We start from the raw sequence: 57173 nt of genomic DNA, 5'->3' as shown, positions 1-57173 counted from the left end.
CTTTTTGATCAATTTGCGCTCGCGATCGCGGGTGCGCAGTTCGAGGCTGAATTCCTCCTCCTGGCTGGCGCGGTCCGCCGGATCCGGGAAGTTGGCAGCTTCGTCCTTCATGTGCGAAACAGTGCGATCCACTTCTGCCATCAATTCGGCCTTCCAGGCCCGCAGCAGTTTGCGGAAATGCTCCTGCTGCTTCTCATTCATGTACTCCTCGCCCTTCTGTTCCTGATAGGGCTCGAAGCCGTGGAGAGTTTCGGATTTCGCAGCAGTGTTGGGCATAGTCATTGCCTCTCTCATAATACGGGCCCTGATAGATAAGGGCTTTACAACCAAATTCAAGCCTAGCCAAGCTTAAGCGTCTGCAGGCTGTATCCTTCTCTGGTCCGGGGTACCCCCCTGAAACCAAGAGCGAGGAAACTATCAAATCTCTTGCGTCAGCGCCACAAAATGTTGTCGAGTTAATGCGCGGGCAACAATCCTGCCGAAAAGCCCGGTAGGAATGGTGTAATCTGGTACGCACGCACCACTGAAATCGCGGAACTTTGATTTATTTCCTGACTTTGTGTGATGCTCGTGCGCCAGTCGATTGAATGATTTAACGGACCCTACTGTGAAACTGACCCCAACCCTGGCAAAAGGGCAATTATTGCGCCGCTACAAGCGTTTTCTCGCCGATGTAAAACTTGAAACTGGTGAAATTATAACCATTCATTGTCCAAACACCGGCTCAATGAAGAATTGCTGGGGGGAAAACACGCCATGCTGGTATTCAGATTCCGGCAATCCGAAACGCAAGTACCGCCACACCCTGGAAATCACCACTACGCCGGAAGGTGCGCTGGCGGGGGTCAACACCGGCCGCGCTAACGCGTTGGTGGAAGAGGCGATTCGCGATGGCGTGGTGACCGAGCTGCAGGGCTACGACCATTTGAAGCGGGAAGTGAAGTACGGAGAGGAGAACAGCCGCATCGACTTCTGGTTGAGTCGCGATGATGGCGCCGCCTGCTATGTGGAAGTCAAAAATGTCACCCTCGCCGAAGGGCCCCGAGGTTTGTTTCCCGATGCGGTAAGCGCCCGCGGTACCAAGCACCTGCGGGAACTGCAGAAACTGGCGGAAAACGGTGTGCGCGCGGTCCTGTTTTACTGCGTGCAGCATTCCCAGATTGAGACGGTGGAAGCCGCCGCAGAAATCGACCCGGCCTACGCCGCGGCGCTGGAGCAGGCCATTGCTGCAGGTGTCGAGGTGCTGGCTTACCGCGCAGTGATGGGCGCGGAGGAGATCCGGCTGACAGAGCCGGTGCCGTTTGTTGGGTAGGACGTAGCGCTGCTTAGTAAAATTTTTCAGTGGCGGTGACGCTGCCGGGTACGTTCTTGTGAGACACGCCGTGTACCCATCCATGGGGGCTCTTCTGCGAGGTCCCTCTCGCAGAAGGTCTCACAAGAACGTACCCGGCATCGCCACCTTCGCCCAAGACTGACAGCTTCCGTCTTGGCTCAATCCGCGAGCAGCACGTATAGGCCTTCCTGCGCATACTCGACGGGAACCGGCGTGAGCGCATCTCCGGCACAGGGGCCGGCGATACATTCGCCGGTGGTGATCTCAAACAGGGCGCCATGAGAGGCGCACTGGATCAGGGCTTTTTCCGAATCCAGAAACTGGTCCGGCTGCCATTCCAGATTGATGCCCCGATGCGGGCAGACGTTCTTATAGGCGAACACCTCGCCGTCTTTCTTGACCGCAAACACATTGTCCAGCCCGGCGCTGTTGTCGCCGAGGGAATAGCCTTTGGATTCGCCTTCCGCCAGATCTTCGTAGCCGCAGAGGAAATGTTTTTGCATAGAGTTCAGTCCGGTCCGGTTCTAACTGGCGCGAGAGTGTAACGGATTTGGGGGTGTTTTGAACCGGGGGGTGTTCCGGGGGAGTGGCGGTGTCGCTAGCGGGGGTGGCCTTGCGAGACACGCCGTGAACCCATCCATGGGGGCTCGGCTGCGGCCGTCCTGGCCGCAGACGGTCTCGCAAGGCCACCCCCGCTAGCGCCACCTTTGCATCGGAGCGCAATAACTTTTTCTAATTCAAGGGGCCGCCAATTCCAGAGAGGTTTCATACTCTTCACCCTCTCGCAGGTAGCGCACCGCCACCCGATCCCCCGGGCGATGATTTTCCAGCGCGTTCATCAGGTCGTCGTAGTTGGAGATGGGCTGTCGGTCGATGCCTGTGATCACATCCCCCAGCTGCCAGCCGCCGCGATTGCTGCGGTAAACCCCGCGCAACCCGGCTTCCTCCGCCGGCATTCCGGGGGCAATGCGCAACACCGCCACGCCCTCAAAGCCATAGCGGCTCGCCCACTGATCCGGCGCAGACTCGATACCGAGAATCGGTCGCACCAGGCGGCCGTGGGCAATCAGCTCCGGCACAATCTTCTTCACCGTATCCACTGGAATCGCAAAACCGATCCCCACACTGGCCCCACTGGGGCTGTAGATTGCCGTGTTCACGCCGATCAGACGCCCGCTGCTGTCCAGCAATGGGCCGCCGGAGTTACCCGGGTTGATCGCCGCATCGGTCTGGATCACATTGCGGATGGTGCGGTTATTCGCGGCCTCGATCTCCCGCCCTACGGCGCTGACCACGCCGGTGGTGAGGGTGGTGTCGAGACCGAAGGGATTGCCGATGGCGAGTACCTTGCGGCCCACCGCAAGATCCGCCGAATTGCCTGCAGACAGGGGCTTGAGCAGTTCCGTCGGCGCCTTGATCTTGAGCACCGCCAGGTCTTTTTCCGGTGCGGAACCCACCAGTTCCGCCGGCCACTCGCTGCGATCCTGCAGGGTGATGGTGACCTTGCGTGCACCCTCGATCACGTGAAAGTTGGTGACTACGTGGCCGCGATCGTCCCAGATAAACCCGCTGCCGGCGCCCTTGGGCACCGAGTGCAGACGCAGGCTCCAGCGGTCGCGCACCAGGGTTTCGTTGGTGACATAGACCACCGATGGGCTGGCGAAATTGAACACCTGCATGGTGTTGGTTTCGTCATCGGTGGAGAACTGCGGTTGCGCCCCTAGTGCGGCCGGTGCGGACAACAGAAGGCAGACACAAAAGGTGCGAACCAGGGGACGAAAAATGCGGTGGAAAATGGAAAGTTCTCTGTGCATCGTGATTTCCAGAAAGCAGGGGTGCCCGGCGGAGGCCGGGCACCGGGAATCATCGGTGGGCAGAATTTTGCAACGCCAGGATGCGATCCTCAAGAGGCGGGTGGCTGGCGAGTAGTGCCGCCATACTGTTGCCGTAGATACCGAACGCCTTCATGTTGGAAGGCAGCGGCTCCTCGCGGCCCGCTTCTGACTCGGCTTTGATGCGGGCGAGGGCTGCAATCATGGCATCCGGGCTGGCAAGGTGCGCACCGGCCGCGTCGGCCCGGTATTCCCGGCGGCGGCTGAACCAGGCAACAATCATCATCGCGAATACACCGAAGACCATATCCATAATGATGGAAGTGATGAAATAGCCGATCCCCAGGCCCTGTTCATTGCGCAGCAAAACCCGGTCTACGAAGAAGCCCACCAGGCGGGCGAAGAACATTACGAAGGTGTTTACCACCCCCTGAATCAGCGCCAGGGTAATCATATCGCCGTTGGCTACGTGACCGATTTCATGGCCGATCACTGCCCGCGCCTCATCCCGATTGAAGCGCTGCAGCAGGCCCGCACTGACGGCCACCAGCGCACTGTTGCGGTTCCAGCCGGTCGCAAACGCGTTTGCCTGGGGCATGGGGAAAATACCCACGTCCGGCATACCGATACCCGCCTTCTGGGACAGCTCGCGCACGGTTTCCACCAGCCAGCGTTCATCTGCGGTCTGGGGTTTATCGATGACCTGGGTACGGGTGGTCATGCGCGCGATGGTTTTCGATAGCAGTAGCGAAATCAGCGCGCCACCGATACCGAAGATAGCGCACATCAGCAGCAGCCCGGGCAGATTCAGGTTCACGCCATTGGCGTCAAGAATGCCCTGGATACCGAGAAGATTGAAAATGACACCGACCAGCAGCATCACTGCCAGGTTGGTCAGTAGAAAGAGCCCGATACGCAGCATTGAAGATCTCCGCAAATGGTGGGGTAACCACCATTAAATAGGGTCAGGCGGGGAGGTTTGCAAGCTGGTGACTTGCAGTTTTTGACACTAGAGATGAATTGGGAGAGGGCTGTCAGGCGTCGTCCTTGCCGGCCATCAACTCTTCCACCTCATCGACCAGTCTGGCTTTCAGGTCCGGGTCGAGGTCGTTCCAGTGCGTGTCCAGGATGGCGCCCTGAATGGCGTAGAGTAAAACCCGAGAGGCGTTGATACCACGGCCGCGAATACTGATGAAGGCTTCCACCGCGCCCACGCGGCGCAAATCTTCCAGTGTGCGGATACCGATAGAATGGAGGATATTGACGGATGCAAGCCCCAGATTTTTCAGCTGCAAAAGCTCGGACTGACTCGGGTGCATGGTTTTGACTTCCCTGTAATGTTGAGACCGAATTACTACACTGCGACGGTGGCACTCTGAATGGCGCCTTGCAGATTACCGCAGAATCGACTCGTGGCCGCTCGCTTCATTTCAGCGCTTCCATGGCTGATAGAGACAGGCATGCAACATAGCATAAAAAAAAGAAACCCCAAACCACGGCAGAAGCGGTTTTTTGATCGTGAGTAACAGTGCTAAATTGTCATGTCTGCATCATTAGCCTAGACGCCCTGTCAGGCTTTTGCAGTTATTTGGAATATTAAATCTTCTGGATATCCCTGTCGGATTGGGAGCTGGAGGAGAACCGAAGAGCACTTGAGAGGCGCCTTGGCGATGTATCCGACCATGCATAAGATGTTGTTCGGGCTCAACGACGCCCATGTGATTCTCGAACCCGTTTCCGGGCAGTTGATGCATCCTGAAGCGCTCACCGCGTTCTCGCAATTGCGGCGCGACGCGCGGGATGCGGGGTTTGAGCCCAGGGTGGTTTCGGGGTTTCGGGGGTTTGAGCGCCAGCGTATCATCTGGAACCGCAAGGCCAGTGGTGCGCGCCCGCTGTTGGACAGCGATGGTCATCCACTGGATGTGCAGCAGCTCTCCGATGAAGAGATCGTATTTGCGATACTGCGCTGGTCTGCGTTGCCGGGCGGATCCCGGCACCACTGGGGAACGGATTTCGATATCATCGACGCGGCGGCGGTGCCAGAGGATTATCAGGTACAGCTTACACCGGAAGAGGTGGCGGATGACGGTGTATTCGGACCGTTCCACCGCTGGCTCGATGAGCGCATGGCAGCCGGGCGCAGTTACGGGCTTTTCCGCCCCTACGCGGTGGACCGGGGAGGCGTCGCGCCCGAGCGTTGGCATCTGAGCTATGCCCCTCGGGCGCGGGAACTGCAAGATCTGCTTACTCCCGAGTTGCTGCGGACCCAGATCGAGGCCTGTCCGGCGACGGACAATCTGGCATTGGCCGATACGGTGTGCGCCAATATTGAATCCATTTTTCAGCGCTTTGTCGCCGTACCGGACAGCGCCTATCCGCAGAGCCTGGATCGTTTGTGAGCCGCGGGCTGTGAACAGGGTTGAACCGATCCATGACAGATACCAAGCGGACAAACAGGAAGCAACGCTATTAACGTCAGTGAATTGAAACAACGGGACATCTGGTCTGCGATGCGCGCCGAGGCCGCTGCCGCTGCCGCTGGTGAGCCCGTACTTGCGAGTTATTTCCACAATACGGTATTGCGCCACAAAACCCTGGATCGCGCGCTGGCCTATCAGTTGGCCTCGGTGCTGGATCACGCAGCGCTGACTGCCACCGCACTGCAGGAAGTGATTGCCGGTGCCATGGCCGATGACCCCGAGATCTCCCGCTGCATGCAGGCAGATATCTGTGCCTGGTATGACCGGGACCCGGCCTGTGATCAGTACCTGACACCATTTCTCTACTTCAAGGGCTTCCATGCACTGCAGTCCCATCGGATTGCCCACTGGTTGTGGCGCAAAGGGCGCCACACTCTGGCGCTGTACTTTCAGAGCCGGGTTTCCGAGCAGTTTGCGGTGGATATTCATCCCGCCGCCCATTTTGGCTGCGGCATCATGATCGACCATGCCACGGGTTTGGTGGTAGGGGAAACCACCGTGGTGGAAGACGATGTCTCTATCCTGCATTCGGTGACCCTGGGTGGTAGCGGCAGTGGCGGGGGCGATCGTCATCCGAAGATCGGCCGCGGTGTGATGATTGGCGCCGGTGCCAAGGTGCTCGGTCCGATTCATATCGGTGAAGGCGTGAAGATCGCGGCGGGTAGTCTGTTGCTGCGGGATGTGCCCGCGCATTCCACCGTCGCCGGCGTCCCGGGACGGATTGTCGCCGGCAAGTCCGCCGCCGCGCCTGCCTATACCATGGACCAGACACTGGATTCGGATGACTGAATCCGTTACAAAAGAATAAAGACAGGTCGCACGCAGACGCCGCGTGCGGTATCGATTGTGCGGCAGTGTGCTAAGAGGTCCCAGAATGTCCGAGAATCCTCACACCGATAACATTCATACTGAGAATACCTACAGCGTGATCTTTCGAGGAGATCTGCAACCGGGGTTTACGGTTGCCGATGTGAAAGCCAATTTTGGTCGGCTGTTCAAGGCCGGCCCGGCGGCGGTGGAAAAACTTTTCAGCGGACGTCCGCTGGCGATCAAGAAGAAGCTTACCCGGGACCAGGCCGAGCAGCTGAAGGCAAAACTCGCCCAGCTTGGCGCCTTGGCCACGGTGAAAGCGGAAGGGGAACCTGCTGCTCTGGCAACGCCAGCCGAGCCTTCTCCGTCAACGGCGTCAGTTTCAGAGACGGCGCCAGCGGTATCCGTTGAATCAAGCGCTGGTGCGGGGGCCTCTCTCTCGCTCGCGCCCATGGAAGGCTATCTGCTCAAGGAGCACGAGCGCAGCAAAGTAGCGCCGGTGCAGGTGCCGGTCAGTCATCTCAGTCTGCAGCCGGCGGGGGGAAATCTGGTGCAGGAATCAGAGCGGAACCGCGCCGCGCCGGTAGAAGTGACCGTTCCGGACTGGAAACTGAATACGGTTGCCACATTCAAGCTCAGCGACTGAGAGCGTTCAAGGGTTTCCCCCGGTACTTCCCCGGGCAGGTTACAGCCTCATTGCTTACTCTACAGCTGCCACTTCAATCCCATCGTCAAACGCCGTCCGTGCTGGTAAAACCCCTGGGGGATTCCACTGGCGCTGCGGATCTTGATCACTTCTCCCGTCAGGTTGGCGGCATCCATCGTCATACTGAGGGCGGGCGTCAATTGCCAGCGGACACTGGCATCCCACTGTCGGTAAGGGGCGGTTTCACTCTGGGAGCCGGCGATGATTTCTCCATAGGATCGTGAGCGGTAGTTGTATCCCAGGCGGCCATTCAATTTTTCGGACTCATAGTAGATCGATGCATTGAGTTGCGAGCGGGAATTTCCCGGCAGGTTCAGGGTGCGGCTATCGTCCGCTGCCGGCACCCGCGCATTGGTATAGGTGTAATTTGTGAGAGTGCCGAAGCCTTTGGCAAAGTCGTGCTGCCATTGCAGTTCGAGGCCACGGATATCCGCCCCGGGACCGTTGCGGGGGCGGGTGATGTACAGCGCCTGTCCGTTGATCTGTTCCAGATCCACATGGGGATAGACAAAGGTTGAGATATCTTTGAAAAAGGCCGTCGCTGACAGCAACGACGCGTTACCAAAATACCACTCGAGCCCCAGGTCCAGTTGATCTGCGCGATAGGGATCGAGTTGCGGATTACCTGCGGTGCCGTAACCACTGGTAGGCTCGATGATGATATTGGGAGTAAGGTCCTTGAAGTTGGGTCTTGCCATCACCTTGGCCACGGCGGCGCGGGCCATCAGTTGGTCATTCAGTTGATAGCGGAGGTTGAGATTGGGTAACGCGTCCCGGTAGTGGTTCTCAACCCGGTTCATGGGCAGGCTCTGTGGATCGTCGCTGATATCCGGTTGGTACGCTCTCGCCACCTGTCGGGTTTGCACTACCCGCAGTCCGATGTCCCCATGCCAGGGGCCGCGTTCAAAATCCGCGCTCACATAACCCGCCAGAGACTGTTCGCCGATCGCAAAATAGGCGCTGGGGTCGTAGGCGTAAGACATGGCGCCCTCAGCATAGAGGGGATGAATCACCGATTGCAGATGCTGCGGATCGGTCAGGATATAGCGGGTCAGGGTGGACGCATTGGCGTTGGCGGTGCTGAGTGTAGGGCTGAGGGGCCCATTGACCGCGTCCAGCCCCAAATTTTTCAGTGTCTTCCATGCGTCGGATTCGGTATCGATGGTGCCGGTTGTGAGATGGTTTTCCACCTGCAGGTCGCGGAGTTTGAGGCCGAAGGCCAGTCGTTGAATCCAGTCGCTCTCCAGCGTGCGGTGGAAATCCAGCTGGCCATAGTACTCCCGGTTTTCCATCGCCCGGATCCAGTCCCGGGAAACCGGCGAGAAGTTGTCCAGTGCGGCGGGGTCCTGCGGGTCCAGATCGAGGTAGTCCGTCTCCAGTGCATCGCGATCGAGACGGAAGTGCACCCGGGTGTCACCACTAAACCGGTACAGGCGATCGTGATCGGTACCGCCGCGGGCGCGGGTAAAACCGAACTGGGCATGATTTTCCCAGCGGCCGCCACGGTAATGCAGGTCCAGGTCGTAAACCTGTGTATCAATATAGGCCTGTCGTTGAATGCTATCGAGGAACGCGCCCGGGCTATCTGCGTTGTTCAGGGTCCCACCAGCGAGGATTTTCTTGCCGTTATCAGTGGGAATGAATATTGGATCCGTTACGGTTGCCGGTGGCGCTTCACTCAATTTGTAACCACCGGGAGAAAACAGGAAGTTGTGATTGCTGTTTTCGATGTCTACCTGGGAATCAACCAGATTTAATACCGTATTCCAATGCTCATCCGGCGCCCATTGCAGTGTCAGGTTACCGGTAGTGTGCGTGCGTTGCTGCTGAAAAAGTGCCGAGCCGCCGCCCCACACGGCGTAAACATCTTTCGTCTGCTGGCCGTGCTGATCGGTCACCGAGTAGAAATTGTTGTCGGCAAAAGTTTCCAGTCCGTCGCGACGGCTGTCCCGGTTCTGCCAATTGATACTGGCGAGAATGCCGAAAGTCCGCTCGTGGTTTTTCCAACTGCCCAGCGTCGATATCTGTGGGGCCAGGGTTTCTGCGAGGTCGTTGTACTGTTGTTCCAGAGAGACCCGGAGTTCCGCGGCGGGAAGGTCCAGCGGTTTGCGTGTGCGCACAATCACGGTGCCGCCGATACTGCCTTCGTCCAGGTCGGCCCGGGGCGTTTTGTGCACCTCCAGGGACTCCACCAGCTGTGACGCCAGGGTGGAATAATTGAACCCCCGGCTCAGATTGTCATTGGCCCACCAGTAGGCGGAGGCGACCTGTTGCCCGTTCAGCAGGGTACGGTTGATATCTTTATCCGTACCGCGAATGTTCACGTCCCGCCCCTCTCCCCAGATCCGGTCCACGGAAACACCGGGAATGCGCTGCAGGGCATCGGCCACATTCCGGTCGGGAAACTGACCGATATCCGCAGAGGTGGTCACATCCACAATATGGTTGCTGTTGCGCTTCACTGCGAGGCTCTGGCGCAGGGTAGAGCGCACACCGGTCACATAGGTTTCTTCAATGGGAAGGTGGTTTGGGGCTTCGGCTACTGTCAGTGGTTGTGGCGTGGGCTGCTTGTCGTCTGTGGACGGAAAAATGACCAGGGTCATTCCTTCGCCACCGTCACCAATTTGAAAGTCCAGATTGCTGTTTTCCAGCAGCCTGGTCAGTGCCTGGCGACGGCTGAATGCGCCGTCAATTTCCACGGCTTCGATATTCAGCAGCTGTTCCCGGCGAAAAAACAGCTGTAGCCCCGCCTGTTGCGCATAAGCCGTGAGTGCTTGATATAACGGCTGTGCCGGCAGCGCAAAGCTGATGGTCTCGGTAGTAAAACGGTGTTTACTGAGTGCGGCGCCGTGAGTATCTCCGGCCTCAGCCAGCGCAGAGGTGGCCGGCGGGAACAGGAAAAGCGGGAGTAACACAGCCAGTAGTGGAAGCCGCAACCCCAGGGTCGCGGGCGGTATAAAACTCAGCCAGGCCGGTGCGTACGTTACTTTCATTATTATCATTCGGCGGTATGCTGGCCGAGGTTCAATGCGGCCACAAAGAGATCAAAATACGCCCTTGCACTGGGTCCCGCAAGGCCGCCAGCCTGGTTTGCTGGGCCACTTTCCATTGTTTTGAGAAAACTGTCGGGTTTTTTATGGCTGTGTCGTTTAATGGGATTATGGGTAGACCTTTTTCCGCGCAATACGTCACAGAGGGGCCGTGAATGGGGAGAGTATCTCGTGCCGCACTGCGTCTGGTGGGGGGCGGCAGAAGTATGCCGGATACAGACAGTACTGGCGGTGCCCGACAGCGCATGGTCGAGGCACTGTACAGCCGCTATCGCGAACCGCTGTGCAATTATGTAGCGCGTATGCTGCCCGGTGGCCGGCAGGATGTGGACGTGGTTCTGCAGGAAACCTACGTCAAACTATTGCGGCTCGAGAACCTGACGCCGCTCGAGGAAAATCCCCGAGCCTATATCTTTACCGTGGCCACCAATCTGGTGCGGGATAACCTGCGTCGCCATCAGCGCCGCCGGGTAGAATTCCACCAGAGCTTTGAAGAGGGCGATCACGAGAGCCGGGACCTCTGCCCACAGGGCAGCGCCGAATGGCAGCAGAGCCTGAGCAGGCTCAAAAGTGCCCTGCTGCAGTTGAAGCCCATCACCCGCAAGGTATTTCTGCTCAGCCGTTTTGAAGAAATGACCTACCCGGAAATCGCCGCGGCGCTATCCGTCAGTACCCGCAGTGTGGAGCGTCATATGAGTACTGCCCTGAAACACCTGCAGAAAGAATTGAGCGAGTTGTTATGAGCCCAGTGGACAATCAGGACCGATCTATCCGGGAGCGGGCTGCAGACTGGCTGGCGCGACAGCAGGGGGGAGCCATGAGCGCGGCGGAGTCCGATCTGCTGGAGCAGTGGTTGCAGGCAGATCCGCGGCATCGTCAGGCGTTTGTCCAGTGCCAGCATTTGAGCCAGATGACGGATTTTCTGAGGGATGACCCGGACCTCAACGCCGGCCTGCCGGAAATACGCAAGTCGGCGGAGCAGCGTTTCCGTGTGCGGGGACGCCTGCGCTGGCTGGGTGCCGTTGCCGCCACGTTGCTGGTCGCGATGGCGGTGGTGCTCGGCCGCGACTATTACGCCATCGAGTACTACCAGACCGGAATCGGTGATCAGCGGGTGGTACATCTGGAGGACGGTTCAACCCTGATGCTGAATACCGACAGCCGGGTGGGGGTGCGATATCGCCGTGATCAGCGTGCGTTGTTTCTGGAGCGCGGTGAGGCGTTTTTTATGGTGGCGAAAAACCCCTCGAGGCCCTTTGTTGTCAATGTGCAGGGCTCTCAGGTCCGCGCGCTGGGTACCGCATTCAATGTCGCATTGCGCGCGGAAAAAGTCCGTGTTGCCGTCACTCAGGGCGTGGTCGCAGTCGAGTCTGAGGATATGCAGGGCCGTTCCCGGCAATTGGCGAAGATGTTACCGGGGCAGGGTGTTCGCTATGCCGCCAATCGCCCACAAGACAACAGCGGCGTGATCCCGATCAACCTGGAAAAAGTGACGGCCTGGCAGACGCATCGGATCTATTTCGACAACGAGCGCCTGGAAGATGCTATTGCCGAGTACAACCGCTATACCACCCGCAAAATGGTACTGGTTGGAGATGCGCTGGCGGACCAGCGGATCAGCGGTGTATTCAATATCGGAGATGCAGATGGGCTCGCGTTTGCGCTGGAACAGAGTTTTGGTGCCCGGATCAATAAAAATGACCGGCGCATACTGGTGCTTGCTCCTCGATCCTCTCCCAAGAGCCAACTCCCTGAGTGACTTCTCAGGTCGGACGCTTGAATGCCTTGCGAGCGCGTTCTACCTCCTTGCGGGACTTGCAGTCTTCCAGGTGATCATTGATCAATCCCATGGCCTGCATAAAGGCGTAGACGGTGGTGGGGCCGACAAATTTCCAGCCGCGCTTTTTCAGATCTTTGGACAGGGCTGTAGACGTATCGGATGTGGATACGCTCTGTGGTGTTCGCGGGTCTGTGTCTGAGGGTTCAAACTTCCAGATATAGGCTGCGATAGACCCCTCCTGCTTGACCAGTTCCCTGGCACGTTGGGCATTATTGATCACTGCCTCAATCTTGCCCCGATGGCGGACAATCCCCGCATCCTGTAGCAGGCGCTCGACATCTTGTTCGCTAAATCGGGCCACCTTGTTAAAGTCAAAATTCTTGAACGCTTTGCGGAAATTATCCCGCTTGGCGAGAATGGTGCGCCAGCTCAGGCCGGACTGGAAACTTTCCAGGCAGAGCTTTTCAAACAGCCTTCTATCGTCGTCAACCGGAAATCCCCACTCCCGATCGTGATAATCGAAAAACTCCGGAGCCGCAGCACACCAGCCACAACGGGGTTTTCCATCCGGTCCCTCAACAGTATTGGGCATTAGAATTCCTTATTTCTGAAAACGTTGTTTTGAGCGTGGAACAGGTTTTCAAGATTAGGGAGTCCTCACATCCGGGTCAATATGCAGGGGCTGTATATTCACAACAGCCCATCAGCCATCACTCATCAACATAGGTGTATGGTGTCGAGAGTTTGATGACGGCGAACCAGCAGCCGAGCACTGTTAGCGTAGTGAGTACTATCATGGCAACGATGTACTTGCCCGTATTGGCCGCTACCAGCCAGCTGGTGGTTTCCGGGGGCAACTCCGGGAACTGCCGGATGGCAGTGAGAATATGAATATTTTCAATGATGTCACAGAGCGCAACAACAAGCGGCAACAACGGGAAGTATTGCAGTGGACTTTGCGCCTGATCACACCCTTTGATCAACTGCATCAGTACCAGAGCATAGGCACAGGCATAGCATAACGGAAACAACATGTCGGGCAGAATGAGATTGAAAGAGTAGAGCGCTCTCCCTTCCTCACCGATGGTGGTGAGATACTGTTGTATGGTCTCCGCTGTAAGATTCATCTGAAAATCCAGCGGTTTCAGGTTTTCGCTGATTCCGGGATAAATGCCGATCACCATGATTGCCTGTATAGCAAAGTTGACGGCAAGAAAAATACCGGCGACTTTCCACGAGGAAACTCGAGCGAGCCATTGCATTCCTAACCTCCTGCATTCTCGAAAATGCGGGCGCAACTGTACTCTTGCCTTGGCAACTTGGGTACAGATTGACACGGTTTGAAATAGAAAATCGCCAAAGTGTGACGCGCGTATTCATAGATGTAAAAAAGGCGCCCCGCAGGGCGCCTGAAAAAGGTGACAAGGTGATGCCTGAAGGATGCAGGGTTAGAAGGACAGACGCGCGCCCAGGCTGAAACGCGAACCATTTTCGTAAAAGCCTACGGGGATACCATCAGCAGTGCGCATGTAGATGATCTCGTTGGTAAGGTTTACCGCGGTAAAGAAAACATCGATGTTTTCCGTCGCCATCCAGTTCGCGGTGGCGTCCCACTGATCGTACTTGTCAGTAACCAATTGGGAGCCAGAGGTCAGCCCGCCGTAGGACTCCGAACGCATGTTGTAAGACAGGCGCAGGCTCAGAAAGTCATTTTCATAGTAGGTGGATGCGTTGAACTGATCGCGAGAATTACCCGGCAATTCCAGATTGCTGTCAGGCACCTTGGCATCGGTCCAAGTGTAATTGCCTAGCACACCGAAGCCGCTGCCGAAATCGTGCTGAACCTGAAGCTCAATCCCCTGAATATCCGCACCCTGGTCCGCATTGTAGGGGCGAGTAACATTGATACTGTTGCCGTCGATCACTTCAACCTGAGTGTCCTGGAACACAAAGGTGCTCAGGTCCTTATTGAAGTAGGTAGCGGCCAACAGGCTGGCGTCGCTGAAATACCACTCAGCGCCGAGCTCGAATTGATCCGCAAACATCGGGTCCAGCTTCGGGTTGCCGGCGGTGGCGGTGCCGCTGGTGGCGTTGATGACGATATTGGAGCTCAGATTCTGGAAGGTAGGCCGGGCCATGGCACGGGACGCCGCGGCGCGCAGGATAATGTCTTCCGACAGGTCGTAGATCACATTCACGCTGGGAAGTGCTTCACGATAGCTGCGTCCAACGGCGCCGCGCTCGCCATCGATATAGGCGTGGGAAGTCTGGTCGGTTTCCACCAGCCGTACACCGAAGTTGCCGTGCAGGTTGCCGCTTGCAAACTCCGCCTGGGCGTAGGCCGCGGTAATGTCTTCATTAATCTTGTAATAGGCCCGTTGGTCCTCGGCATAGGTCATTGCGCCGGCATCCAGAATGCTGTCGATCTGCTGCTTCGCCAGGCCGGTATCCAGAAACGCGTAGCGGGTCAGTGAACCGGAAGTGGCGCCTTCACCGTGCAGTGCCGGGCTGGGGCCACTGGAGACATCCGCCAGGGTAATGGCATTCAGGGCCGCTACCTGATCCGCAATGTCCGGATTGGTAACATCCACGGAACCGTTCTGCCGATTGTTCTCGATGGTGTGGTCGCGCAGTTTCAGGCCGGTCTTGATAGCGGTGACAAAGCCCAGCTGTACATCGAAACTGGCGTCCGCCTTCAGGTAATTCTCATCGTCTTCCATTACCCGCACCCAGTCCCGCAGATTGGCAGCGTTCAGGTGCAGGGCGTTGCCGTCCAGTGGGTCGACCCCCGGGAAACTGAACTCGTTGGTGTTGGGGCCAAAGTTGAGGTCTTCTGCACTGTTGCCCTCAAACCAGTAATTGCGGTCCTTGGTGCTGCCACCCTCGGCGCTGGTCATTCCCGCCTGCAGGTGCAGCTCCCAGGTGTCCCCGGCGTAGTCTGCAGCGAAATCGAGCACATCGGATTTAACGAAAGCCTCACGCACGATCGGTTCATCCGCGACGCCAATGCTGTCTGGATTTTCGATCACACCACCCACCAGGGCCTGATAGCCATCGCTGGTGGGAATAAACTCCGGATTGGTCACTACATCCCCGTTGGGAATCTTGTAACCGCCGGCCACAAACAGATAGTTCTGGTTGCTGTTGTCCATATCCATGTCGGAGCCGACATAGTTCAGGGTCATATCCCAGCGATCCGTAGGACGAAATTGCAGCGTCACGTTGGCGGTATCCCGCTGGCGATCCTGCTGGAAAATGGCCGAGCCGCCGCCCCAGGGCACGTAAACATCCTCGGTCACATTGCCGTTCTGATCGCTCACCGTATACAGATCGTTGGTGGGGAAAACCTCGAGCCCATCGCGACGCATGGTGCGTTGCTGGCTATTGTAGGAAGCGAGTACCGCGAAGGTTTCCGTATCATTCTTCCAGCTCACCAGCCCGGAAACCTGCGGATCCCACTGGTCCGGCAGCTCGCTGTACACGCTCTCGGTAGAGAGATTGATGGTCATCGGGTCGAGATCCATCGGTTTGCGGGTAATTACGTTCACCATTCCGCCGATGCTGCCCTCGTCGTGGCGGGCTTCCGGGCTTTTATACACTTCCAGGGAAGAGACCAGCTCGGAGGCGAGGATGGAGTAGTTGAAGCCACGGCTCGGATTGTCGTTCGCCCACCAATAGGCGGAAGCCACGTTCTGTCCGTTCATCAGCGTGCGGTTGAGGGTACTGTCAGTACCGCGCACAAATATATCCCGGCCCTCGCCCCAGATGCGGTCGACTGAAATGCCCGGCACACGTTGTAAGGAGTCGGCGACGTTCTTGTCGGGGAATTTGCCGATATCCTCGGCGTTGATGGCATCTACGATGGAAGTGGCATCGCGCTTTACATCCAGCGACTGTTGCAGTGCACCGCGAATCCCGGTGACCACCACTTCCTCAACAGTTTTCTCTTCTGCACCGTCTTGTGCTTCCTGGGCCTGCAGTGCCATCGGGAAAAGTGCGATGGCACTGGCGAGCAGCGTCTTCTGGAATCCGTATGCGCGGAATCTGTGCATGGGTTTCTCCATTCTATTTTTATTGGCGTGAGTAATTTTTATTGTTACAGCACAGCCAGGTTTTACCGAGCTGCATATAGGTAAACGCCAGTGGGGGAGAAACCCCGACAAAAAATTCGTATGCTATTTGTTCGAGAGCGGGAGTATTGGGTGTGTACGAAAAGCACACAGATTAGGGGCTGATCGGAAAATACGTCAGAGCTGGAGTGAAAAAATTCCTCGACAGCCGGAAGCTGCATAGTGCCGCGCGTGGCTATTTCTTGAGCCTACCGTCACTACCTTAGTTCGATAGATTGAGCTGCCACGAAACGCCAAATCTATCATTCAGCCATCCAAATCGTTGGCTAAAACCGTAATTATTCAAAGGCATTAGCTCCGAACCACCTTCGGCGAGGGCCTGATATGCCTTCTCTATTTCGCGCATTGATTCACACTCAACGTACAGTGACATGGACGGCGTAAAGGTAAACTGGTGGTCAAGATGGCTATCTAGCGCCATGAATTCAGCGCCGTTTATCGTAAACCTAGCCATCTTGGCAGAACCTTCTGGTTCATGCTCGTCAGCTTCGTAGCGTTGAATATCAATAATCTCTGAACCAGGGAATAGCGAGGTATAGAACCTGATCGCCTCCTCGGCTTTTCCTGCCTGTTCCCCGACAAACATGAGCGAGGTCTTAATCGATTTCATCTGTTCCTCCGTTCTAATTTGTACCCATAAACGACCCGCGGAGCCCGAAAATCTTAGTCATACGGCTGCGGTCGTATGGTGTACTTGGACTTACTTATTCTCCGCCGTAATAGAATGAAGCGCCCAGTACAAAGGTGCGTAGTGTTGGGCGTCCCGCAGAGGCCCGAAGTCCCTTGCATGCGCTCTTCACGTGTTGTACGTATAGAAATGCCACGTACTCTTGCCTGCGGCCATTGAATCATAGAGCTTTTGAGCTGATTCATTGTCTTGGGCTGTGACCCACTGCAGCCTTGCTGCACCATTATTTTTTGCAAACTCCCGACAATGCTCTATGAGTTTTCTCCCGATGCCATTCCCCCGGCTATGCGGCAAAGTGTAAAGATCATTCAATACAGCGATCTTTGACGTAATTGTTGAGTTGAACGTGAAGTATACGGTCGCAAATCCGACCACTTTTTCATGTTCCCGAAATAGAAACTGACGGCCAAGTTCTGAAGCCCCTGAGAATCTTGAAAAGAACTCGAAATTTTTTTTGTCGCATACATTCTGAACTCCGTAGAACTCTTGGTACGCCCGAATAAGCGGCAAAACTTCTTTCAAACTTTCTTCTGATACTTGCTCAATCACTTGAAATCCTTGTAACGCTTCCAGGACGGGCGGTTTATATTTGGTGAAAAATCCGTAACGGAAAAGCTGTCGCTGTGCTTGTATGGCTAATATCACCTCCCAACCTGCATTATGGTATACCCGCAGTCCTGCCAAGCAACAGCGAGATAGTAGTTCAAACTATTTGGGGACGGCTGGTAGTGCCCAGACCAGTGATTGACATTGAGCTGATTCGGTACTTCTGGGTCAAAATCAGCAAATCCAGCGCAAAAAACAGGAGCGTTTGCTGCCGCATAGGAATGCGGAGGCTCGTACCCACCATGAAACATTGCTGGAATCACATATAGCTCCTTGAAAACGGTATATACCCATTTCACTCCACCGGCGCGAGCCCAATAGTCCACCACCTCTTTAAAGTTGGGATCTCCTAATTTCGCTCGCGGAACACCAAGTTTGGTGCATTCGGTGATCTCTCCTTGGAAAGAGGAGCTGTTCCTATTATTAAAAGCAATAGTATGTTCTATTACTTGCCCGGTGCGTTGATTGGTAACATTGAAAGGGTAAGAAATTTTCATCGGTAGTTTTTCCCAGAAGTATAATTGTGTTTATTAACCTTTTACCTCAGTCGTTGATTTTTTACTGGCCAAGCACAGGGTAACTTGGATGCCTGAGGTTTCAATAACCGGCAGCTGGGCCCATTTATGCGCGAAATTCATTGCCTAGATGTACTTTTGTAGTGCCACCACACTATTGGATTAGCTAAGGCTGATAGCAGGTAATAAAAAACAGGGAAAGCATAGAAAACGGATTGAACAGCCAGTCTAGGTAGTACTCAAATCTACTGCATTCCCAAACGGCATCCAGCAATCCCGCACAATGTTGCCCATCATACCTCCATGAGCATACCAAAAAGTAGCTACTACGTAAGCGATGGCTGGCAGAAAAATTCCCAGGATGACTGCTATTTTCTTCGTGCTCATTTAATCTCCGTAGAAATACACGCCGCAATCAGCTGCGGTCGGAGTTGCGCGTTTAATATGTGACGATGGGAACGGAGCGACCGCGTAGAAGGGAGAGGTATATTAAGTGAGATATCGGCTGGAGGATCTTGTTACGTGTTTCTGGGGTTGAGAAGTGACGTAAGAATATGGTCTTCCCAGACGCCGTTAATTTTTAGATACCGCTTGGCCTCTCCCTCTTCACAAAATCCAAGGCTCTTTAGCAACGTGGCTGATCTGTGATTACTCGGCATGTAGTTTGCCATAATGCGATTTAGCGATAGCTCATTAAATGCGTGTTCTATGACTTTTTGGCAGAGGTCTTTCATGAAGCCTCTACCTTCATATTTATATGAAACTGCGTACCCCATATTGCATGCTAAAAATGGACCGCGAACAATATTTGTGAGTGAGCAAATAGCAACAACTTCATTATTATCTGGCAAGGTTGCTATAAAATGCACCGAGTTACCATTTTTTCTCATGACATGCCACTCTTGTAAGCGCTGCTCCCAGGCCTCCAAAGAGTGATACCCCCTTTCTCTAAGAGGTTCCCAAGCGCGTAAATGCTCCTCGTTCTCCTTGTAAAATTTTGACAGCCGAGTGGCGTCACTTTCAGAAACTACTTTTACTTCCATGCTTGATTCTCACTGACACGTAGCGGCTCACCTAAGCCACGCAAGGTGCGAGCGTTGGATGAACGAATTGAGCATACTAGATGGGATTGTTAAGTGGTGCTAATCAGATCGCACTGATCTTGCAATTCGAAATCCCAAATCGTCGATCTTATAGGTTGGATGGCTGCGCCTCCGATTGGAAGCCAAGCAGCCTCCCTCCGAATCGCACCAGCCTCCACCCCGGAAAACCCGGTAGGGGCCATAAACTTTGGGATCATAAACATCCCAGCACCATTCCCACACATTGCCGAGCATGTCGAATAGCCCAAAGTCATTTTCGGCCTTTAGCCCGACTTCATGCGTGGTGGCTTCCGAGTTTTTTTCATACCAGGCAATTTCGTTAATAGGACCATACTGAACTGCCTTGGTATTCGCTCGGCACGCATACTCCCATTCGGCATCGGTTGGCAATCGATACCCATTCGCCGAATCAATAAGATCTACAGCTTCTGAGTCCAGATCAATCAAGTAGCATTCATAAAGACCACTGACCCTTGATAGTGTGTTACAAAACTGAACCGCATCATACCAGGATACCATTTCGACGGGGTTATGACTCCCAATAAAAGCTGAAGGGTTGTCAGCCATTACAGAAGAGTATAATTCTTGCGTGATTGGAAATTTGCTAAGTAAGAATTTATGAATTTCAACTGACCACTTTTCTTTCTTCCGATCATCCCGCAACCCGATGCTGCCTTTTGGGATGGGGATCATCCAGTTACTCACTTCCTCAAGCTTCATGCCCACCTCTATGTAGGGAGTTATTTAATGCCCGCGAGCAGCGTCGTCCGTAACGTATTCAGCGCGAATGGCCGCCCGCAGTATGGCCTGGTTAATTTCGGTCACGCACCGTTGCAACCTAAACGCTGCTACTTTTGTAAGGTTTTTACCTAAAGCGCAAGGAGAGTATTGACGGCTGGGACTCCAAGAAAAGTAACAGAGAGAAACAACGTAACATCAAAAGGTATCTATTAACTCTTAACCGAAAGTCCCCAGGCAACGAGAACCATTCCACTCACCATCCCAAGAATGTACTTATACATAGCATCTGATCTTGCCCCGATTATGCGTAGCCTCACGCGCTACTCGGCCTGAGGGTTTGGCCGACAGGCGACCACACGTGCATTTTGTAAAACATTACTAGAAGTGTTGTACGCAGAACCGTAAGTGGTTGTATTTTTTATTTGAGCGCGCTTTCTTTCAACGTAATGGAACTCGCCGCCGCCACATGCCTTGCTCGCTTCCTCATTAAATTCTGCTTCAATTTTTTCGCTATTTGAGAAAGCATTGCTATAAACCGAAACCAAAAAATTGCCATCTTCCAATGGCTTATAGTTTCCTACAGTGGAACAAGCAGTCAAATAAGCTGACGCAATTACTAAAAGAAACTTTGTTTTCATCTCATTTTCCTTGGTTAAAACGCATAACGCCCGCAACAGGGGCGACCAATGCTATGCACATTTTGTGCGAAACTGGGAGCGCAGCGACCGCACAAAATGTGCATAGCGTTGGGCGTCCCGCGGAGGCCCGAAGGGCCGGGTCATCCTGCTTGCGTTTGTTATGTGGTTGACGAAGCACCATAAAGCAATGCCACTACAAAAATCAGGATAACTATCATGAAAACCCAACTAGGAACATTGGTAAATGAACCACCCACCACAAAATATCTTCTAGGGTTCTCAGCAACCTTCGCTTTCAACTTCTCTCTATCCCACGCTGACAGGTTCTTGATTTTATCGTGATTTTTCTTAGAGCCTTTAACCGTAGAGATCAACACAAAGCCAATAAAAAGAACAATAATTATTTCAATCATGGATTACGCCACATAACGCCGAGTTCAGGGGCGGACAACGCTATGCGCCTTTTGTGCAAAAATGGGAGCGTAGCGACCGCGCAACAAAGTGCCCAAAGTAAGATGTCGGCTGCAGCGCTTGGTTATGGCTGACGCTCTCCGAGGCACCTACTGGCAGCTACGGTGCCGCAGCCCATTAAAAACGAGGAAAGAACTCTGAACTTTCCCCAACCAATTATTCTCTTACTGGAACTCCACGTTATTGCAGCGGAGTTGCCGCGATTCCTTTGGACTTAAACGAAAGCACTAGGAACGAAACTGCTTGATCTTATCACCGTGCGAAGCCGAATACTGGCTGCCAAAACAGCGCTCTAAGTTACACGCTGGCACAGACAACCATTTTTACGGCCCGGCACCATAACGTTGCCATCTGCGGCGGCTGGAGCGTTTTTAGCGCGAAGCGCGTTGCGTAAGCCGTCCGTCAGCATGGCCTGGTTATGTTTTTAGTAGCACTGAGCGTAGTCACCCTCTATGCCACCTAACCTTGCTAGTTGATCTAGCACAGCTTTACCCGTACTAAGTAGCTCAGTAGTTCTGATAGGATCATCCCACCCTTCGGCACCATGCTTGCCACCATGAAATAAGTTATTTCTTATTGTTTTAACCAAGCGAACAGTTTTGCATAAATCTGATGAGCAATCAGATAATCCAACGCTCTTCCATTCTATGGTTGAATTGGCGGAAACTCTTTGCCGCTTAGGATTCAAATCCAATAGTTTCTGAGTCTCAGCGCTGTGTTCAAACTTCCCCTTGAATCTTTTAACAAATTGGTCCCACCCTGGTTCTGCATTGGCACCAATATCTTCGCTTTTTAAGATCTTGTTCTCCTTTAAAGAAAACTCGAATCTTGAGAACCAATAGAAAAATTCAAAGGCTAACAGCTTGAGATCATCATTAATGCTTTCTTTGCGCACTTGCCCTCCAGAAAATATAACGCCTTGCTCAGCGGCGGCTTACTTTATGCACTTTTTGCGCAACAGTGGACGCGTAGCGGCCGCGCAAAAAGTGCATAAAGTAAGACGTCGGCTGCAGCAAATTGTTAGGCTTATTTTTCACTATGCGCCCGCTGCTCTAGCAATTTTTGCAAAGTTCGACTAACTATCTTAGATGTAAGTTGATGATCTATTTGACAAGTTGTAAAGCTTGCGATCATTAATTCAGCAGGATAGCCAATTTCAGAAGTAACTTCTTTACCGCTTCTATAAATTCTGAAAGTAAAATATATGAACGGCCAGAAACTACAGAATCTGCAGACTCAATATTCCTAAAATAAGGCATTTCCTGAATAGTTTTTGTCTTATCCGCATACTCCATACCTGCTTCAGCGAGATGCTTCAACTCAGGCTCACTTAAGTTTTCTATTGAGACTTTCTTTAAAAGAAACTCTCCGCGCTCTTGAATAGCAACTTCTCGCGCTTGGTTTTTCTGCCTCATAAAATTTTTAACATACTCGTAATCCAAAATTTCTACCACTTCTTGACTCTCGATTAAACCAAAAGGGAAGGCATAAAGTCTCTTGGTACAGTCTCGCCAAATGGTTGTTGTCGCATTCGAGGCGATAGAAACGAGTAATGTAATCGTAAAAACTAAGACTTTCATCGATAGAGCCTAACGCAGAGCTTTGCGGCAATTTTGGAGCCGCGCAGCGGTGGAAAAATTGTCCGGCAACAGCGAATTGTTAGGGCTAATCACTGCTGGAGCCAACGAGTATCCAGCGTTGCCCGCTTGCGTGAACATCATAGGCAAAGTCCCAAAATACTGGATATGCAGGATGCCCCTGGCGAAAACCGAACCCTACTACCAAATCAGCTTCCTCAATATTGATAGCAGAGAGAACTTTATCTACCAAGGAAATTAACTCTTCGCGTTTTTCATCTATATTTTCCGGGCCATGGCCTATGTCCCCTTCGTAGAGAATCATATCCATTATTTCGGTTCTGGCCTCTTGCGGAGAGGATGACGCCACACCTGACACTTGCGCGTCCTTCGACACTCCTACTTTGAGGGCTTCCTCCAAACCCAGATCAGGATCAAATGGACCATATAGGTTTAACCAAACCTCATAGTTGATGCCATAGAGCAGTTGTCCGATCCTCTTGAACTCGGGGAGCCGATTATCAGTGACTATTTTTATGTGACCCTAACGCCCGCAGCACGCGCAGCTTTGGAATGGAGGCGTAGCCGTAATGGAAAAGCCGTCGCTGTGCCTGCGATTGTTAGGCTTACATCTCATGGAGCTTCAGACCTCGCGAGGCACCAATGATGTACCAAATGTTTTGCCACAGTACTCTAGTCAAATCTGTACCTGCAAATGATCTTGCCCCGATAAAACGGACACACCATTTTTCATGCTGCTATTCGCTCATATTCCATCGGAGATTGATAATCTAGCGCAGAATGCAGCCGCTTACGGTTATAGAAATCATTAATATACCGAGCCAAAGCATACTTTAAATCGCTCGCTTTGTGGAAGATTGTACCTCGAATTAGCTCGGCTTTGAGGCTATGGAAGAACGACTCCATATGAGCATTGTCAGTACACTTACCTGGCCGACTCAAGCTATGCTGAATACCGTATCGTTTCAGGTCCTTTTGGTATTCAGACCCTCGGTACTCAACGCCCCTATCTGTATGCAGCATCAATCCTGGTGGCGCACCTCTTTTCCTTACAGCATTTGCCAGCGTTCTTCTAGTAAGCTCGGTTGTTCTCTTCGTATCTAAGCTCCACCCGACAACTCGACGAGAGTGCAAATCCATGATGGCTGATAAGTAATGCCATTGGCCCTTAACTTTTAGATACGTTACGTCAGCAACCCAAACCTGGTTCATGCTACTTGGCACTGCTCCGTCCGATCGAAGATTGTCGCCAGAAGCCAGGAAACGCTTCACACCCGGCGCTCTTCGTGTTACGCGAGTTACCCTACCTATTAGCCCCATCTCCTGCATCAAACGGGCTACACGTTTACGACTAACCTCATAACCTTGGTTCTGCAGTGCTTTCCAGATTCGCGGACTACCATAGCGCCCTGCAGATTCATCAAATATTTGCTGAATCTGTGTTTTCAGGTCTTCATCTTCGCACTTTCTACCTGATGGCGGCCTTTTCACCCAGTCATAGTAGCCACTGCGTGACACGCCCAGCCACTCACATGTTTTTCGTATACCTAGCTCTTGTCCAAATCTCTGGATGAATCGATACCTTGCTGATGTTCCTCCGCAAGAAACCGTTGCCACTTTTTTAGCAGATCGACCTCCTGTTTGAGCTTCCGATTCTCCGCTTCTAAGCGCTTTACTTTCGACAGCTCTTTCTCATGCTTGGACACTACCCCGGTCAACTTCTTTCTTTTATCAGCCACTATCTTTCCATCCCTATACTCTTTTCGCCATCGTGACAGCATGAACGGATGAATGTCGAGTGTAGCGGCCACCTCTTTTACTCGAACACCGTCAATTAAGCTGAGCAATACTGCTTTTACTTTGAATTCGTTTGAATACTTCCAGGTTTTTTTGGGGTTGTTGCATTTCGGCATCAAACACCTCGTCAGTTTGACTTTGGTGTCCGCTAAAGCGGGGGAAGATCACCGTCGGCTGCATTGCCTGGTTAACTGTGGTGAGGTGAAACTACCATTCCCTGGGTGCTATGACATCTTCGATATCTACTTGATCAAAGCCGTAAGCTTTTACTATAAAGTCAAAATTTTCTGCCATAACCTCTCTGGCTCCCGTTTCTAGCTCACTATCGTTTTCTTCGAACTCTTCTTCTAGCTCATTAATGCTCTCAGTTGCAGCATGAGTCAGTTTGAATAACTCTTCAGAACTTACAGGGGCTTGCGCCTCTATTTTCTCACATAGACCAACAAGGATTGCTTTTACTTTGTCAACCAAGAAATCTGGAAAATAGTCATCCTGGTACATCCCTGTAAGGAAGTCATAATTTTTAACACTTTCGTTTGTTATTGACACATTGCCTCCTTCTGGCGACAGTTAACGCCGAGCTCAGCGGCGGCTTACGCTGTTTATGCGCGAAGCGCATAGCGTAAGACGTCCGGCCCAGGCGTCAGCCTGGGCGTACTGGAGCGAATTGTTAAGTGTTTCAGGCACTTTGCTCACTTACTATTTGTGCTTGCAGCTCCGCCGGAATATTTACCCACGCAACATCGCTAGAAACCACAAGCTTACAATTTTGCTCTAACGCAGCTTTTAATATTTGATGATACCAGTCTAGGTAGCTCCATTTTCGAGGAACGCCGCCGTAAAGGTAACCGTGCTCACTGCTCCAATGAACCTCCATTGCTTCCCGATAGATCATAGGGAAGGTTTCGACAGCAGGCTTTAGATACAACCTTCCTTCCCCATCAATCCCTATTTCTTTGATTGTATCTTCCATACTCGACTAGACACTTAACGCCCGCAGCAGGGGCGGCTTACCTTGTGCGCGTTTTGCGCGAAAATGGGAGCGAAGCGACCCGCGCAAAATGTGCACAAGGTAAGCCGTCCCGCGGAGGCCCGAAGGGCCGGAGCATACTGCCTGCGATTGTTATAAGCTGTTGGCACTAGTATTTGATTGGCTCGGGACGTGGAACTGGCTTCCCTTTACCGAAGGTTGCATTGCAAACTTGACACTGTTCAGATCCACCGTAACTTTCTGGTGTTTTCACTACCCGGCACTTCTTTTCATCTTTTTGCCAGCATTTAGGACAGTAAGGACCTACTTTATCCCCATCAGAATGCAGGTAGAAAAATGGCTCTTCAAACACCATATTATCGCGCTGAGCTAATTTTTCTCTAAGGGAAAAAAGTTCTTGCTTTATTTCCAAGTTAACGGCGTGCAGCTCTAGATATTGTTCTTGCAATTTTTGGATCTGAGATTGGGCCTCCATTTGTGATCCCTTTTTAATCAGATCAATCGCTGTGCTAAACATTCCTTTTGCTTCAGAGAATGATATATCCATATTATTTCCTCTAGGAGTTCAGTTTTCGGCTCTCGGCTTATAACGCCCACAACAGGGGCGGACAATGCTATGCACATTTTGTGCAAGGCTGGGAGCGAAGCGACAGCGCAAAATGTGCATAGCATTGGCCGTCCCTCTGCTTGTGTTTGTTAGCCTGCTTGGGTCCATACTCCGAATTAGAACTTAATTATCTTGGAAGCGCCAGAAGCCTTATTTGATATGCCATTTATACCGGCTATTTCCTCACCTTCACGTATGATTTCAGAGAGAGCACCTGGGAAATTTCTGATCCGACTGAAAACCTGAATACCAATAAACGTTCCAGGGAACACAAAATCTTCTAGCACTCTTTCTCCATTATTGCCAATCAGCCTTGAGCTGCCGGACCCAATTGCAAACCAGCCAAACCTGTCGCCAATTTCGCTGAGTACGTACAAACCAAATCCTGAATTATCGAAAACATTGCCACCTGCATTTGCGCTCGTTCTAGAAACGCCAGGCTTAATAGCCAGCTGAAGTGCTTCGGAATCTGTTTTTACGTCATAGGATTCTTTTAAGGTTGAGCATATTCCAACACCTTCATCAATAATTGCAATCTCGACCTTGCCGCCCCACCAGCGCTGCCCGCATACGTAGCACTCAGCGGCACGCGAGTGCTCAAACACATTTCGGATTATTTCTCTTATTGCATATGCATATGTTTCTATTGATTCGACATTTCCATTACACAATACTTTCGCGAGCCGGTTCGCTTCGTACTGCATGCCTTCATACCAATCAGAAACCGAGTTATCAAATGGATTAAAATCTGGCCTTGTGACTCGAGTTATAGGTAAGTAATTACTGCTTCCGCCAGCTTCACCTACACAATTCCCCTCTCCCATGTAAATAAAGTCAAAAAAACCAAGATGCATAAGGTAAGAAATAACTCTTCTGGAAGAATCAATCCCGTTCTTTTTAGATTTGTACCCTTGCTCGTGCCGATATTTTGCCCACTCTCTAATCTTGGCGCCAGCCACTAACATAGCTGTTGGGTAGGAAAATTTTAAGTGCGTGAAATCTATACATACTTGTTCGTGATCTCGATACGCATCTAGCTCATGAAAAAAGTCTGAAAGAGAATCCCTCTCAAATCTAATTGGCACATATATTATTTTCATTTAAATCTCTATTTGGAGAGCCATCACTGAAGGCTAACGCCCAGCGCAGGCGCAGCCAGCGCGGAGCTCCTTTTGTGTTAATGTTTGAGCGCCAGCGAGTAACACAAAAGGTGCGTAGCGTTGGCTGTCGCTCTGCCGCTGTTTGTTATGTGCTTCTATCTACGAAGTAACCCTTCTCCTCAAGCGTGAAAACATACCACACAATAAGGCCGTAAATTATCCAAGTAACTACGGAAATGTACTTTATCAAGGTAAATTGATTTTCTGGAAACTTATGAGTGAAAAGCGTAAAAACTCCTGATGCGACAGTGAATATAAACAATGCTAGAAACAACCAGCGTGATGTTGACTTTCTTAGAAACAGCAGAGTTGCAGCCAGAACGGCAAGAACTACGCCAAAAATTCCATTGAAGTAGTAAAGCAGGCCCTCAGGCTTTTCCATACCTTCAGGAATTTCTATATTTCCAGAATAAAGCGCGTACAACTGATAAAGACCAGATATCCCAGTCACTACGAACCATATAAATATTATCCAGACTAATACTGGTCTCTTCTCTGATGAGCTCAAATGATTCTCCTTGCTGCACATAACGTCGCGCTCTGGGGCAGTTTACTTTATGCACCTTTGGGCAAGAATGCGAGCGCAGCGAGCCGCCCAAAGGTGCATAAAGTAAACTGTCCCTCAGCAGCGCCTTGTTAAGCACTTTCCTCATCCCTCCTTTCAATTGCACTTCTTGCACCTTCCGGAAGTTTCTCATAAAGAGATTGGACATGCTTAGGCCTTGAAATGCGATCTTCAACAATAAAGTTAATCATGTTGAATAGATTGTGTGCGATATCTGGAGTATCATTCAAATTAATTTCTCCTGGATGTACTGCATTGTTCCCAACTACACGGCAATAATCTAAGGCCTGTTGCACTTGGACTGGAAGCCCCTTTTTCACAAGTGCGCCAATATCATTATTGATATTTTTTCCACTCTCTCCGAGTACAGGCAACAATTTTTGGACTGCGAGGCGCAGCAATGCAGAAGCTGCACGGGGAGAACGAGCAACTATTTCTCTTGCTTCTGTGTACTCCTCGATACACTCTTTTGGCATATCTTGATGAGCTGGAGGAACAGGAGACTCCGCCGGAACGATCATTTTCTCTTCATGCCAATATGACCACTCATTGCAATGAGCACAAATACAGAACGACAGATCATTCCGCACTTGGATAGGAGAGTGGTCGTGGACGCAATACGTGAAATGTCTCCAATGCTGCGCAGCAAAAACTCCACAGTGAATACAATGAAATTCTTGCTTCAGGTGTGTTGGAGGAAAATATTTCTGCATTGTTCTTCCTTATGCTTAACGTTGCCAGCAGGGGCGGCCGTAGCGTTTTTTGCGCGAAGCGCATTGCGTAGGCCGTCCCGCGGAGGCGCGCAGCGCCGGAGCAAACTGCCTGGCCTGGTTATAAGGCTGTGGCACGGTCTAGCTTTTTTTGCTTGCGCCATGACCACTCTTATACCTACAAAACCTGATGGTTTTATAAATGAAATACAAAAACAACACCGTAAGTACTGCCGTACTTAACTTCAGAAACAGCTGAATCCCTGTGTTTGGACAGCCCCACATACAGGCTGAAAGTAACGATACAAAAGAGAGCGCCAGCAGCAAAAAAGTTACGACACCTCCAGCTACAAACAGCTTCATTTTCTATGCCTTATAACGCCGCGCTCAGGGGCGGCTAACCTTGGGCGCATTTTTGCGCAAAAATGGGAGCGAAGCGACCGCGCAAAAAGGTGCACAAGGTTAGCCGTCCCTCTGCAGCGCTTTGTTATGCACGAACATGCTCCGATGCTGCACGCGCGCCCATAAAGAAATAAACCGCCGCTCCAAAATTTAGTAAGTAATAAATTACATCTGTGACGACATCTGCTCCGTCCAGACCGCCGCCAGCAGAAACCAAACTCATAACTGGTAGAACTGTGTAGTTCAAAATGTTACCAATGAAGTACAGCAAAAAGCCGACAGCAAAGTAGCTCAAGTGCTTAAGCTGCGCTATTTTCCCGGACTTCCGTAGGGATAGAAAGCAATAAAGAAAAACGGCTGTTGAAAGTAATCCGATTAAAATAGATATAATCATATCCGTTGGCAATGCGCTAAAAATATTTACTTCTTCTTCCATATTTAAACCTTACTATCAAACTACTGGTGCATAACGCCGCGCTCTGCGGCAAATTTGGAGCGCAGCGGAAAATTTGTCCGACAGCAGCGCCTTGTTAGGTTTTATCTCAATTCTCAACAGGCCCAAATCGTACATCATAAGCAACCTGACTTAAAACAAGCCTATTAATACACTTTATATTTAGCTTTCCTTCCGAGATCGGATGGCCAAATATTGCAGCATTTGGGATGGCAGTACCTTGCTCATATTCTTGGTATTGGGGGATTCTCCTATGAGACAACCCATATGTTGTTTGAAATGGCATAATGCCAAGACGCAGCAAGCTAAAATATGAGGGATAAATAATACCGTCGTATCCCCTTTCTTTTGCTTCCCGTGATATTGTTCGAGTTATCGGGTAAGCATGGGAAGCAGCCAAAAAAAGCATATGAATTGCAAGGTCTAGGCTCTCAAATTCTGTGACATTCTCCTCTTTAATAAGCACGGTAAGGTCTAACATTTTTAACTGTGCAGTGGGCTGAAGCGTGGCTAAATATATATCATCTTCTGCTGTAACCCGACATTCATGCAAGCAAACATCTAAGTCTTCAGATGTATACAGTGCGGGAAAGTCTTTGTCATCCAACCTACCAGAGCCTGCGAATTCTATAGGAGGACTATCGTACTCATTTTCAGAGATAGGTGTTTTTGGTGATTTCCGAATTCGATATAACTCGTGATCACTATTTAAAATTCTTGTGGGGTACTCTTCAAAAATTCTCTCGATTATTTCGTGCTGAATATTGTCATCTTGCAGATCTTTTAGTGGCTCAGCTTCACCTACCATCCATAGCCTTGGGCCATAATGAAAGAAACCGATTCCTAGTAGCTTCTCAAATAGCTGAACGTCATTTCTTAGCCACTGCGATACGTTTATTGAAGTTTTCTGATGTTCATTAAACTGAATTACCGGTGCCGCTCCAAAATCACACTTGTGAAGCGAACCCCAAACGAAAAATCTGTGAGCTAGTCGACTTAGCGATTCTTTACTCAGCTTTCTACCGTGAGGATTTCCACAATTTTCGCAAGTGCACTTTTCATCATCACCAAGACGCCATGCATCCAAGCGCAATCCTTGATCTTCGAAACACTCGGAGCAAGCAATGTAATTGATAATGTGGCCTCCAGTATTCTAAACCTAACAGTTTTATTCACACGCCTAAGGCTTTTGTTGTTCTGACTTGTGTGCACTGGCGCAAAAAACATCTAAGTTTGAAACTTTCAACAAAATCAAAAATTTACAAGTAATTTCACCATTGAGCGAATCAGAAAAAGAAGCCTCGGGCTTTTGTTCTTGGGGCTCGAGTGGTGATTCACCTTGTACAAATTCATTTTTAAATCATGTACTTAGCGTATCTCATTCCGTGAACACGAGCCATAGGCTTCTGAACACGGCTTGCCGCGCTCATATATGCAGGAATGTCATGTATGACCGATCAGGGTGGGGCGAGCGGGGGAGGGCGCTAAGGGAGTGATCGGTTGCAATCACTTTTTATTGAGCGGGCAATAAAAAAGCGAACCACCGAGGGGGTTCGCTTTCGGGGCTGTTGAGGATTGATTCAACAGCGTGCACCAGGGTGTTGCTACAAAAGCAGCAACGGCATCCCGGTGAGAGATCAGCCTTCTTCTTTCAGGTAACGCTCGCGGGAAGCCATTACTTCTTTGCGTGCAGCGTCAGCATCGGCCCAGCCGTCTACTTTCACCCATTTGCCCGCTTCCAGCGCCTTGTAGTTTTCGAAGTAGTGCTCGATCTGTTTGATCAGCAGCTCCGGCAGGTCGCCGATTTCGTTCACGTGATCGTACAGCTTGGTCAGCTTGGTGTGCGGAACTGCCAGCAGCTTGGCGTCAACACCGGATTCGTCGGTCATGTTCAGCACGCCGATCACGCGGGAGCGGATTACGGAACCCACCATTACCGGGTAAGGAGCAACAACCAGCACGTCCAGGGGGTCGCCGTCTTCAGACAGGGTCTGGGGGACGTAACCGTAGTTGGCCGGGTAGAACATCGGAGTAGCGACGAAACGGTCTACGAATACCGCGTCTGCGTCCTTATCGACTTCGTATTTGATCGGATCGTGGTTGGCCGGGATCTCGATGATTACGTTGATATCGTTGGGCAGTTCTTTACCTGGGGAAACCTTGTCGAAGCTCATTACTGGTCCTGACTAATTAATGATCGAAATGGTGGGTTAAAAATTGGAGGCCGGATTATATACCCTGAGCGGGCACTTACATAGCCGCCCCGGGTCCTCACAAGTCCTCGTTCTGACTAAAAAATGTACGTTGACGCCAAATGTGCACGGATTGACTAAGCTGAGAATCAGGATACCGGCCCTCCATCCACGGCCAGCCTGAGGGCTCGGGAATTGCCCTCGATGCAGGACTGGGTGGTCAGAATATGGTGGTAAGAATAAAGGAACCGCACATGGACGAATCCACCGAGATACCCTCATCGGCGCCGTCGCCAGATTCCATCGCGCCCGTGACCACAAGCAGTGCCGCCCCGTCCTCACCTGCGCCACGTGAGGTACGCAACGTGGCGGATGCCAAGCGCATTGTGGAAGCCCGCGGCCTCACCCACGTCAAAGTGGGCCTGTTTGATAACGACGGCGTGATGCGTGGCAAATATATGAGCCGGGAAAAGTTCTTTTCCGCGCTGGATCATGGCTTCGCCTTCTGCGATGTGGTGCTGGGCTGGGATGTACAGGATCAACTCTACGACAACGCCCGTTATACCGGCTGGCACACCGGGTATCCGGATGCGCCGGTGCGTATTTTGCCGCACACCTGCCGGGAAGTGCCTTTTGAAGATGGCATGTTGCTGTTCCTGGCGGAGTTTTCCGACGCGGCGGAGGTGGTCTGTCCGCGGGCGATATTGCGTCGGGTCATTCGGCGGTGCGAGCAGGCCGGTTTTTTGCCCTATGGCGCGCTGGAGTATGAATTCTTCCTGTTCGATGAAACCCCGGACTCGGCCCGCGCCAAAGGGTATCGCGATCTCAAGCCTTTCACGCCGGGTTGGTTCGGCTATTCCATGATCCGCAATTCGGTGCATTCGGACCTCTACCACGAAATTCTCGAACTGGCGCAGCAGATGGACTTTCCCATCGAGGGGCTGCACACAGAGACCGGTCCCGGCGTACTCGAGGCAGCGATCACGGTAGACAATGTCGAATCCGCGGGCGACAAGGCGGCGCTGTTTAAAACCTTTATCAAGGTACTGGCAGAGCGGCGCGGTCTGATGGCCACCTTTATGGCCAAGTGGTCCAACGATTATCCCGGTCAGAGCGGGCATATCCATCTGTCGCTGCGCAGTAAAAAAGACAATACGTCGGCTTTCTTCGCGCAGGACGCGCCCCACACGATGAGTGAGATTCAGCGTCAGTTTCTCGCCGGGCAGCAGCGTCTGATGCCGGAGCTTCTGTGCATGGTGGCGCCGACGATCAACAGTTATCGTCGTTTGATTCCCGGTTTCTGGGCGCCCACCGATGCCACCTGGGGCGTCGAGAACCGCACCGCGGCGCTGCGGGTGATCCCCGGGAGCGACAAGTCCCAGCGCCAGGAGTATCGCCTCGGTGCCGCTGACGCCAATCCCTATCTTGCGTTGGCGGCAGCCCTGGGTTCCGGTATTTATGGGATAGAGCAGGGCTGGCAGCCGGGCGCGCCCGTTAGTGGCAATGCCTATGCCACAGAGCATCCCGCAGAACTGGCGTTGCCGCGCACCTTGTGGGATGCGGCACAGCGGTTCAGGGCGTCTCCCATTGCCCGGGATCTGTTTGGTGATGATTTTGTTGATCACTATGCGGCGAGCCGGGAGTGGGAAGAGCGTGAGTTCCGTCGGCATATCAGCGATTGGGAGCTCAAGCGTTACTTCGAAATTATCTAGAAACTTCTAGGAATCATCTCGCCGGATTGTTCCGGTGACGGCAGGAAGCCTTAGGATTACATGGATAAACTGCGCTGCATTTCCCCAATTGATAATCGCCTGTATGTAGAGCGGCCTCTCGCGACCGACTACGAAATCCAGAATGCGCTGAGTACGGCAGAGCGCGCGCAGCTCCATTGGGCGAGTGTGCCTTTGCGTGAGAAAGTGGAAGTCGTCAGGCGAGCGGTAGCGCTTTTACAGCAAAAGAAATTGGAACTTGGGGAGGAGATCTGTTGGCAGATGGGGCGCCCCATCGCTTTTGCTGGAGGTGAGATTGACGGTTTCGCCGAGCGCGCTTTGGCGATGGCAGGTCTCGCCGAGTCCGCGCTGGCGGAGATCAAGCTGCAGGAGAAAGACGGCTTCCTGCGTTTTATCCGGCGCGTGCCCTTGGGGGTTTCATTGGTGATCGCACCGTGGAATTACCCTTACCTCACTGCCGTCAATGCGGTGGTGCCGGCGCTGCTCGCCGGCAATAGTGTTTTGCTCAAGCATTCCGCACAAACGCCATTGTGTGCCGAGCGGATGGTAGAAGCTTTTATCGAAGCCGGTTTACCCGGAGGCGTATTCCAGTATCTGCACCTGGGGCATCGCGATGCAGAGCAGATCGTTATTGGCAGTGATGTACAGCATGTGGCATTTACCGGCTCGGTGACCGGCGGTGCCGCTATCGAAACCGCCGCGGCGGGGCGATTCATGTCCATGGGGCTGGAACTGGGAGGCAAGGACCCGGCCTATATACGGGCCGATGCCGATCTCGATTACGCGGTTGCCTCGGTGGTGGATGGCGCCTTCTTTAATTCCGGGCAGTCCTGCTGCGGTATCGAGCGTGCCTATGTGCATCATTCCCTCATTGATGAGTTTGTCGAGTGTGCGACACAGTTGATTCAACAATACCGGCTGGGGCGGCCGGACGAAAAAGCGACAACCCTTGGTCCGCTGGTGCGGGCGGGGGCCGCGGATTTTGTCCGCGATCAGATCGATGAGGCCGTACAGCAGGGGGCAACCGCCCATATTGATGATGGCGCCTTTGCCATGGATCAGCGCGGCAGTGCTTATATGGCGCCACAGCTGTTGACCGGTGTCGATCACACCATGCGTGTGATGAATGAAGAATCATTTGGGCCGGTGCTGGGGGTAATGGCGGTAACGGATGATGAGGAAGCACTGCGGTGGATGAACGACAGTGAATACGGGCTTACCGCGGCCATTTATTCCAGTGATGTGGAGACGGCAATTGCACTGGGCGACCGGCTACAGACCGGCACCGTGTTTCTGAATCGATGTGATTATCTCGATCCACAGCTGGCCTGGACCGGGGTCAAAAACTCTGGCCGCGGCTGCACGCTTTCCAGTGTCGGGTTTGAACATGTTACCCGCCCGAAGTCCTTCCACCTGAAAACAATAGTTTGAGTCCTTCTCTTCCAACGGAACCTGTCATGACCGAGATTCGTCTCTCTGCAAACTGGAACTATCCCACCGCCATCCGCGTCGGCGCCGGACGGGTACGGGAACTGCCGGCGCTCTGTTTCGAGTTCGGAGTGCGGGCGCCGCTGCTGGTGACCGATCCTGGGTTGGCATCACTGCCGATGATCAACAACATTCTCAATGGTTGTGAAGAGAGTGGCCTACGGGTGGAGATGTTTGCCAATATCAAGGGCAACCCCAGTGGCCAGAATGTGAATGAAGGGCTCACGGTATTTCGCACCGGCGAGCACGATGGCGTGCTCGCGGTGGGTGGCGGTTCCGCACTGGATGCGGCCAAAGCTGTTGCCCTGATGGCAGGCCAGAGCCGCCCTTTGTGGGACTTTGAGGATGAGGCGGACAATTACCTGCGGGTCAATGAAGATGCCATGGCACCCGTGATTGCGGTACCCACTACCGCCGGCACCGGTTCCGAGGTGGGGCGCTCTTCGGTGATCACCGATGAGGACGCGCAATTAAAGCGCATTATCTTTCACCCCAGAATGCTGCCTGAGCAGGTGATTCTGGACCCGGAACTGACTGTGGGTCTGCCGGCGAATATCACCGCCGCTACGGGAATGGATGCGCTTTCACATAATCTGGAAGCTTTCTGTGCGCCCAACTTTCATCCGATGGCAGAGGGCATTGCGCTGGAGGCTATGCGCCTGGTCAGCCTGTATTTGCCGCGCGCTTTTGTCGATGGCAATGATATCGAGGCGCGTATGCAGATGCTGGTTGCCTCCAGTATGGGGGCGACGGCTTTTCAGCGTGGGCTCGGCGCAATGCACGCATTGGCACACCCGCTGGGTGCGTTGTTTGATGCGCACCACGGCTTACTGAATGCGATCCTGATGCCGTACGTGTTACTGGCGAATGAGCGTGTGATCGGCGAGCCCATGGAGCGGCTCGCGCGCTATCTGGATCTACCGAAGCCCGGGTTCGGCGGCGTACTGGATTGGGTACTGCAGTTACGTACTGATCTGGGCATTCCCAACAGTCTGGGAGAGATTGGTATCCAACCGGCAGCATCAGAAAAGGTGGGAGAAATGGCGGCGAAGGATCCCGCCGCTGGCGGCAATCCCGTTGCCTTTGACGCGCACGATTACCGCAGAATTTTCCTGCAGGCCTGCGAGGGGCAGCTGACAGGGGGATAGCGCTTGCGGATCAGATAGGCCGCTGAGAGATGATTTGTTTCAGTCTTCCCAATTGGGTGGTGACCGCGGTCGATTCACAGAATGATGTATTGTTCGCTGCCTGCACGCCATACCAGAGTACGCACAGGTATCTATAGATTACCTGCCAGTGATGCAGCCGCTGCACGTCTCTTTTGGAGGGTGCGCGTTGTAAGTATTCCAGCAAGAGTGACTGTTGCTGCGTGGGTGTGAAGCTCAGGCCCTCAGTGACGACCGCGAGATCATGAAACGGGTCGCCCATCCCCGCGTATTCCCAATCGATCGCCAGTAGCCTGCCACCAGGGGCGACAATAAGGTTGTCTGTCAGAAGGTCGTTATGGGTAAGCACGTCGCCACTCGCCAGTGCCAGCGCCGAATCGATATGTTGCTGAACCTGTTGTTCCGCGGTACCAAGCGTGTCCGTAAATGCAGTCGCGGGAGCCATCGACTGCCAGTAGCTGCTGACTTTGGCGTTGATGTCCAGTCGCGCATCGATGGTGGGCAGTTTGTGGATGTCGCGCAGTAGGGTGGCGAGTTGCGCGATGGATGCCCTGTTTGACAGGTGCCAACGTCTTTCCCCCAGATACTCGGTTACCAGGTAACGGTATTCGGGGTCGCAGTAAACCAGGGGCGCAGATAATCCGGCATCGGTTGCGAGGCGCAGTGCCTGTTCCTCGGCGCGGCGGTCCAGGTCCAGCTCTGTGCCAATGGGAGAGTTGACCCGGAGGACCAACTCCCGGCTGCCGCACAGCAGCAGGAAGCTGCGATTGGTCAGCCCTTTGGTGAGAGGCCTGATCAATGTCGGCGTGAGGGTACTCCAGAGTTGCCAATCTTCGGGAATCGGGGCGGCGGGGGCGGTCATACGGTAGCCGACGGTTCCATTGACGGGTTCTGTTGCCGGTACAACGGCAGCCACTGGAAAAACCCGATAATCACCAGAACCACGTAGAGCGCAAACAGCAGCGCGGTGAGATACAGCTCGCGGTCGATATACAGGTAAATGGCAGCCCCGTCGATCACAATCCAGTAGAGCCAGTTCTCCAGCACCTTACGCGTGACCATGTAAGTGGTCACGACCGCTCCCCAGGTAGTGAATGAGTCCAGGTAGGGGAGGGCCGCGCTGGTGTATTTATCCAGCACAAACCCGAACATCAGTGTCAGAAGACCAATTCCGGCGAACGTGTACAGGTGTCGGTGCAGTGACCAGCGGTGAATATGTAACGATGCTTTCTGACCGGACCGGCTGCGCCACTGCCACCAACCGTAAACGGCAATCAATAGATAAAAAACCTGCAGTGCGGACTCCATCAGCAGGCTGACATCCCAGAACAGGAACAGGTAAATCGCCGTGCTGGCAAAGGCCGCGTACCAGCACAGGATATTTTCCCGCATCGCCAGAATCAGGTAGGCGAGCGCGAGTATCACCGCGGCCACTTCCCATAGGGACATGGCTGCAAGTGAGGTGACAATGGCATCACGCACTTCCGGGCTGAACATTCTTGTTGTGCTCCGGAATCACACGCCGAGACTGGGGTTCAGGTCGCCGTCGATAAACTTGCACACGAAAATCGCACGACCAAACTGTTCGTAGGAAGTACGGATTTCCGCTTTCAGCATATCCATCAGGGGATCGTAATCCCCGAATACCTGGGTACTCATGGTATTGCTGATCACCTGCAGTTCCGGGTGATTATTCAGGCGTTCGATAAAGTCCTTGATGGCCGGCAGGTACTCGTCTTGTAACGGGTACATGCTGATCTCCACGGACAGTCTAAGAGTCGGCTCGGTTGAAGACTCCATAGTATTCGGCTCCGCTAGTTATCAGAAATTCAGTTTTCAGGAAATCAGTTTGTACAAAATCAGAAAGTATAGCTCGCAGATACACCCGCAACACGCGGTTCACCCAGCTGGTAGTAGGCTTCCGGTGCATAGTTGTTGGCCGGGTTGTTGCCGAACTGATTGCTGAAATAGAAACCGCGGGTATAGATGGTCTCATCCGTGAGGTTGCGTCCCCATAGGGAAAGGTCCCAGTCGTCACCGCGATAGGTCAAACGTGCATTGACCAGTTCATAGGCCGTAGACTTTGCACTGTGACTGTTGGAGAAATAGAAGTCGTCCTTGCCTTCCACCTCCAGGCGGGCGGTCAGGTTTGCCGTCAGTGCGTATTCCGCGCCGGTGAAAAACTGGTAGTTGGGGGCGTGGGCCAGATCGCGGCCGTCGAGATTGAGCGGGCTCACCTCGCCAGTATTGTCGTTGCGGGCATCCACGTGCGAAGTGCTGATGAAATCCTCGAATTCCGCATTCAGCCAACCGGCAGTGGCGAACAGGCGTAACTTGTTGCTGGCCTGATAGCTGGTTTCAATTTCCAGGCCGGTGGTGTTGCCGCCGGCGGCATTGGCGAGAAAGTCGTCAAAAGAAAAGTTGTCCGGATCGAAGATGGACTGTTTGGCCTGCACATCGCTGCGGTCCTGATAGAACGCGGCAACCTGTGCCTGCAGGCGATCTTCCAGCCAGCTGCCTTTCAGTCCCAGCTCGTAGTTGAGCATATGCTCGGTATCGAAGGTGAATACATCGCTGCCGATCTGGGCGTTGCTCTCGGAGGCGGAAATAATACGACCGTTTACGCCGCCCGCTTTGTAGCCGCGGGAAACCGTGGCATAGATCAGCGTGTTGTCCGCGGTGCTGAATTCCAGGGTGACGTTGCCGCCCCAGAGGTCCTCGTCAGTACTGCTATCTACAGCGAGAGAATCGGCGTAGTCCGCCGTACGTTGTTCAAAGCGCAGGCCGGTAATCAGGGTAAGGCGGTCTGTCAGTTCGGTGTTGAACTGTCCGTACAGCGCGGTGTTTTGTGTATCAAACTGGCTTGTGAAGGTGGTGTTGCGCTCGAGAGATTCTTCCTCGTCGCGCAGATAGAGGCCCGCTACCCAGCGGGTACTGTCGCCGAACAGTCGGGTTTGCTCGGTAGAGATAAAGCGCACATCGGCGCTGACGTTGTCCCGATCGCGTAGGTAGTTGTCGGTGGATGTATATCCCCAGGGATGGAAGTCGGCATAGACCCAGTCTTCGTCGTAGCCGTATTCGGTATCCGAGCTCGCCACACTCAGCACGGATTTCACGCTGAACAGGTCGCTGCCGGTCCACAGGCTGCTGACGGCGCCGGCGAGCGTGTCCTGCCGGTCCCACCCCGGTGCGTCGGAGAGGGTATTGCGGGAGTTGTCCAGGGTGAAGACGTCGTAGCCGTTGTCGATATCCAGATGCAGCAGGGAGAAATCGAGCTGCAGATCGTCACTGGCCTGGTAACGCAATTTGCCGCGCACCACAGACTCATCGATATTGTTGGTGTCGTCGCGATCGAGGAAGCGGTTTTTTATATAGCCATCGGACTGCTGGTTTTGCACCGCGATCCGGTAACCCAGCTTGTCCGACAGTGGCCCACTACTGACTGCGGAAACGGTGTGGCTGCCGTACTCCGCCACTTCCGCCGAGACTCTGGCAAATGGCGTGTCGGTGGGCGCATTGCTGGTCATGGTGATCAGGCCGGCGAGGGCATTGGCACCGTAAACGGTACCTTGGGGGCCGCGCAGGATTTCCACCTGATCAATATCCAGGGTGCTGGCGGCGAGGCCGAGGCCGGTAAAGTCGATGCCGTCGATCAGCAGGCCGACGGACGGATTCACCGGGTCGATAAACTGGCTGCGCTCGCCGATACCGCGAATCTGTACAAAGCGGCCGCGGGAGGCGCCGCTGGAGAAATTGACATTGGGGGCCAGGTTCAGCAGCTGCTCCAGGTTGTGAGCGCCGCGCGCTTCGATCACTTTTTCATCCAGCACGCTGACACTGGTTGGAGTTTCCAGCTGTGTGGCTTCGCGCAATTGACTGGTGACGACTACTTCTTCCAGCGGCGCGTTTTCGGGTGTTTCCGCAGTTGCGGTCACGCCGACAGACACCGCGCTGGCGAAGACAATACTGGCGGCAAGTGATTTTCTGGTGAACGTTTGAGGCATGGCTCTCTCTCGGGGAAAAAATTGAAAGAGACCCGGTGTGCGACGCGAAGAGGAGGACTGCTAAAGGACTACCTATTCCTACGCCGGTATTAACCGGATCAGGTTCAAGGGTTTGCACGCGGGATCTTTCGATCCGGCGGCATCTCAGGCCGGGGCCACCCCTTAGGTGTTACTGGTACTAGGTGTTACTGGTACCGGGTGTTACTGCTAGCCAGTTATTGTCACTGGCATATTCGGACGCGATGGTAACAGAAGTGGAGAGGGCCGGGAACTGACGTCCAAGATGTCAGTTCCCGGGAAAAGGGGCGGGGGATTACGGGTTGCCGGTGGTTTCCATCAGGTGGCTATAGAATCGGGCTGCTTTGACCATATTGTCGATGGTGATGCGTTCGTTGGTGCCGTGGAAGCCCTTGATGTCATCGCGGGTTACCACCATGGGATTGAAGCGGTAGTTGTCGTCGGCCACCGCCTGGTAGCGGCGGCTGTCGGTACCGGCCACTGTCAGTCCAGGTGCGGTGATGACGTGGTTGTGGGTACTGTGCGTTGCTTCTTCGATACCGTGATAACCCGCGTGCCCGGTACTGGATACCCTGGATGGCGCGCGGCTGTCGCGAACCTGCACCGTTACCCGTGGATCATCGATGGTAGCGTTCAGGTAATCCACGATCGTCTGTTCTGTGTCCCGCGGGTGCAGGCGGAAGTTGATGGTGGCGACCGCCTCAATGGGGAGTACATTCTCCTTCACACTGGCGCGCAGCATGGTGGGCGCGACGGTGGTGTGCAACATGGCCGCCGTGCCCTGGTTGGCACTGAGTGCGCGGTCGATCAGCCCCCCGAACAGCCAGCGGTTGGCGAACAGCATCCGCTTCTCAAACGACATGTAAGGTGCGATGGCATCGAACATTTCCGCACTCAGGCCTTCCAACCCACCGGCGATCGGCGAAGCCTGCAGCTTCATCAGGGCACTGGCCAGGGTGTCTACGGCGGTTTCCCGCGGCGGCATGGAGGAGTGGCCTCCCTCGCCTCTGGCGACCAGGTCCAGGGTGAGGAACCCTTTTTCTGCCACATTGATACTCGCCACGTCCCGGTCAACGCCGGGGACGAACCCGCGCAGTACGAAGGAGCCTTCATCCAGGGTCCAGGCCAATTGCACGTTTTCGTTTTTGAATTTTTTCACCACCGCGGCGGTGCCACTGGGGCCGCCGATTTCTTCATCGTTGGTGAGGGCGATATAGAGGGTACGGCGGGGCTGGAAGCCTTCTGCCAGCATCTGTGTCGCGGCCTCCATCAGGGCGATTGCGGCGCTCTTGTCGTCCAGTGCGCCCCGGCCCCAGATATGCGTATCGTCCACTGTGCCGTTGTAGGGTGGGTGTTGCCATTCGTCTTCGGTGTCGGGGATAACCGGGACCACATCATAGTGGGCGGAAAACATGACCGGCTGCAGGGACGGATCGCTGCCGGTCCAGGTAAACAGCCGGGTGTAGGGTTGCTCCGGCTGTATTCCCAGCTGCTCTACCTCCAGTGCTGAGTGTACCTGTGGGTAGGTTGCCGCCAGCCAGTCGAGAAACTGCTCGAATTGCGCTTGGGTTTCAGCTTCTTGAAGCTCGGAGGAAACGGTCTGAAACTGAATCGCTCGCGACAGATTGCCGGCGATCTGCTGGGCGTCGAATTGCGGATCGAAAGAGCGTGGTGTCTGCGTCGCACCGGCGGGCGACTGGGCAGTGGGGCTATAGACTGCGGTGCGCACCAGCACAATGGCCACCAGTGCGACCAGTATGGCACCGAGCCCCATCAACAATTTCTTCATGAAAACATCTCAATGGGTTTTTAACGTTGTTATAGGTTTTGTTGATTCCGTATCAGCCCACCGCGGGGGTGGGTTGATACGGATCGGTTTGGCTGGAAACAGGGTCAGAAGCGGTAACCCACTTCCAGTCCGTAAGTCCGCGGCATGCCCTTGAAGTGCGTCAGGGTACCGAAGAAGTCGCGGGACGTATCTGTGAGGTACTCCTCGTCCAGCAGGTTCCGTGCCCACAGGGAGGCACTCCAGCTTTCACTGTCGCTGATTACGCCAATACGTGCGTTGACCAGCTCGATGTCGTCCACCCAGCCGTATTGCACCACGTCACCGCTCATCAGGGTTCGGTACTGCTCGTTGTCCGCGGTGTTGTAATAGTCATCGCGGAAGGAGTAGTCCACGCGCGCCATAAATTCTACGCCCATGGACATGATTGGATAGCGGTATTGGGCACCCAGGTTCACCGTGTAATCCGACGCGCCGGGCAGTTTGTTACCGGAGACATCCGCACCGCCGGCACCGCCGCCGGGGTAGTCCGCAAATTCCGCATCCAGCAGACCGAAGGCCGCGTTCAGTTGCAGGTAATCATTGGCATTGTACGTAAACTCTGCCTCCAGGCCGCGGGTTTCCACTTCCGCTGCATTGCGGATGGAAATGGAGGTGCGGCCTTCACCGAGATCGATGAACTGGTTCACCTGATAGTCGGTGTAATCGGACTGGAAAGCGGCCAGGTTGAAGCTCAGGCTGCGATTCAGGGCGGTACCCTTCAGGCCGATTTCAACGCTATCCACGGTTTCCTTGTCGAAATCGATACCCGCATTCAGGTCGCTCTGGCCGATAAAGTCGAGGTTGTAACCGCCACTCTTGAAGCCGCCGGCGTACTTGGCGTAGCCGTGAATGTAGGGGGTGAAATCGTAGTTCAGCACCACATTGGGAGAAAAGTGACTGTCGGTGCGGCGGTCGTCAACGCTGCCGGTACCCATGGCGAAGGCGCCGGACCCAGAGCCGTCGATGCGCCAGTCCACGTCTTTCTCTTCTTCCGAGTAGCGGAAACCGAAACCGAGTTTCCACTGGCTAGTGAGGCGGTAGCTACCGTTCATGAAGGCCGCAAAGCTGCTGGTATCCACGGTACCGTCGGTGGTAACCGGAACCTCGGGGTTGGTGCCGAACAGCATGGCGGCGGTGGGGGTGCTGACGATCTGGCGCAGGCTGTCACCTTCCTGCTGGTACAGATAGAGGCCGGCCACATACTGCAGATCTTCGCTTTCCGGGGAGACCAGCTGGAACTCCTGGGTCACCTGGTTGTAGCTGTCCTCATAGCGCAGCTCGGCGAGATCCAGCGGTGCGTAATCCACATCGTTGCGATAGAAAATTTCGGTATCCCGCACGGCGGTGATGGACTTGATAGCAAACCCGGAAGCCAGATCCCAGTTCATGGTCAGGGCGCTACCGCGGATTTCACGGGCTTCCAGCGGGTCGTGGTTCATGGCCACGGTGTCGTCTTGTGGAGCCGCGGTATCCGGTGTCATACCGAACGTATCGGTTACCGGTTCGCCGACGTAGGTCAGGCGTTCCGCGTCGGTGCCATCAATTGCCAGGTTGGCGGTGAAGTTGCCGCCGGCATCGTAGACCAGCTGGGCGCGGTAGGCGTCTCCGTCCTGCTCGTTCAGCGCGTTGCCGGTCAGGAGGTTGTCCTGGATACCGTCACGTTGTTGACTGCTCAGGGCCACTTTTGCGAACAGACTGTCGGACAGCGGTGCGCTCAAGGATGCGGACATCTGCCGTGTGTTGAAGTTGCCGTACTCGATATTGATGCCGCCTTCCAGGGTGTTGCCGGGTTGGCGGGAGATCAGGTTGATGGCGCCGGCGACGGTGTTCTTGCCGAACAGGGTCCCCTGCGGGCCGCGCAGTACCTCGATGCGCTCCAGATCCAGCAACTCCTGGTTCAGTGCCGGGGATTGCCCCAGATAGACGCCGTCCAGGTAGACCCCGACACGGGTATCGAAGCCGATATTACGGCTGTTGGCACCCACACCGCGGATACTGACGGTGGAATCGAAATCTTTACCGGAGCTGATTGAGAGGTTGGGGATAAACTCGGCCACTTCGCGCAACTGGCGAATGCCGGTTTCCTCAATATTCTCGGCACCGAAGCTGGTGATGGCGATGGGTACTTCTGTCAGGCGCTGGCTGCGTTTCTGCGCGGTTACGGTAACTTCTTCCAGTTCTGCCGCCAATGCCAGGGGAGTGATCGGTGCAGCGACCGCTGCGGCCAGGGCATGAGGTAAGAATCGCGAGGCTTTCATAGGCTCTCCAAGCGTAGGTTGTTATTAGTCTCGGGTTTATGGTTGTTGTTTTTTGTCGAAGCTTTATAGCGGGATGAGGTGGTGCGTTGCTTCCGGGTTTGGAAACTCGCACAAAATAAACCGGATGCACTGTTCGGATTTGCAAATCCGAATTAAAAATGTGATTTAAATCAATGACTTAAATCGTTTTTGGGGGTGGCGTGGAAGCTTCGCTCTGCCGTTGCCGAAACTGTTTCGGCGTCATCTGCAGGCGCTTTTTGAAGTGTGTAAAGAAGGTGGAGTTGGAGTTGAACCCCGCCTGCAGGCCGATATCGGTCACCGACAGATGGCGATGTTGTGGGTCCGTCAGCAGCCGTGCCGCTTCTTCCACCCGGCGCTGGTTGATGAAATCGTAGAACGACTGTCGGGCAAACCCGTTGATACACTCGGAAAGGTGATGTACCGGCACGTCGAGGGTAAGGGCGAGATCGGCGATCTTGAGCCCCGGTTTCAGGTGGGGTTTATCCCGCAGCATGCGCTGCTGTAACTGTTCCCAGATTTCGGCGGCAGCGGACTCCGTCAGGCTGCTGGTCTGGTATTTGCCAGGTGCGTTCCCGGCGCCGTCCCGTTGTTGAGCTTGTTGTTGAGGCTGCGCTTGCTGCTCTGTCTCTGATGCGGACGCGACAATCGGGGTGTATGTCCGGGGCGCGGTAGTTTCCAGCTGGATATGCCGCTGTTGCAGACCGAAGTAGCCCAGCGTCAGAGCGAGCACCAGCGGGGACAGCCCCTGAAGAACACCAGTAGAGAACTGAGGCCGCGGGTGGAAGAAACCGTGCCACTCGAGACCGACCGCCAATAGGGTGGCTACCACATAGCAACTCAGCAGCACCTTCAGCCAGCGCAGATGCACCTGTTCAATTTCTGAGTAGTGTTGTTTGATTCTACTAAGGTGTGGACGCAAGACCCACAAGGCGGCACTGCAGTACCCGATCAACGAGAGATAGGTACTGAAGCGGTGCAGAAAGCGCGCCTGGTAGAGCAGCTCGCAGCCAGATGCCCGCGCGCAGGGTAGATTGAGCAGTCCGCTCTCGGAAAGTGGCTGCTGCAGCCACCAGACCAGCGCCATCAACGGCGCCGGGAGCAGGTGCAGCAGGTGCTGCCGCTGCCAGGAGAAGCCCGGGTGGGTGAGCAGCAGGGTGAAGAAGAACAGCAGTGGACCAGGCAGTAACTGCAGCGAAAAAATGTAAAAGTAGGATGTTGGGAGTGGCGGCAGCTCGGTCATGGGCAGCTGCGCCGCAGCGATGACACAGCTGACGACCAGTAGTAGCGCCAGACAATGGTTGGCCCGTCGGTTCCCCCAGGGCGCCATCCACAGCAGCAGAATCAGCGGTAGGCAGATAAAGATGCTGGCAAAGATAAGCAGACTGATAGGGTAAAGCGTGATAACCATTGAATGTGCCCGTTGTGACCTGGGGATGTTAATCCAAACGCCACGAGACCTGAACCATCTCAAGCGACATTTTCAAACGACAAGCGACATTGACGAGCGCAAACCTTTTGTGGTTGAACTTTCGCCTTTCAGTTGGGGGAGTGAGAACGTTAGTATTCCATGCCTGGCCGGGAAATCAGTCACCGCCCAACAAGGAGCAGATGTGCGCGCTTACTCACTACTGGACCTCTCCCCCATTACCGACACCGGCAGTGCCCGCCAGGCGCTGCAGAACCCCCTCGATCTGGCAGCGGACGTGTTGCGGGATCGGCTCAATGCCTAACGCGCAGGCAGATGCTCAGAATGGTACTCCAATAAATACCGGGAGCCAGTGGGTCCAGTTCCTCGGGTACTTCCTGTTTGTGCTCGCGGCGTGGACGGGGTTTATCAAATACCTGTTTCCCGTCGCTTTTTCGCTGTTCAATGGCGAGCCCTGGAACAGCCATGTGTACTGGGATTTATGGCCGCTGGCCCATATCTGGCTCGGGTGGGCACTGGTGACGCAAGTCTCTTACGTGCGGCCGTTGGCGATTGTCATGTCGGTGATCGAGATCATCATTATCGTTGGCAAGTTTGCGGTATTCCTGTCCGACCCCGAGTGGACCATCTGGCGCAGCAACTGGTTCGTTAACAAGGTGTTCGTACTGGGCTGTTTTATGCTCATTCTGCTGACGGCGCTGCTGCGGCCGGGGTTTCTTCATTCGACAACCAAACCTGCCTGACCGGTTTTAATAATCGGCCAAACACTTATAATGTGCGGACAGATAACCAGCCGCACCGGGCTTAATTTGTATAGATAACATACAAGTTCCGTGGCGAAATACATTCCGTCCCCTGCGCCGCAGGGCAACAGGAGATCGCGTTATGAAAATCGCACTGATGAACGAATTCAGCCAGGCGTCCAAGAACCCCATCGTGCTGAAAGAGCTGCAAGATGTCGCCGGCGAACTGGGCCACACCGTGTACAACACCGGCATGAGCGATGACAATGATCACCGCCTCACCTACATCCATCTGGGCATCATGGGCAGCCTGCTGTTGAATGCCAAGGCTGTGGACTTCGTTGTCAGTGGTTGTGGCACCGGTCAGGGCGCGCTGATGTCCCTGAACGCCTACCCGGGTGTGAACTGCGGCTACTGCATCGACCCCGCCGACGCGTTCCTGTTCGCCCAGATCAACAACGGCAACGCGCTGGCGATCCCCTTCGCCAAGGGCTTTGGTTGGGGCGCCGAGCTGAACATCCGCTACATGTTTGAAAAAGCCTTCACCGGTGTAAAAGGTCAGGGCTATCCGCCGGAGCGCAAAGAGTCCCAGGTGGCCAACGCCGGCATCCTCAATCACATCAAGGAAGCCACCGCCAAGAGTTACCTGGACGGCCTCAAGGCCATCGACCCTGAGCTGGTGAAAACTGCCGTGACCGGTGAACGCTTCCAGGCCTGCTTCTTCGAAAACAGCCAGGATCAGGAACTGACCGATTTCGTGCGCAGTGTGCTGGATTCCTGAGTGAAGCAGTAGTGAGTGCGTAGAATACGCGCTGACCAGAGAGGTCGCCCGGATTATCCGGAGCGGCCTTTTTTGTTTATAGTGCTTAGACAGTTCCGAAGCGTTTGATATGGGATATATGGCATATGCCGCAAGAAAGTAGGGAAGGTCTTGCACCCTACCTCCAGGAGGGAGATAGGGTAGTTCTATTCGATGGTGTTTGCCGTCTGTGCTCCGCCTGGGCGCGCTTCCTGCTGAAGTTCGACCGCGAATGTCGTTTCAAGCTCGCCACGGTGCAGTCAGAAGAGGGGCAGGCGATCCTTTCTTTTTTCGGTATGCCAATGGATGAGTACGAAACCATGCTGTTGGTCGAAGGCGATCAGATGTACGTAAAGTCTGATGCCTTTCTTCGAATCGTCAAACAACTCCCGCTGCCATGGTCGGTATTGACCGGCTTCCGATTGATCCCGCGATCAATACGCGACTGGATTTACGATCGTATCGCGCGCAATCGTTATCGGTTATTCGGCAAAAACCCTACTTGTGTCTTACCCGGCGACGCAGAAAAGCGACGTTTTCTGGTAAAAAACAAATCTCAGTAAGCTGGTGCCTTGTATGAGCAGTTACGCGCTTTGTCGATTATCCATCGCTTTTGTCTGGCTCTATCACGGCCTGGTGCCCAAATTGCTTGGCCCGCATAGAGATGAGTTGGCGATGAACATGGCATTGGGCCTGACGGCAGAAAACGCCCAACTACTGGCAAGGGTCGGCGGCGTATCGGAGGTTCTGTTTTCTGCGGTCGTGATCCTGTTTTGGAAGCAGCGCTGGCCGCTGGTGTTGACTGCAGCCGGTATGGTTGCCCTGTTGATTTACTCTCTGATTGCAGTGCCTACACTGGCGATGGGTGCGTTTAACCCGGTCACTACGAACCTTTGTGTACTGGCACTCTCTCTGGTGGCCTTGAAGCAGTGGGAAAATTTGCCGGACCCGTCTCTTTCGCGGGATATTCAGCTCGATCGGCAAAGCACAGGGCGATGAAAATTCGAGAAGCGATACCAATCGGTTTTTAGGAGATCTGGTCTATCTTTCATGCGGTTGTGGCAGAAGTTGGGGTTCGATGTATTAGGTCGGTTACCACGGGTCTTTGACCACCCGACCGATGGGTATGTCGATGCTCTGGTCATGTACCTGTGGCTTGCCTCTGACTGATTGAGAAGTTTCCTTTACACTGCGGTCTCCTATTCAATCTCTTGGTCAATCCACTGGCCAATCTTCTGGAGCCCGTATGAGTCAGCCCGATGGTAATTCCTGGCTGGATACCCTGCCCAAAGCCTTCCTTACGTACCTCAATGGCCGTCGCCTGGATGAGGTGGAGTGCATTGTTCCGGATCTCAATGGCATGTCCCGGGGCAAGGCGATGCCGCTGAACAAGTTCTCCCCGGATACCCCGATCTTCCTGCCCATCTCCATTTTCTATCAGACCATCACGGGTCAGGATGTGGAGATGGATATCGAAAACCAGTGGGCGGAAAGCGATATGGCGCTGGTACCGGATATGTCCACCGCGATGGCGGTGCCCTGGGCAAAGACGCCGGCGCTGCAGATCATCCACGACCTGCAGGATCTTGACGGCCACCCCATTCCCTGCGCACCGCGCAATGTACTGAAACGCGTGATTGGCATGTACCGGGATAGGGGTTGGCTGCCGATCGTGGCGCCGGAGCTGGAGTTCTATCTGACCCGGCCAAACATTGACCCGAATGAGCCCATTCAGCCACCCGTTGGTCGCAGTGGTCGTTCGGGCAATTCGCTGCAGTCCTATTCTATGACCGCCATCGATGAATACGGTCCGGTAATCGACACTATTTACGAGTATGCCGAGGCCGCCGGCCTGCATATCGATTCGGTGATTCAGGAAGACGGCGCCGGGCAGGTGGAGTTCAACCTGACCCACGGCGATCCGCTGTTACTCGCCGATCAGGTATTTTACTTCAAGCGCATCATCCGCGAGGCGGCACTGAAAAACGGCATGTTTGCCACCTTTATGGCCAAACCCATGCGCGATCAGCCTGGCAGCGCCATGCATATTCACCAGAGCGTGGTGGATATAGAAAACGGTAAGAATATCTTTTCCGCGGACGATGGCAGTGCCTCGGACCTGTTCCGCTACTTTATCGGCGGCACGCAGAAATATCTGCGGGAAATTATGCCGTTTATTGCCCCCAACGTGAATTCCTATCGCCGATTTGAAGGGGCGGACAACTCCAGCGCACCCACCAACACCGGTTGGGGCTACGACAACCGTGCCACCGGTTTACGGGTGCCAAACTCCGGCGCTCAGGACCGCCGCCTGGAAAACCGGGTTGTCGGTGTCGATGCCAACCCTTACCTGGCGATCGCGGCGAGTCTGGCCTGTGGGTATCTGGGAATGGTAAATGGCCTGGAACCCAGTGCACCGGCTGCATCGGAGTTGGATGAAGAGCAGGAATCGACATTTTTCATTCCCGGTACCTTTGATGAGGCACTGAGAATTTTTGCTGATGCCAATGAGGTCCATCAGGTGATGGGAGATGACTTCTGTCAATTGTATGCGGCAGTCAAGTGTGAAGAAATGCGTTTGTTCCACCGGGAAATATCTCCCTGGGAGCGCCAGCATCTTCTTCTGAATGTATGAGCCAGCGCTGTCAAGCAAAAGGCCTGCTGTGAGTAAAAATGCGGGCCACTTTGCTTGGGGATAACCTCTCTGATTTTTTCTTCGGCTTTATCTTAAAAATAGCTTTAATGGAAACTGTTTTTCATCAAGGTTTCTGCTTGATCTCCTCATCTATTTCCTTTCCCAGAGTTTTCTCTATATAGGCTATAGCCGCAGACTTTCCCTTGTCCGAGCTGTCTTTGCTGATGTTTTCTGAAATAGAAAAGGAAAGGCTGCAAAAGCAATCATATACGGTAACCGCGAGCCAGAATGTGGCCAGATATTCCTGGCGATAGGGTATGTCAAAGTTTCTCGATATGGCGTTAAGGATGATGCGTGAAAAACTACTGTTTCTCTTGAGCTGTTGTTTGCTTTGCGCTCGACTTAACTGTGGGCCATAGTGAAGTTTCAGGGCGGATTCGTGATTTTTGTAATATAGAAAGCAGATATCAAACAGTAGGGAAGTAATGTCTTTCCAATTGTTGATGGAATTTGGAGGTATTACTTGGTCCACACTTTCGCAGAACAGGTTAGTATGCCGTTCTGCCAGTGCTGTGATTGCCATGTTGATGTTGGAGAAGTGATCGCTGATGAGCTCCTCAGGGTACCCCGTTAACAATATCAAGTCTGTGGTACTTATATCCTCCGGGTTTTTGTACCTCAAGGTCGCCTCGGCCGCGTTCATTATATTCTCGTACGTTTCATTTTTTGTCAGGCAGGGATCGCGTTCTTCTTGGAGTGTGGACGCATGATTGAATTTGCTCATCTTGTGTAAATCCCTTTTGCGTTTCTCAATAAATCTGTGACAATTTTGGGTTGTTCTAATGCGCTGCCTGAGAGCTGGTCTGTGAGTTTTCCAGTTTTCATCCAGTGATGAAAAGCATCCCGATGTTTATGTTATACCTCCAAAATTTTTTCCTGATCACATTGACATGTGCTTCTTTTTTTGACTTTAAAACGACCTTAAAAGCCATCAGGAGTGACTTTTAAGGTCGGTTCAATGGTTTTCTAAGTCGGTTTGATGGCTCCCTGCCTGGTAATTTGAAAGCTGGTCTTACTTGTCAAAATTTCTCTCTGTGAAACTGCGCTACTTTTTCTTTCGAAGAGTACGTGTTCAATATTCTCTCCGCTGTATCGGTTTCTTAGAACGTAAACTTTTAAGGAAGCCGATTTTATAACTTACTGGTTTGAATTTTGACGCGATGCTCGGGTTGGGGAGAGTCGGAGCTTTGTGTAGGGCGATGCTCGCTTCCATTACGCCGTGATCTTTATCACAGTTTGTGCGGAATGTTGGGCTCTCTCGCAACTATTTAGCGGGTTTTTCTGTCGATAAGTAGAGCTGATGGGAAAATTTTTGTGCTTTCAGGGAAAGTAAAGGTGTTGGCCCCCATGCAGGGGGGCGGCGGAGGGCAGGCGTGTCGGCCAGTAGAAAAGCTGCGGCCAAGGACTTCATTCCCGGGGGAAAGATTGGCAGGAATGGCCTGATCGGACAAGTTTGTCTTGAAAGTGCGTTTTTTATGAGGAATGCTAGAATTTTCAGCTACGCATAATATATTAATGTGACAAGTTAAAAGCAGGTTCAAGCCGAGAAAGTCCCGGGACGGGCCGGCTAAGCGGATGGGGAGAGTATGACAGGGTCCTGAATTGAATAGGGTAGGGTTCGGCGTAGGGCTGGTGGCTCATCGGCTACGCATTGCGGTCTTGGCTGCCGAGAAAGCTGGGTTTGGTCTGCAGTATGAGCGTAAAACGGTGGGCTTTGGAAGAGGCATGGAGTGATGGCTGATTCGTCAGTGCGTGTCACGGCTCAAATGAATGAGGTAGGGAGTGCGCCAAGCATGTTTTCAGTAACCAATAACGATACTCGTGGAGCAAACTTTCTGCCACTGATGTTTCGCAGGGAAATCATTGCGCACCTCCTTCTGTCCAGTGAGAATTTCGATGAGTGGCTCTGTCGATACCTGCTTTACCAAGATCTTATTTGCCCTGCCTTGCTGGTTCAGCAGGATGTGAAAGGCGATGATGTCAACTTGTATTTCCTTGCCCCAGATCCTCTTAGTACGTCTAGTGCGCCGCACCGCGAGTGTCAGTTTCAGCTAATCAAAGACTGGTTGATGTGCTGGGCTCGCTTGGGCGAGATGTTTGGAGATGGCGCGCCGCCATTTCGGCGAGTGGAGCTGGCTCTTCCTTTGTCAAGTCTTGAGTTCAAGCGCTCACTCAGGCAACGCCTCGGATGCGACGTTCGCTTTGTTTCCGGTGGTACCCGGGTCGTAATTCCTGTTGAGTTTTTGAGGAAGTCCGTAAATTCCACCGACCCCCTTGTGGCTGAGCTGCTATCTGCGTTGTCAAAACGCGTTCTCGAAAAGCTAGAGCCGCAATCTCTGCTTGTGGAGAAGATTTATAGGATAATGGCCAGCCATGCCGGGGCTATTCCCACCATGGAGATAATGGCCGGAAAGCTATTTAAAAGCGTGCGCACCTTGCGTCGCCACTTACGGGGGGATGGCGTAAACTACCAGGAACTGGTGGTTAATTATCGGATCGCTGTGGCCAAATGTTATCTTCTGGATACGAATCTTCCCGCGAACGAGATAGCGAGGCTGGTAAATTATGCGGATTCTTCAAACTTTTATCGTGTGTTTCGATATACAGAAGGCGTGACGCCAAGCCAGTATCGAAATCGGGCCTCTCTGAATACTGTGGATGACCTCAGTGTTTTATGAGGCTTTCATTCAGCATGCGAGCCATTGACTGGTGCAGTGTAATGTCTGCGGGGAGGGGCGCCCCGGCGCGACGGCTGCACCAGGGCCAACGGTCGGGCGTTATACGTCGAAGCTGTTGCCCAGTTTCTTTTCCACCAGCGCTTTTTTGAGGCGCGCATACTGCGGAATGCCGTTCTTGTAGGGTGGGTAGTCTTCGCCCTGGATCAGCGGCTCGAGATAGTCGCGACCGGCCTGGGTGATACCGAAACCATCTTCCGCGATAAATTCCTTAGGCATGAACTTTTCCACATTCGCGACTTCTGACAGCGGTGCCTCACCGATGGTCCAGCTGTAGTCGGCCGAAGCGGTACCGTTGCGCTCGATGGTGGGCATGATGCTGTTTTTACCGGCAACCGCGGCTTCTACCGCCGCTTTGCCCACAGCGTATGCCTGTTCAACATCAGTCGCGGAAGCGATGTGACGTGCGGCGCGCTGCAGGTAGTCCGCCAGCGCCCAGTGGTATTTCATACCCAGCTCGTCCTTGACCATCTTGGCCAGGGTCGGCGCGACACCCCCCAGCTGTTTGTGGCCGAATGCATCGACACTGCCGGCGTCGGCGAGGAAGGTGCCATCTTCGTACTGGGCACCTTCAGACGCCACGATCACACAGTACCCGTTTTCGTCGACGGTTTTCTGCACTTTCTCCAGAAATTTCTCTTTGTCGAACGCGACTTCCGGCAGCAGGATGATATGCGGCGCATCGCCTTCCTGCTCCTGGGCCAGGGCGCCGGCGGCGGCAATCCAGCCCGCGTGACGGCCCATCACTTCGAGGATGAACACTTTGGTGGAAGTGGCACACATGGAGGCCACGTCCAGTGCGGCCTCCTGGGTGGAAATGGCCACGTATTTGGCAACGGAACCGAACCCCGGGCAGTTGTCGGTAAACGGCAGATCGTTGTCGACAGTTTTGGGGATATGGATGGCCTGAATGGGGTAACCCATTTTTTCCGACAGCTGGGAAATTTTCAGGCAGGTATCGGCGGAATCGCCGCCACCGTTATAGAAGAAATAGCCGATGTCGTGTGCTTTGAAGACTTCGATCAGGCGTTCATACTCCGCGCGGTTCTGCTCCAGACTTTTCAGTTTGTAGCGGCAGGAGCCAAAGGCACCGGAAGGGGTGTGGCGCAAGGCGGCAATGGTGGCTTCGCTTTCCTGGCTGACATCGATCAACTCCTCCTTGAGAGCGCCGACGATACCGTTCAGTCCTGCGTAGACTTTACCGATTTTGTCTGGATGTTGGCGGGCGGTTTCGATCACTCCACAGGCGGAGGCGTTAATGACGGCGGTGACCCCACCGGACTGCGCGTAAAAAGCGTTCTTCGTCGACATGTTCTTCCTTTGGTGCTGGAAATAGCTGCTGGCAATAAGTGCGCCCTGATTGTCATCAGGCGGTTTCTCTTCGTCTTTTTATAATCCCGACCTTGTTTTGGACGGTCGGTGCGGCGCGAAGTCTAATGTATTCATATGGCAATTGCATGGAATTGCGGGCATTTGCGGCCTGTGGGAGCGAATACCTGCGAGACACTGTTCGCATATGTTTACGGGGTCTGGTTAATAGTTGGCGCCCTGGTTGCGTGATAAGCTTGCGGGTTCGTGAATACACCGCTTCTGCCCAAGGCTTTGGGCACCGTCATAAAATGAAGCAAGAACCGCGCCCGGGCGCGGAATCTCCTCCTGAACAGGGGTTTGAGGTCTGTTTCTGAGCAAAAATTGCGTGAATACGCAGTCTGCCAGGCTGAAGTAAGGCCCGAAGCTCCCCGCAATGAGTGTTTGATCTGGCATGCATATTCATATTTTAGGCATCTGTGGCACGTTTATGGGCAGTCTCGCCCAGCTGGCAGTGGCGGAAGGTCACAAGGTCACCGGTTCCGATGCCAACGTCTATCCGCCCATGAGTACCCAGCTTGAGCGCGCCGGCATTGCGCTGACCGAGGGCTATGACCCGGCCCAGCTGGATCCGGCACCGGATCTGGTGATCGTCGGCAATGCCCTGTCCCGCGGCAACCCGGCGGTAGAGGCGGTGCTGGAAAAGGGGCTGTCCTATACCTCCGGCGCCCAGTGGCTGTGTGACCATTTCCTCGGCGGGCGCTGGGTGCTGGCGGTTTCTGGCACCCATGGCAAAACCACCACTGCCAGTATGCTGGCCTGGGTGCTGGACTACGCGGGCATGGACCCGGGGTTCCTGATTGGTGGTGTACCGCAGAACTTCGATGTGTCCGCCCGCCTTGGAACTACCCCGTTTTTCGTGGTGGAAGCCGACGAGTACGATACGGCGTTTTTCGACAAGCGCTCAAAATTTGTCCATTACCGTCCGCGCACCCTGATCATCAACAACCTGGAGTTTGACCACGCGGACATTTTTGATGACCTCGCGGCAATCCAGAAACAGTTCCACCACCTGGTGCGCACGGTGCCCGGTAGCGGCCTGGTCATCGCCGCACAGGAAGACGCGGTCTCCCAGGTGCTGGAGCAGGGCTGCTGGAGCGAGGTACAACATTTTGATGTCGAGCGGCCAGACGGCGTGCGCCTGGGCGACTGGTGTGCGGTCAATGTGGCCGCGGACGGCAGCCACTTTGACGTGCAGCTGGAAGGCAACACTGTAGCGAGTGTGGCATGGGGGCAAACCGGCCAGCACAGTGTAAAGAATGGCCTCGCGGTCATGGCGGCTGCCCGCCATGTGGGGGTCGAGCCGGCGACGGCGGCGGAAGCGCTGGCCAGGTTTGGTGGCGTGAAGCGCCGTATGGAGTGCCTGGGGGACATCCAGGGCATTCGCGTGTATGACGATTTCGCCCATCACCCCACTGCCATCGAGACCACGCTGAACGGCCTGCGGGCCAAGGTGGGCAGCGACAAGGTGATTGCGCTGATTGAGCCGCGCTCCAATACCATGCGTATGGGGCATCACCAGAATCAGCTGGCGCGGGCCTGTGCGGGGGCTGACCTGGTGCTGTGGTACCAGCCGGAAGGGATGGATTGGTCGCTGGATGAGGTGGTTCACCATTCCACGGTGCCGGCGAAGGTTCTCCACAGCATCGACGCTGCGGTAGAATCCGTCCTCGAACTGTCAGCCCCCGGCAGTCACGTGATTGTGATGAGTAACGGGGGCTTTGGCGGTGTACACCAGCGGTTGCTCGATGCACTTGAACAAAGGTATGGGCAACAGAAATAGGTAACGAGCCTCTATATAGATGAGGCGATACGGGTCTGCTTTGTCTGAATCTGCGTTTTCCAAGACCGTCACCCTTGCCATGACCGGCGCCTCCGGGGCGCAGTATGGCCTGCGCCTGCTGCAATGCCTGCTGGCGGCGCGGGTGCGTGTATGGCTGCTACTGTCCGATGCCGCGCGCATCGTGATCGAGACCGAAACCGAGGTTACTCTGCCGGAAGATGAGGCCCGGACGGCATCCTTCCTGTGTGAGCTGTACGGCGCGGAGGACGGGCAGCTGATCCTGTTCGGCAAGCGCGACTGGTTCTCGCCTGTGGCTTCGGGCACCGGCACCGCCAGCAGCCTGGTGATCTGTCCGGCCAGCGGCGGCACCCTGTCGGCGATTGCCTGTGGGGCATCGAACAATCTGATCGAACGCGCGGCGGACGTTGCGCTCAAGGAGCGTCGCCAGTTGATTCTGGTGCCGAGAGAAGCCCCATATTCTGAGATCCACCTGGAAAACATGCTCAAGCTCACCCGCATGGGCGCGATGATCCTGCCCGCCAGTCCCGGTTTTTATCAGAAGCCGCAGTCGGTGGAAGACCTGGTGGATTTCGTCGTGGCCAGAATTCTGAGCCAGTTGGAAATCGAGCAGACCCTATTGCCCCCCTGGGGTATTCGTTGAGATCTATCCGATGCAAAAAGTCGTAACCATTCATTACTGCGTCCAGTGCAACTGGATGCTGCGCGCCACCTGGATGGCGCAGGAGTTACTGTACACTTTCGCTGAAGATCTGGAGCAGGTGGCCCTGCAGCCGGGATCTGGCGGCGTGTTCGAGATACGCGTTGGCGATATCCTGATCTGGGAGCGCAAACGGGACGGCGGCTTCCCGGGGCCAAAGGAACTGAAGCAGAAAGTGCGCGATGTGCTGTTCCCGGACCGGGATCTCGGTCATGTGGATAAATAGCGCGTGTGAACACTTGCTAGCGAGATCACGGACTTTTCGAATAGATCGATTAAATATGCCGGTAGATACTGATTAATTGACGCAGTCGGTTAATAGAAACTATTGGCACCGGCGCAGACCCATTGCGCCTTTCCCATTTTAGATAAGCGAATTGATTATGTTGTTGGGCTTGAAGACCTGGTACGAAAAACTGGTGCTCGGAAATCCGAAAACCGTGCTGGCACTGGTGGCATTGCTGACAATCGCCGCTGCAGCAGGCCTGCCCCGGTTCAAACTGGATGCTTCCGCGGATTCTCTGACCCTGGAAACCGACGATTCGCTGGATTTCTTCCGCGAGATTTCCGAGCGTTACAACTCCGGGGACTTTCTGGTTGTCACCTATCGCTACAATCAGGGCGACCTGTTCAGTGACGACTCCCTGGCGACGCTGCGCCGCCTGCAGGATGAGCTGTCGATGGTGGAGGGCGTTGCCGGTGTTCAGTCCATCCTGAATGTTCCCCTGCTGTACAGCCCCAAGCTTTCTATTACCGATGTGGCCGACGGTATCCGCACCCTCTCCAGTCCCGGAGTGGACCGGGATCTGGCCAAAAAGGAGTTCCTTGAAAGCCCGATCTACAAAGACCTGATTCTGAGCCCCGATGGCGAAACTACCGCCATGATGCTCAATCTCCAGCTGGACCAGAAAGGCCTGGATCTGGTGCGCGAGCGCGATGCCCTGCGTCGCCAACGCAATGAACAGGGGCTCAGTGCAGAAGAATCCCGGCGCCTGGAAGCTGTGAGTGCGGAATACCTGCAGCACCGCACGGCA

At 53.9% G+C, this 57173-nt stretch carries 57 protein-coding genes and 1 riboswitch (2 of these 58 only partly in view); of the genes, 19 read left to right on the top strand and 38 right to left on the bottom strand.

Annotated features, from left to right (window positions below):
- Positions 1-276, bottom strand: the 5' portion of a protein-coding gene (dksA, locus tag LPW13_RS10775; RefSeq protein WP_230439187.1) for an RNA polymerase-binding protein DksA. Its footprint begins 162 nt before the window's first position; only the first 276 of its 438 coding nucleotides appear in the window; the start codon lies at positions 274-276; the stop codon falls past the left edge of the window.
- Between the two features lie 331 nt (positions 277-607).
- On the opposite strand from dksA, the gene sfsA reads away from it, so the two are divergent.
- Entirely contained in the window at positions 608-1312 is a 705-nt protein-coding gene (gene sfsA / locus LPW13_RS10770) for a DNA/RNA nuclease SfsA (RefSeq protein ID WP_230435314.1), read from the top strand.
- 179 nt (positions 1313-1491) lie between these two features.
- Here the strand turns inward: sfsA and LPW13_RS10765 are convergent, their stop codons facing one another.
- The 4 genes from LPW13_RS10765 to LPW13_RS10750 form a co-directional block, all read right to left on the bottom strand.
- Entirely contained in the window at positions 1492-1836 is a 345-nt protein-coding gene (locus tag LPW13_RS10765) for a Rieske (2Fe-2S) protein (protein ID WP_230435313.1), read from the bottom strand.
- 234 nt (positions 1837-2070) lie between these two features.
- The gene (locus LPW13_RS10760) at positions 2071-3147 is read right to left on the bottom strand and encodes a S1C family serine protease (RefSeq protein WP_230435311.1); all 1077 of its coding nucleotides are present in this window, start codon (positions 3145-3147) and stop codon (positions 2071-2073) included.
- Positions 3148-3196: 49 nt separating this feature from the next.
- A complete protein-coding gene (htpX, locus tag LPW13_RS10755; RefSeq protein ID WP_230435309.1) occupies positions 3197-4087 on the bottom strand; it encodes a protease HtpX in 891 nt (296 codons plus the stop codon).
- A 112-nt stretch (positions 4088-4199) separates the two neighbouring features.
- Positions 4200-4484 (bottom strand): TfoX/Sxy family protein, encoded by a 285-nt coding sequence (locus LPW13_RS10750; protein WP_230435308.1) that lies wholly within the window; start codon positions 4482-4484, stop codon positions 4200-4202.
- Positions 4485-4847: 363 nt separating this feature from the next.
- Here LPW13_RS10750 and LPW13_RS10745 point away from each other — a divergent pair, with 363 nt between their 5' ends.
- The 3 genes from LPW13_RS10745 to LPW13_RS10735 all read left to right on the top strand — a co-directional run bounded on the left by LPW13_RS10745 (position 4848) and on the right by LPW13_RS10735 (position 7101).
- The gene (locus LPW13_RS10745; protein ID WP_230435306.1) at positions 4848-5564 is read left to right on the top strand and encodes a M15 family metallopeptidase; all 717 of its coding nucleotides are present in this window, start codon (positions 4848-4850) and stop codon (positions 5562-5564) included.
- An 84-nt stretch (positions 5565-5648) separates the two neighbouring features.
- Positions 5649-6434, top strand: a complete 786-nt coding sequence (cysE, locus tag LPW13_RS10740) for a serine O-acetyltransferase (RefSeq protein WP_230435304.1) — start codon at positions 5649-5651, stop codon at positions 6432-6434.
- 85 nt (positions 6435-6519) lie between these two features.
- Positions 6520-7101 (top strand): hypothetical protein, encoded by a 582-nt coding sequence (locus LPW13_RS10735; protein WP_230435302.1) that lies wholly within the window; start codon positions 6520-6522, stop codon positions 7099-7101.
- 59 nt (positions 7102-7160) lie between these two features.
- Here LPW13_RS10735 and LPW13_RS10730 read toward each other — a convergent pair whose 3' ends face one another.
- Positions 7161-10154 carry a TonB-dependent receptor gene (locus LPW13_RS10730; protein WP_230435301.1) on the bottom strand — a complete coding sequence of 998 codons (2994 nt, stop codon included), beginning with the start codon at positions 10152-10154 and terminating at the stop codon, positions 7161-7163.
- Positions 10155-10366: 212 nt separating this feature from the next.
- Between LPW13_RS10730 and LPW13_RS10725 the strand changes: the two genes are divergently transcribed.
- Positions 10367-10954: an RNA polymerase sigma factor gene (locus tag LPW13_RS10725; RefSeq protein WP_230435299.1), complete on the top strand. Its 588-nt coding sequence runs from the start codon at positions 10367-10369 to the stop codon at positions 10952-10954.
- Positions 10951-11970 (top strand): FecR family protein, encoded by a 1020-nt coding sequence (locus tag LPW13_RS10720; RefSeq protein ID WP_230435298.1) that lies wholly within the window; start codon positions 10951-10953, stop codon positions 11968-11970. The genes LPW13_RS10725 and LPW13_RS10720 overlap by 4 nt, the downstream gene beginning before the upstream one ends.
- Before the next feature lie 4 nt (positions 11971-11974).
- Here the strand turns inward: LPW13_RS10720 and LPW13_RS10715 are convergent, their stop codons facing one another.
- The 23 genes from LPW13_RS10715 to ppa form a co-directional block, all read right to left on the bottom strand.
- The gene (locus LPW13_RS10715; protein ID WP_230435296.1) at positions 11975-12583 is read right to left on the bottom strand and encodes a DNA-3-methyladenine glycosylase I; all 609 of its coding nucleotides are present in this window, start codon (positions 12581-12583) and stop codon (positions 11975-11977) included.
- A 118-nt stretch (positions 12584-12701) separates the two neighbouring features.
- Positions 12702-13253 (bottom strand): hypothetical protein, encoded by a 552-nt coding sequence (locus tag LPW13_RS10710; RefSeq protein ID WP_230435294.1) that lies wholly within the window; start codon positions 13251-13253, stop codon positions 12702-12704.
- Between the two features lie 186 nt (positions 13254-13439).
- Positions 13440-16043: a TonB-dependent receptor gene (locus tag LPW13_RS10705; RefSeq protein WP_230435292.1), complete on the bottom strand. Its 2604-nt coding sequence runs from the start codon at positions 16041-16043 to the stop codon at positions 13440-13442.
- Positions 16044-16323: 280 nt separating this feature from the next.
- Entirely contained in the window at positions 16324-16731 is a 408-nt protein-coding gene (locus LPW13_RS10700) for a VOC family protein (protein ID WP_230435291.1), read from the bottom strand.
- 186 nt (positions 16732-16917) lie between these two features.
- Positions 16918-17358, bottom strand: coding sequence for a GNAT family N-acetyltransferase (locus tag LPW13_RS10695; RefSeq protein ID WP_230435289.1), 441 nt, complete (start codon positions 17356-17358; stop codon positions 16918-16920).
- Positions 17359-17450: 92 nt separating this feature from the next.
- Entirely contained in the window at positions 17451-17912 is a 462-nt protein-coding gene (locus LPW13_RS10690; RefSeq protein WP_230435287.1) for a hypothetical protein, read from the bottom strand.
- Between the two features lie 536 nt (positions 17913-18448).
- Positions 18449-18973 carry a GNAT family N-acetyltransferase gene (locus LPW13_RS10685; RefSeq protein WP_230435285.1) on the bottom strand — a complete coding sequence of 175 codons (525 nt, stop codon included), beginning with the start codon at positions 18971-18973 and terminating at the stop codon, positions 18449-18451.
- A 99-nt stretch (positions 18974-19072) separates the two neighbouring features.
- On the bottom strand, positions 19073-19753 hold the full coding sequence (locus LPW13_RS10680) for a formylglycine-generating enzyme family protein (protein WP_230435283.1): 681 nt from the start codon (positions 19751-19753) through the stop codon (positions 19073-19075).
- A gap of 341 nt (positions 19754-20094) precedes the next feature.
- Positions 20095-20412, bottom strand: coding sequence for a hypothetical protein (locus LPW13_RS10675; protein ID WP_230435281.1), 318 nt, complete (start codon positions 20410-20412; stop codon positions 20095-20097).
- A gap of 158 nt (positions 20413-20570) precedes the next feature.
- Complete coding sequence (locus LPW13_RS10670) at positions 20571-20825, bottom strand: hypothetical protein (RefSeq protein ID WP_230435280.1); 255 nt, start codon at positions 20823-20825, stop codon at positions 20571-20573.
- A gap of 482 nt (positions 20826-21307) precedes the next feature.
- The gene (locus tag LPW13_RS10665; RefSeq protein ID WP_230435278.1) at positions 21308-21778 is read right to left on the bottom strand and encodes a hypothetical protein; all 471 of its coding nucleotides are present in this window, start codon (positions 21776-21778) and stop codon (positions 21308-21310) included.
- A 238-nt stretch (positions 21779-22016) separates the two neighbouring features.
- Positions 22017-22463, bottom strand: a complete 447-nt coding sequence (locus LPW13_RS10660; RefSeq protein ID WP_230435276.1) for a hypothetical protein — start codon at positions 22461-22463, stop codon at positions 22017-22019.
- 85 nt (positions 22464-22548) lie between these two features.
- Positions 22549-22791 (bottom strand): hypothetical protein, encoded by a 243-nt coding sequence (locus LPW13_RS10655; protein WP_230435274.1) that lies wholly within the window; start codon positions 22789-22791, stop codon positions 22549-22551.
- A 419-nt stretch (positions 22792-23210) separates the two neighbouring features.
- A protein-coding gene (locus LPW13_RS10650) for an IS3 family transposase (protein ID WP_230435272.1) occupies positions 23211-24394 on the bottom strand; the annotation gives its coding sequence in 2 pieces (ribosomal slippage) (positions 23211-24106 and positions 24106-24394; 1185 coding nt in all).
- Between the two features lie 91 nt (positions 24395-24485).
- Positions 24486-24827 carry a DUF5713 family protein gene (locus LPW13_RS10645; RefSeq protein ID WP_230435271.1) on the bottom strand — a complete coding sequence of 114 codons (342 nt, stop codon included), beginning with the start codon at positions 24825-24827 and terminating at the stop codon, positions 24486-24488.
- Between the two features lie 130 nt (positions 24828-24957).
- Complete coding sequence (locus LPW13_RS10640) at positions 24958-25251, bottom strand: hypothetical protein (protein WP_230435269.1); 294 nt, start codon at positions 25249-25251, stop codon at positions 24958-24960.
- 166 nt (positions 25252-25417) lie between these two features.
- Positions 25418-25816 carry a hypothetical protein gene (locus LPW13_RS10635; RefSeq protein ID WP_230435268.1) on the bottom strand — a complete coding sequence of 133 codons (399 nt, stop codon included), beginning with the start codon at positions 25814-25816 and terminating at the stop codon, positions 25418-25420.
- 176 nt (positions 25817-25992) lie between these two features.
- Positions 25993-26976, bottom strand: a complete 984-nt coding sequence (locus LPW13_RS10630; RefSeq protein WP_230435267.1) for an ATP-binding protein — start codon at positions 26974-26976, stop codon at positions 25993-25995.
- Between the two features lie 145 nt (positions 26977-27121).
- The gene (locus LPW13_RS10625) at positions 27122-27544 is read right to left on the bottom strand and encodes a hypothetical protein (RefSeq protein ID WP_230435266.1); all 423 of its coding nucleotides are present in this window, start codon (positions 27542-27544) and stop codon (positions 27122-27124) included.
- Between the two features lie 128 nt (positions 27545-27672).
- Positions 27673-28314 carry a DUF4145 domain-containing protein gene (locus LPW13_RS10620; protein WP_230435264.1) on the bottom strand — a complete coding sequence of 214 codons (642 nt, stop codon included), beginning with the start codon at positions 28312-28314 and terminating at the stop codon, positions 27673-27675.
- A 484-nt stretch (positions 28315-28798) separates the two neighbouring features.
- On the bottom strand, positions 28799-29149 hold the full coding sequence (locus LPW13_RS10615; RefSeq protein WP_230435262.1) for a hypothetical protein: 351 nt from the start codon (positions 29147-29149) through the stop codon (positions 28799-28801).
- 106 nt (positions 29150-29255) lie between these two features.
- Complete coding sequence (locus LPW13_RS10610) at positions 29256-30254, bottom strand: RES family NAD+ phosphorylase (RefSeq protein WP_230435260.1); 999 nt, start codon at positions 30252-30254, stop codon at positions 29256-29258.
- Positions 30255-30804: 550 nt separating this feature from the next.
- Positions 30805-31341: an inorganic diphosphatase gene (ppa, locus tag LPW13_RS10605; RefSeq protein ID WP_078085749.1), complete on the bottom strand. Its 537-nt coding sequence runs from the start codon at positions 31339-31341 to the stop codon at positions 30805-30807.
- Positions 31342-31613: 272 nt separating this feature from the next.
- On the opposite strand from ppa, the gene LPW13_RS10600 reads away from it, so the two are divergent.
- Genes LPW13_RS10600 through LPW13_RS10590 form a run of 3 tightly spaced genes read left to right on the top strand, consistent with a single transcriptional unit; the run spans position 31614 to position 35725 of the window.
- Positions 31614-33071 carry a glutamine synthetase family protein gene (locus LPW13_RS10600; protein ID WP_230435258.1) on the top strand — a complete coding sequence of 486 codons (1458 nt, stop codon included), beginning with the start codon at positions 31614-31616 and terminating at the stop codon, positions 33069-33071.
- A 60-nt stretch (positions 33072-33131) separates the two neighbouring features.
- Entirely contained in the window at positions 33132-34520 is a 1389-nt protein-coding gene (locus LPW13_RS10595) for an aldehyde dehydrogenase family protein (RefSeq protein ID WP_230435256.1), read from the top strand.
- A gap of 26 nt (positions 34521-34546) precedes the next feature.
- Positions 34547-35725, top strand: coding sequence for an iron-containing alcohol dehydrogenase (locus tag LPW13_RS10590; RefSeq protein ID WP_230435254.1), 1179 nt, complete (start codon positions 34547-34549; stop codon positions 35723-35725).
- 10 nt (positions 35726-35735) lie between these two features.
- On the opposite strand, the gene LPW13_RS10585 is transcribed toward LPW13_RS10590, so the two are convergent.
- The 7 genes from LPW13_RS10585 to LPW13_RS10555 form a co-directional block, all read right to left on the bottom strand.
- Positions 35736-36659 carry a choline/ethanolamine kinase family protein gene (locus LPW13_RS10585; RefSeq protein ID WP_230435252.1) on the bottom strand — a complete coding sequence of 308 codons (924 nt, stop codon included), beginning with the start codon at positions 36657-36659 and terminating at the stop codon, positions 35736-35738.
- A complete protein-coding gene (pnuC, locus tag LPW13_RS10580) occupies positions 36602-37240 on the bottom strand; it encodes a nicotinamide riboside transporter PnuC (RefSeq protein ID WP_230435250.1) in 639 nt (212 codons plus the stop codon). Before pnuC ends, LPW13_RS10585 begins: the two co-directional genes overlap by 58 nt.
- Before the next feature lie 18 nt (positions 37241-37258).
- On the bottom strand, positions 37259-37495 hold the full coding sequence (locus LPW13_RS10575) for a hypothetical protein (protein ID WP_230435248.1): 237 nt from the start codon (positions 37493-37495) through the stop codon (positions 37259-37261).
- Positions 37496-37602: 107 nt separating this feature from the next.
- On the bottom strand, positions 37603-39747 hold the full coding sequence (locus tag LPW13_RS10570; RefSeq protein ID WP_230435246.1) for a TonB-dependent receptor: 2145 nt from the start codon (positions 39745-39747) through the stop codon (positions 37603-37605).
- Between the two features lie 58 nt (positions 39748-39805).
- A riboswitch (TPP riboswitch) is annotated at positions 39806-39920 on the bottom strand.
- Positions 39921-40060: 140 nt separating this feature from the next.
- Positions 40061-41554: a M20 family peptidase gene (locus LPW13_RS10565; RefSeq protein WP_230435245.1), complete on the bottom strand. Its 1494-nt coding sequence runs from the start codon at positions 41552-41554 to the stop codon at positions 40061-40063.
- A gap of 104 nt (positions 41555-41658) precedes the next feature.
- Entirely contained in the window at positions 41659-43851 is a 2193-nt protein-coding gene (locus LPW13_RS10560; RefSeq protein ID WP_230435243.1) for a TonB-dependent receptor, read from the bottom strand.
- 178 nt (positions 43852-44029) lie between these two features.
- Positions 44030-45280 (bottom strand): helix-turn-helix transcriptional regulator, encoded by a 1251-nt coding sequence (locus LPW13_RS10555; RefSeq protein WP_230435242.1) that lies wholly within the window; start codon positions 45278-45280, stop codon positions 44030-44032.
- Between the two features lie 314 nt (positions 45281-45594).
- Here LPW13_RS10555 and LPW13_RS10550 point away from each other — a divergent pair, with 314 nt between their 5' ends.
- From LPW13_RS10550 to LPW13_RS10530, 5 genes are all read left to right on the top strand, one after another.
- Positions 45595-46041, top strand: a complete 447-nt coding sequence (locus tag LPW13_RS10550; protein WP_230435240.1) for a hypothetical protein — start codon at positions 45595-45597, stop codon at positions 46039-46041.
- Between the two features lie 142 nt (positions 46042-46183).
- Entirely contained in the window at positions 46184-46822 is a 639-nt protein-coding gene (locus LPW13_RS10545) for an RpiB/LacA/LacB family sugar-phosphate isomerase (protein ID WP_230435238.1), read from the top strand.
- A 125-nt stretch (positions 46823-46947) separates the two neighbouring features.
- Positions 46948-47403 (top strand): thiol-disulfide oxidoreductase DCC family protein, encoded by a 456-nt coding sequence (locus LPW13_RS10540; protein WP_230435237.1) that lies wholly within the window; start codon positions 46948-46950, stop codon positions 47401-47403.
- Between the two features lie 13 nt (positions 47404-47416).
- Positions 47417-47839: a DoxX-like family protein gene (locus LPW13_RS10535; RefSeq protein WP_230435235.1), complete on the top strand. Its 423-nt coding sequence runs from the start codon at positions 47417-47419 to the stop codon at positions 47837-47839.
- A 247-nt stretch (positions 47840-48086) separates the two neighbouring features.
- Positions 48087-49475: a glutamine synthetase family protein gene (locus LPW13_RS10530; RefSeq protein WP_230435233.1), complete on the top strand. Its 1389-nt coding sequence runs from the start codon at positions 48087-48089 to the stop codon at positions 49473-49475.
- Positions 49476-49599: 124 nt separating this feature from the next.
- On the opposite strand, the gene LPW13_RS10525 is transcribed toward LPW13_RS10530, so the two are convergent.
- A complete protein-coding gene (locus LPW13_RS10525; RefSeq protein ID WP_230435231.1) occupies positions 49600-50259 on the bottom strand; it encodes a hypothetical protein in 660 nt (219 codons plus the stop codon).
- 1069 nt (positions 50260-51328) lie between these two features.
- Here LPW13_RS10525 and LPW13_RS10520 point away from each other — a divergent pair.
- Entirely contained in the window at positions 51329-52213 is an 885-nt protein-coding gene (locus tag LPW13_RS10520; protein WP_230435229.1) for a helix-turn-helix transcriptional regulator, read from the top strand.
- A gap of 99 nt (positions 52214-52312) precedes the next feature.
- On the opposite strand, the gene LPW13_RS10515 is transcribed toward LPW13_RS10520, so the two are convergent.
- Positions 52313-53581 carry a 6-phosphofructokinase gene (locus LPW13_RS10515; RefSeq protein WP_230435227.1) on the bottom strand — a complete coding sequence of 423 codons (1269 nt, stop codon included), beginning with the start codon at positions 53579-53581 and terminating at the stop codon, positions 52313-52315.
- Between the two features lie 451 nt (positions 53582-54032).
- On the opposite strand from LPW13_RS10515, the gene mpl reads away from it, so the two are divergent.
- From mpl to LPW13_RS10495, 4 genes are all read left to right on the top strand, one after another.
- Positions 54033-55421: a UDP-N-acetylmuramate:L-alanyl-gamma-D-glutamyl-meso-diaminopimelate ligase gene (mpl, locus tag LPW13_RS10510; protein ID WP_230435225.1), complete on the top strand. Its 1389-nt coding sequence runs from the start codon at positions 54033-54035 to the stop codon at positions 55419-55421.
- A gap of 79 nt (positions 55422-55500) precedes the next feature.
- Complete coding sequence (locus LPW13_RS10505; RefSeq protein WP_230439186.1) at positions 55501-56082, top strand: flavin prenyltransferase UbiX; 582 nt, start codon at positions 55501-55503, stop codon at positions 56080-56082.
- 10 nt (positions 56083-56092) lie between these two features.
- Positions 56093-56365 carry a SelT/SelW/SelH family protein gene (locus tag LPW13_RS10500; RefSeq protein ID WP_230435223.1) on the top strand — a complete coding sequence of 91 codons (273 nt, stop codon included), beginning with the start codon at positions 56093-56095 and terminating at the stop codon, positions 56363-56365.
- A gap of 157 nt (positions 56366-56522) precedes the next feature.
- A protein-coding gene (locus LPW13_RS10495) for an efflux RND transporter permease subunit (RefSeq protein ID WP_230435221.1) crosses the window boundary here: on the top strand, positions 56523-57173 show its beginning. Its footprint extends 1956 nt past the window's final position; 651 of the gene's 2607 nt are visible here — the first part of the coding sequence; it begins with the start codon at positions 56523-56525; the stop codon falls past the right edge of the window.

Origin of the sequence: Microbulbifer celer, from assembly GCF_020991125.1 — a bacterium.
Taxonomy (GTDB): Bacteria; Pseudomonadota; Gammaproteobacteria; order Pseudomonadales; family Cellvibrionaceae; genus Microbulbifer; species Microbulbifer celer.
The sequence above is the reverse complement of the archived record's forward strand: the minus strand, read 5'-3'. Positions and strand labels throughout refer to the sequence as shown.

What these genes read in the sequence shown, in the direction of transcription:
- LPW13_RS10565 (WP_230435245.1), bottom strand. Translation starts at nt 41,554, where the DNA reads ATGAAGAAATTGTTGATGGGGCTCGGTGCCATACTGGTCGCACTGGTG.
- LPW13_RS10635 (WP_230435268.1), bottom strand. Translation starts at nt 25,816, where the DNA reads ATGGATATATCATTCTCTGAAGCAAAAGGAATGTTTAGCACAGCGATT.
- LPW13_RS10595 (WP_230435256.1), top strand. Translation starts at nt 33,132, where the DNA reads ATGGATAAACTGCGCTGCATTTCCCCAATTGATAATCGCCTGTATGTA.
- LPW13_RS10615 (WP_230435262.1), bottom strand. Translation starts at nt 29,149, where the DNA reads ATGGAAGAAGAAGTAAATATTTTTAGCGCATTGCCAACGGATATGATT.
- LPW13_RS10690 (WP_230435287.1), bottom strand. Translation starts at nt 17,912, where the DNA reads ATGAAAATTTCTTACCCTTTCAATGTTACCAATCAACGCACCGGGCAA.
- LPW13_RS10540 (WP_230435237.1), top strand. Translation starts at nt 46,948, where the DNA reads ATGCCGCAAGAAAGTAGGGAAGGTCTTGCACCCTACCTCCAGGAGGGA.
- LPW13_RS10630 (WP_230435267.1), bottom strand. Translation starts at nt 26,976, where the DNA reads ATGAAAATAATATATGTGCCAATTAGATTTGAGAGGGATTCTCTTTCA.
- LPW13_RS10500 (WP_230435223.1), top strand. Translation starts at nt 56,093, where the DNA reads ATGCAAAAAGTCGTAACCATTCATTACTGCGTCCAGTGCAACTGGATG.
- LPW13_RS10730 (WP_230435301.1), bottom strand. Translation starts at nt 10,154, where the DNA reads ATGAAAGTAACGTACGCACCGGCCTGGCTGAGTTTTATACCGCCCGCG.
- LPW13_RS10720 (WP_230435298.1), top strand. Translation starts at nt 10,951, where the DNA reads ATGAGCCCAGTGGACAATCAGGACCGATCTATCCGGGAGCGGGCTGCA.
- LPW13_RS10700 (WP_230435291.1), bottom strand. Translation starts at nt 16,731, where the DNA reads ATGAAATCGATTAAGACCTCGCTCATGTTTGTCGGGGAACAGGCAGGA.
- LPW13_RS10555 (WP_230435242.1), bottom strand. Translation starts at nt 45,280, where the DNA reads ATGGTTATCACGCTTTACCCTATCAGTCTGCTTATCTTTGCCAGCATC.
- LPW13_RS10505 (WP_230439186.1), top strand. Translation starts at nt 55,501, where the DNA reads ATGACCGGCGCCTCCGGGGCGCAGTATGGCCTGCGCCTGCTGCAATGC.
- LPW13_RS10520 (WP_230435229.1), top strand. Translation starts at nt 51,329, where the DNA reads ATGTTTTCAGTAACCAATAACGATACTCGTGGAGCAAACTTTCTGCCA.
- mpl (WP_230435225.1), top strand. Translation starts at nt 54,033, where the DNA reads ATGCATATTCATATTTTAGGCATCTGTGGCACGTTTATGGGCAGTCTC.
- LPW13_RS10655 (WP_230435274.1), bottom strand. Translation starts at nt 22,791, where the DNA reads ATGGATATGATTCTCTACGAAGGGGACATAGGCCATGGCCCGGAAAAT.
- LPW13_RS10600 (WP_230435258.1), top strand. Translation starts at nt 31,614, where the DNA reads ATGGACGAATCCACCGAGATACCCTCATCGGCGCCGTCGCCAGATTCC.
- LPW13_RS10530 (WP_230435233.1), top strand. Translation starts at nt 48,087, where the DNA reads ATGAGTCAGCCCGATGGTAATTCCTGGCTGGATACCCTGCCCAAAGCC.
- LPW13_RS10735 (WP_230435302.1), top strand. Translation starts at nt 6,520, where the DNA reads ATGTCCGAGAATCCTCACACCGATAACATTCATACTGAGAATACCTAC.
- LPW13_RS10525 (WP_230435231.1), bottom strand. Translation starts at nt 50,259, where the DNA reads ATGAGCAAATTCAATCATGCGTCCACACTCCAAGAAGAACGCGATCCC.
- LPW13_RS10750 (WP_230435308.1), bottom strand. Translation starts at nt 4,484, where the DNA reads ATGCACCCGAGTCAGTCCGAGCTTTTGCAGCTGAAAAATCTGGGGCTT.
- LPW13_RS10620 (WP_230435264.1), bottom strand. Translation starts at nt 28,314, where the DNA reads ATGCAGAAATATTTTCCTCCAACACACCTGAAGCAAGAATTTCATTGT.
- LPW13_RS10745 (WP_230435306.1), top strand. Translation starts at nt 4,848, where the DNA reads ATGCATAAGATGTTGTTCGGGCTCAACGACGCCCATGTGATTCTCGAA.
- LPW13_RS10715 (WP_230435296.1), bottom strand. Translation starts at nt 12,583, where the DNA reads ATGCCCAATACTGTTGAGGGACCGGATGGAAAACCCCGTTGTGGCTGG.
- LPW13_RS10545 (WP_230435238.1), top strand. Translation starts at nt 46,184, where the DNA reads ATGAAAATCGCACTGATGAACGAATTCAGCCAGGCGTCCAAGAACCCC.
- LPW13_RS10705 (WP_230435292.1), bottom strand. Translation starts at nt 16,043, where the DNA reads ATGCACAGATTCCGCGCATACGGATTCCAGAAGACGCTGCTCGCCAGT.
- LPW13_RS10680 (WP_230435283.1), bottom strand. Translation starts at nt 19,753, where the DNA reads ATGAAGCTTGAGGAAGTGAGTAACTGGATGATCCCCATCCCAAAAGGC.
- LPW13_RS10765 (WP_230435313.1), bottom strand. Translation starts at nt 1,836, where the DNA reads ATGCAAAAACATTTCCTCTGCGGCTACGAAGATCTGGCGGAAGGCGAA.
- LPW13_RS10535 (WP_230435235.1), top strand. Translation starts at nt 47,417, where the DNA reads ATGAGCAGTTACGCGCTTTGTCGATTATCCATCGCTTTTGTCTGGCTC.
- LPW13_RS10725 (WP_230435299.1), top strand. Translation starts at nt 10,367, where the DNA reads ATGGGGAGAGTATCTCGTGCCGCACTGCGTCTGGTGGGGGGCGGCAGA.
- LPW13_RS10685 (WP_230435285.1), bottom strand. Translation starts at nt 18,973, where the DNA reads ATGGAAGTAAAAGTAGTTTCTGAAAGTGACGCCACTCGGCTGTCAAAA.
- ppa (WP_078085749.1), bottom strand. Translation starts at nt 31,341, where the DNA reads ATGAGCTTCGACAAGGTTTCCCCAGGTAAAGAACTGCCCAACGATATC.
- pnuC (WP_230435250.1), bottom strand. Translation starts at nt 37,240, where the DNA reads ATGTTCAGCCCGGAAGTGCGTGATGCCATTGTCACCTCACTTGCAGCC.
- LPW13_RS10640 (WP_230435269.1), bottom strand. Translation starts at nt 25,251, where the DNA reads ATGGAAGATACAATCAAAGAAATAGGGATTGATGGGGAAGGAAGGTTG.
- LPW13_RS10560 (WP_230435243.1), bottom strand. Translation starts at nt 43,851, where the DNA reads ATGAAAGCCTCGCGATTCTTACCTCATGCCCTGGCCGCAGCGGTCGCT.
- LPW13_RS10550 (WP_230435240.1), top strand. Translation starts at nt 45,595, where the DNA reads ATGCCTAACGCGCAGGCAGATGCTCAGAATGGTACTCCAATAAATACC.
- htpX (WP_230435309.1), bottom strand. Translation starts at nt 4,087, where the DNA reads ATGCTGCGTATCGGGCTCTTTCTACTGACCAACCTGGCAGTGATGCTG.
- LPW13_RS10670 (WP_230435280.1), bottom strand. Translation starts at nt 20,825, where the DNA reads ATGATTGAAATAATTATTGTTCTTTTTATTGGCTTTGTGTTGATCTCT.
- LPW13_RS10660 (WP_230435276.1), bottom strand. Translation starts at nt 22,463, where the DNA reads ATGAAAGTCTTAGTTTTTACGATTACATTACTCGTTTCTATCGCCTCG.
- LPW13_RS10760 (WP_230435311.1), bottom strand. Translation starts at nt 3,147, where the DNA reads ATGCACAGAGAACTTTCCATTTTCCACCGCATTTTTCGTCCCCTGGTT.
- LPW13_RS10575 (WP_230435248.1), bottom strand. Translation starts at nt 37,495, where the DNA reads ATGTACCCGTTACAAGACGAGTACCTGCCGGCCATCAAGGACTTTATC.
- LPW13_RS10570 (WP_230435246.1), bottom strand. Translation starts at nt 39,747, where the DNA reads ATGCCTCAAACGTTCACCAGAAAATCACTTGCCGCCAGTATTGTCTTC.
- LPW13_RS10675 (WP_230435281.1), bottom strand. Translation starts at nt 20,412, where the DNA reads ATGAAAACAAAGTTTCTTTTAGTAATTGCGTCAGCTTATTTGACTGCT.
- LPW13_RS10710 (WP_230435294.1), bottom strand. Translation starts at nt 13,253, where the DNA reads ATGCAATGGCTCGCTCGAGTTTCCTCGTGGAAAGTCGCCGGTATTTTT.
- LPW13_RS10515 (WP_230435227.1), bottom strand. Translation starts at nt 53,581, where the DNA reads ATGTCGACGAAGAACGCTTTTTACGCGCAGTCCGGTGGGGTCACCGCC.
- LPW13_RS10590 (WP_230435254.1), top strand. Translation starts at nt 34,547, where the DNA reads ATGACCGAGATTCGTCTCTCTGCAAACTGGAACTATCCCACCGCCATC.